The 56408-nt window shown below is 65.1% G+C and carries 55 protein-coding genes, 4 tRNA genes and 1 pseudogene (1 of these 60 running past the window's edge); 12 read left to right on the top strand and 48 right to left on the bottom strand.

Annotation, left to right across the window (positions count from 1 at the left end; genetic code table 11):
* From KBX19_RS05425 to KBX19_RS05355, 15 genes are all read right to left on the bottom strand, one after another.
* Window positions 1–683: the 5' portion of a DUF3068 domain-containing protein gene (locus KBX19_RS05425; RefSeq protein ID WP_255997813.1), read on the bottom strand. Its footprint begins 289 nt before the window's first position; only the first 683 of its 972 coding nucleotides appear in the window; it begins with the start codon at window positions 681–683; its stop codon lies off the left edge, out of view.
* Window positions 684–805: 122 nt separating this feature from the next.
* The gene (gene rplL / locus KBX19_RS05420; protein ID WP_005286806.1) at window positions 806–1198 is read right to left on the bottom strand and encodes a 50S ribosomal protein L7/L12; all 393 of its coding nucleotides are present in this window, start codon (window positions 1196–1198) and stop codon (window positions 806–808) included.
* A gap of 70 nt (window positions 1199–1268) precedes the next feature.
* Window positions 1269–1793, bottom strand: a complete 525-nt coding sequence (rplJ, locus tag KBX19_RS05415; RefSeq protein WP_005286808.1) for a 50S ribosomal protein L10 — start codon at window positions 1791–1793, stop codon at window positions 1269–1271.
* 320 nt (window positions 1794–2113) lie between these two features.
* Window positions 2114–3085 carry a serine hydrolase gene (locus KBX19_RS05410; RefSeq protein ID WP_005286815.1) on the bottom strand — a complete coding sequence of 324 codons (972 nt, stop codon included), beginning with the start codon at window positions 3083–3085 and terminating at the stop codon, window positions 2114–2116.
* A gap of 71 nt (window positions 3086–3156) precedes the next feature.
* Window positions 3157–4161, bottom strand: coding sequence for a choice-of-anchor M domain-containing protein (locus KBX19_RS05405; RefSeq protein ID WP_005286819.1), 1005 nt, complete (start codon window positions 4159–4161; stop codon window positions 3157–3159).
* A gap of 221 nt (window positions 4162–4382) precedes the next feature.
* Window positions 4383–5093, bottom strand: coding sequence for a 50S ribosomal protein L1 (gene rplA / locus KBX19_RS05400; RefSeq protein ID WP_005286821.1), 711 nt, complete (start codon window positions 5091–5093; stop codon window positions 4383–4385).
* Window positions 5094–5194: 101 nt separating this feature from the next.
* Window positions 5195–5623, bottom strand: a complete 429-nt coding sequence (gene rplK / locus KBX19_RS05395) for a 50S ribosomal protein L11 (RefSeq protein ID WP_005286826.1) — start codon at window positions 5621–5623, stop codon at window positions 5195–5197.
* A gap of 238 nt (window positions 5624–5861) precedes the next feature.
* Window positions 5862–6719, bottom strand: a complete 858-nt coding sequence (nusG, locus tag KBX19_RS05390) for a transcription termination/antitermination protein NusG (RefSeq protein WP_083770340.1) — start codon at window positions 6717–6719, stop codon at window positions 5862–5864.
* A 287-nt stretch (window positions 6720–7006) separates the two neighbouring features.
* Window positions 7007–7330, bottom strand: a complete 324-nt coding sequence (gene secE / locus KBX19_RS05385; RefSeq protein ID WP_005286828.1) for a preprotein translocase subunit SecE — start codon at window positions 7328–7330, stop codon at window positions 7007–7009.
* Window positions 7331–7357: 27 nt separating this feature from the next.
* Window positions 7358–7433: transfer RNA gene (locus KBX19_RS05380), tRNA-Trp, on the bottom strand.
* Between the two features lie 66 nt (window positions 7434–7499).
* A tRNA-Met gene (locus tag KBX19_RS05375) sits at window positions 7500–7571 on the bottom strand.
* Between the two features lie 53 nt (window positions 7572–7624).
* Window positions 7625–7697: transfer RNA gene (locus tag KBX19_RS05370), tRNA-Thr, on the bottom strand.
* A gap of 109 nt (window positions 7698–7806) precedes the next feature.
* Window positions 7807–9384 (bottom strand): lamin tail domain-containing protein, encoded by a 1578-nt coding sequence (locus KBX19_RS05365; RefSeq protein ID WP_005286830.1) that lies wholly within the window; start codon window positions 9382–9384, stop codon window positions 7807–7809.
* Between the two features lie 153 nt (window positions 9385–9537).
* Window positions 9538–9622, bottom strand: a tRNA-Tyr gene (locus KBX19_RS05360).
* 66 nt (window positions 9623–9688) lie between these two features.
* On the bottom strand, window positions 9689–10684 hold the full coding sequence (locus KBX19_RS05355; RefSeq protein ID WP_255997865.1) for a polyprenyl synthetase family protein: 996 nt from the start codon (window positions 10682–10684) through the stop codon (window positions 9689–9691).
* 85 nt (window positions 10685–10769) lie between these two features.
* Here KBX19_RS05355 and KBX19_RS05350 point away from each other — a divergent pair, with 85 nt between their 5' ends.
* Window positions 10770–12053: a geranylgeranyl reductase family protein gene (locus KBX19_RS05350; RefSeq protein WP_005286836.1), complete on the top strand. Its 1284-nt coding sequence runs from the start codon at window positions 10770–10772 to the stop codon at window positions 12051–12053.
* 26 nt (window positions 12054–12079) lie between these two features.
* On the opposite strand, the gene KBX19_RS05345 is transcribed toward KBX19_RS05350, so the two are convergent.
* The 9 genes and pseudogenes from KBX19_RS05345 to KBX19_RS05305 form a co-directional block, all read right to left on the bottom strand.
* Window positions 12080–12766 carry a demethylmenaquinone methyltransferase gene (locus KBX19_RS05345; RefSeq protein WP_255997809.1) on the bottom strand — a complete coding sequence of 229 codons (687 nt, stop codon included), beginning with the start codon at window positions 12764–12766 and terminating at the stop codon, window positions 12080–12082.
* Between the two features lie 11 nt (window positions 12767–12777).
* Window positions 12778–13935, bottom strand: a complete 1158-nt coding sequence (locus tag KBX19_RS05340) for a glycosyltransferase family 1 protein (protein ID WP_255997808.1) — start codon at window positions 13933–13935, stop codon at window positions 12778–12780.
* Between the two features lie 23 nt (window positions 13936–13958).
* The gene (locus KBX19_RS05335; RefSeq protein WP_005286845.1) at window positions 13959–14402 is read right to left on the bottom strand and encodes a DUF3592 domain-containing protein; all 444 of its coding nucleotides are present in this window, start codon (window positions 14400–14402) and stop codon (window positions 13959–13961) included.
* Window positions 14399–16051, bottom strand: a complete 1653-nt coding sequence (gene menD, locus KBX19_RS05330; protein ID WP_005286848.1) for a 2-succinyl-5-enolpyruvyl-6-hydroxy-3-cyclohexene-1-carboxylic-acid synthase — start codon at window positions 16049–16051, stop codon at window positions 14399–14401. Before menD ends, KBX19_RS05335 begins: the two co-directional genes overlap by 4 nt.
* Window positions 16051–16722: a hypothetical protein gene (locus tag KBX19_RS05325; RefSeq protein WP_040423427.1), complete on the bottom strand. Its 672-nt coding sequence runs from the start codon at window positions 16720–16722 to the stop codon at window positions 16051–16053. Before KBX19_RS05325 ends, menD begins: the two co-directional genes overlap by 1 nt.
* Window positions 16723–16776: 54 nt before the next feature.
* On the bottom strand, window positions 16777–18360 hold the full coding sequence (locus tag KBX19_RS05320) for a DASS family sodium-coupled anion symporter (RefSeq protein ID WP_005286854.1): 1584 nt from the start codon (window positions 18358–18360) through the stop codon (window positions 16777–16779).
* Window positions 18361–18363: 3 nt separating this feature from the next.
* Window positions 18364–19398, bottom strand: coding sequence for an o-succinylbenzoate synthase (locus KBX19_RS05315; RefSeq protein WP_005286857.1), 1035 nt, complete (start codon window positions 19396–19398; stop codon window positions 18364–18366).
* A 131-nt stretch (window positions 19399–19529) separates the two neighbouring features.
* Window positions 19530–19892: a hypothetical protein gene (locus KBX19_RS05310; protein ID WP_050748766.1), complete on the bottom strand. Its 363-nt coding sequence runs from the start codon at window positions 19890–19892 to the stop codon at window positions 19530–19532.
* A gap of 12 nt (window positions 19893–19904) precedes the next feature.
* Window positions 19905–21098 (bottom strand): annotated as a pseudogene (locus KBX19_RS05305) (nucleoside recognition domain-containing protein); the annotation flags it as partial.
* Between the two features lie 39 nt (window positions 21099–21137).
* Here KBX19_RS05305 and KBX19_RS05300 point away from each other — a divergent pair.
* On the top strand, window positions 21138–22058 hold the full coding sequence (locus tag KBX19_RS05300) for a 1,4-dihydroxy-2-naphthoyl-CoA synthase (RefSeq protein ID WP_005286867.1): 921 nt from the start codon (window positions 21138–21140) through the stop codon (window positions 22056–22058).
* On the opposite strand, the gene KBX19_RS05295 is transcribed toward KBX19_RS05300, so the two are convergent.
* The 4 genes from KBX19_RS05295 to KBX19_RS05280 are packed head-to-tail and all read right to left on the bottom strand — an operon-like array spanning window position 22055 to window position 25995.
* Window positions 22055–23476: a hypothetical protein gene (locus KBX19_RS05295; RefSeq protein WP_255997806.1), complete on the bottom strand. Its 1422-nt coding sequence runs from the start codon at window positions 23474–23476 to the stop codon at window positions 22055–22057. The genes KBX19_RS05300 and KBX19_RS05295 overlap by 4 nt on opposite strands.
* Complete coding sequence (locus KBX19_RS05290; RefSeq protein WP_255997805.1) at window positions 23473–24168, bottom strand: ATP-binding cassette domain-containing protein; 696 nt, start codon at window positions 24166–24168, stop codon at window positions 23473–23475. The genes KBX19_RS05295 and KBX19_RS05290 overlap by 4 nt, the downstream gene beginning before the upstream one ends.
* Window positions 24169–24209: 41 nt before the next feature.
* Complete coding sequence (locus tag KBX19_RS05285; RefSeq protein WP_005286874.1) at window positions 24210–24878, bottom strand: response regulator transcription factor; 669 nt, start codon at window positions 24876–24878, stop codon at window positions 24210–24212.
* 1 nt (window position 24879) lies between these two features.
* Window positions 24880–25995 (bottom strand): sensor histidine kinase, encoded by a 1116-nt coding sequence (locus KBX19_RS05280; RefSeq protein ID WP_255997804.1) that lies wholly within the window; start codon window positions 25993–25995, stop codon window positions 24880–24882.
* Between the two features lie 131 nt (window positions 25996–26126).
* On the opposite strand from KBX19_RS05280, the gene menE reads away from it, so the two are divergent.
* Window positions 26127–27203: an o-succinylbenzoate--CoA ligase gene (gene menE / locus KBX19_RS05275; RefSeq protein ID WP_305083743.1), complete on the top strand. Its 1077-nt coding sequence runs from the start codon at window positions 26127–26129 to the stop codon at window positions 27201–27203.
* Between the two features lie 14 nt (window positions 27204–27217).
* On the opposite strand, the gene KBX19_RS05270 is transcribed toward menE, so the two are convergent.
* Entirely contained in the window at window positions 27218–28084 is an 867-nt protein-coding gene (locus KBX19_RS05270) for a glycosyltransferase (protein ID WP_255997802.1), read from the bottom strand.
* Window positions 28085–28131: 47 nt separating this feature from the next.
* On the opposite strand from KBX19_RS05270, the gene KBX19_RS05265 reads away from it, so the two are divergent.
* Window positions 28132–29076 carry a 1,4-dihydroxy-2-naphthoate polyprenyltransferase gene (locus tag KBX19_RS05265; protein WP_370687000.1) on the top strand — a complete coding sequence of 315 codons (945 nt, stop codon included), beginning with the start codon at window positions 28132–28134 and terminating at the stop codon, window positions 29074–29076.
* Between the two features lies 1 nt (window position 29077).
* Window positions 29078–30019 carry an AEC family transporter gene (locus KBX19_RS05260; RefSeq protein WP_255997801.1) on the top strand — a complete coding sequence of 314 codons (942 nt, stop codon included), beginning with the start codon at window positions 29078–29080 and terminating at the stop codon, window positions 30017–30019.
* Here KBX19_RS05260 and KBX19_RS05255 read toward each other — a convergent pair.
* Window positions 30016–30321, bottom strand: coding sequence for a DUF4229 domain-containing protein (locus KBX19_RS05255; protein WP_005286895.1), 306 nt, complete (start codon window positions 30319–30321; stop codon window positions 30016–30018). The genes KBX19_RS05260 and KBX19_RS05255 overlap by 4 nt on opposite strands.
* 19 nt (window positions 30322–30340) lie before the next feature.
* Between KBX19_RS05255 and KBX19_RS05250 the strand changes: the two genes are divergently transcribed.
* On the top strand, window positions 30341–30622 hold the full coding sequence (locus KBX19_RS05250; RefSeq protein ID WP_005286898.1) for a hypothetical protein: 282 nt from the start codon (window positions 30341–30343) through the stop codon (window positions 30620–30622).
* Here KBX19_RS05250 and KBX19_RS05245 read toward each other — a convergent pair.
* Genes KBX19_RS05245 through KBX19_RS05210 form a run of 8 tightly spaced genes read right to left on the bottom strand, consistent with a single transcriptional unit; the run spans window position 30615 to window position 38071 of the window.
* Window positions 30615–30869 carry a helix-turn-helix domain-containing protein gene (locus tag KBX19_RS05245; protein WP_005286901.1) on the bottom strand — a complete coding sequence of 85 codons (255 nt, stop codon included), beginning with the start codon at window positions 30867–30869 and terminating at the stop codon, window positions 30615–30617. The genes KBX19_RS05250 and KBX19_RS05245 overlap by 8 nt on opposite strands.
* A 58-nt stretch (window positions 30870–30927) precedes the next feature.
* Window positions 30928–31956, bottom strand: a complete 1029-nt coding sequence (gene ccsB, locus KBX19_RS05240; protein WP_255997862.1) for a c-type cytochrome biogenesis protein CcsB — start codon at window positions 31954–31956, stop codon at window positions 30928–30930.
* Window positions 31957–32009: 53 nt separating this feature from the next.
* A complete protein-coding gene (locus KBX19_RS05235) occupies window positions 32010–33659 on the bottom strand; it encodes a cytochrome c biogenesis protein ResB (RefSeq protein WP_255997799.1) in 1650 nt (549 codons plus the stop codon).
* A complete protein-coding gene (locus KBX19_RS05230; RefSeq protein WP_255997798.1) occupies window positions 33656–34438 on the bottom strand; it encodes a cytochrome c biogenesis CcdA family protein in 783 nt (260 codons plus the stop codon). Before KBX19_RS05230 ends, KBX19_RS05235 begins: the two co-directional genes overlap by 4 nt.
* Window positions 34439–35014, bottom strand: coding sequence for a TlpA disulfide reductase family protein (locus tag KBX19_RS05225; RefSeq protein ID WP_255997797.1), 576 nt, complete (start codon window positions 35012–35014; stop codon window positions 34439–34441).
* On the bottom strand, window positions 35015–35632 hold the full coding sequence (locus KBX19_RS05220) for a histidine phosphatase family protein (protein ID WP_255997795.1): 618 nt from the start codon (window positions 35630–35632) through the stop codon (window positions 35015–35017).
* A 19-nt stretch (window positions 35633–35651) separates the two neighbouring features.
* Window positions 35652–36977, bottom strand: coding sequence for a glutamate-1-semialdehyde 2,1-aminomutase (gene hemL / locus KBX19_RS05215; protein WP_255997793.1), 1326 nt, complete (start codon window positions 36975–36977; stop codon window positions 35652–35654).
* 29 nt (window positions 36978–37006) lie between these two features.
* Entirely contained in the window at window positions 37007–38071 is a 1065-nt protein-coding gene (locus tag KBX19_RS05210) for an HNH endonuclease signature motif containing protein (RefSeq protein ID WP_255997791.1), read from the bottom strand.
* Window positions 38072–38277: 206 nt separating this feature from the next.
* Here KBX19_RS05210 and KBX19_RS05205 point away from each other — a divergent pair, with 206 nt between their 5' ends.
* The 6 genes from KBX19_RS05205 to KBX19_RS05180 are packed head-to-tail and all read left to right on the top strand — an operon-like array spanning window position 38278 to window position 44262.
* Window positions 38278–39192 carry a hypothetical protein gene (locus KBX19_RS05205; RefSeq protein ID WP_255997789.1) on the top strand — a complete coding sequence of 305 codons (915 nt, stop codon included), beginning with the start codon at window positions 38278–38280 and terminating at the stop codon, window positions 39190–39192.
* A 15-nt stretch (window positions 39193–39207) separates the two neighbouring features.
* Window positions 39208–40851 (top strand): sodium:solute symporter family protein, encoded by a 1644-nt coding sequence (locus KBX19_RS05200; RefSeq protein ID WP_255997788.1) that lies wholly within the window; start codon window positions 39208–39210, stop codon window positions 40849–40851.
* 8 nt (window positions 40852–40859) lie between these two features.
* On the top strand, window positions 40860–41141 hold the full coding sequence (locus KBX19_RS05195; protein WP_255997786.1) for a hypothetical protein: 282 nt from the start codon (window positions 40860–40862) through the stop codon (window positions 41139–41141).
* A gap of 1 nt (window position 41142) precedes the next feature.
* Entirely contained in the window at window positions 41143–42222 is a 1080-nt protein-coding gene (gene galT / locus KBX19_RS05190) for a galactose-1-phosphate uridylyltransferase (RefSeq protein ID WP_255997785.1), read from the top strand.
* Window positions 42222–43424 (top strand): galactokinase, encoded by a 1203-nt coding sequence (galK, locus tag KBX19_RS05185; protein WP_255997783.1) that lies wholly within the window; start codon window positions 42222–42224, stop codon window positions 43422–43424. Before galT ends, galK begins: the two co-directional genes overlap by 1 nt.
* A 25-nt stretch (window positions 43425–43449) precedes the next feature.
* Complete coding sequence (locus tag KBX19_RS05180) at window positions 43450–44262, top strand: trimeric intracellular cation channel family protein (RefSeq protein ID WP_198002208.1); 813 nt, start codon at window positions 43450–43452, stop codon at window positions 44260–44262.
* Here KBX19_RS05180 and KBX19_RS05175 read toward each other — a convergent pair.
* The 10 genes from KBX19_RS05175 to KBX19_RS05130 all read right to left on the bottom strand — a co-directional run bounded on the left by KBX19_RS05175 (window position 44259) and on the right by KBX19_RS05130 (window position 56344).
* Window positions 44259–44990: a DedA family protein gene (locus KBX19_RS05175; protein WP_005286948.1), complete on the bottom strand. Its 732-nt coding sequence runs from the start codon at window positions 44988–44990 to the stop codon at window positions 44259–44261. The genes KBX19_RS05180 and KBX19_RS05175 overlap by 4 nt on opposite strands.
* 6 nt (window positions 44991–44996) lie before the next feature.
* The gene (locus tag KBX19_RS05170; protein WP_255997779.1) at window positions 44997–46439 is read right to left on the bottom strand and encodes a protoporphyrinogen oxidase; all 1443 of its coding nucleotides are present in this window, start codon (window positions 46437–46439) and stop codon (window positions 44997–44999) included.
* Window positions 46440–47489 (bottom strand): uroporphyrinogen decarboxylase, encoded by a 1050-nt coding sequence (gene hemE, locus KBX19_RS05165; protein ID WP_255997777.1) that lies wholly within the window; start codon window positions 47487–47489, stop codon window positions 46440–46442. It lies immediately after the preceding gene.
* 10 nt (window positions 47490–47499) lie between these two features.
* Window positions 47500–49983, bottom strand: coding sequence for a cation-translocating P-type ATPase (locus KBX19_RS05160; protein WP_255997775.1), 2484 nt, complete (start codon window positions 49981–49983; stop codon window positions 47500–47502).
* 13 nt (window positions 49984–49996) lie between these two features.
* Complete coding sequence (locus KBX19_RS05155) at window positions 49997–50479, bottom strand: hypothetical protein (protein ID WP_005286965.1); 483 nt, start codon at window positions 50477–50479, stop codon at window positions 49997–49999.
* A gap of 32 nt (window positions 50480–50511) precedes the next feature.
* Entirely contained in the window at window positions 50512–51108 is a 597-nt protein-coding gene (locus tag KBX19_RS05150; protein WP_255997773.1) for a hypothetical protein, read from the bottom strand.
* Window positions 51105–52124, bottom strand: a complete 1020-nt coding sequence (gene hemB, locus KBX19_RS05145; protein WP_040423959.1) for a porphobilinogen synthase — start codon at window positions 52122–52124, stop codon at window positions 51105–51107. The genes KBX19_RS05150 and hemB overlap by 4 nt, the downstream gene beginning before the upstream one ends.
* Before the next feature lie 89 nt (window positions 52125–52213).
* Window positions 52214–53914, bottom strand: a complete 1701-nt coding sequence (locus tag KBX19_RS05140; RefSeq protein WP_005286973.1) for a uroporphyrinogen-III synthase — start codon at window positions 53912–53914, stop codon at window positions 52214–52216.
* A gap of 172 nt (window positions 53915–54086) precedes the next feature.
* Window positions 54087–54974 carry a hydroxymethylbilane synthase gene (gene hemC, locus KBX19_RS05135; RefSeq protein WP_255997771.1) on the bottom strand — a complete coding sequence of 296 codons (888 nt, stop codon included), beginning with the start codon at window positions 54972–54974 and terminating at the stop codon, window positions 54087–54089.
* Window positions 54971–56344 carry a glutamyl-tRNA reductase gene (locus KBX19_RS05130; RefSeq protein ID WP_005286977.1) on the bottom strand — a complete coding sequence of 458 codons (1374 nt, stop codon included), beginning with the start codon at window positions 56342–56344 and terminating at the stop codon, window positions 54971–54973. The genes hemC and KBX19_RS05130 overlap by 4 nt, the downstream gene beginning before the upstream one ends.
* Window positions 56345–56408: the final 64 nt, after the last annotated feature.

The raw sequence follows: 56408 nt of genomic DNA, 5'->3' as shown, positions 1-56408 counted from the left end.
CGCGTCGCATCGTGGTGGCGGAACACCTGGCGCTGCCCGCCGTCGGGCGCTGGCAACGTCTTGGTGTTCGCCGCGTCCGCATACAGCTTTGCGACGTTGACCGTCTCGACCCGCTGCTCAAACACATAGACAGAACGGCCGGCGACTTCGCGCTCCTCTTTGAATGTGGCCGGTACGGTCGTGCGCAGCGACGGCTCAAAGACGGCGTAATCCGTTTGCTCGACGTCGAGGGGGAACTTCAGCCACACGCCGTCGACAGGGACCTCCGCGTCCGGCATGGCCATCACCGTGCTCAGATTCGCCGTGGTCACGAACGCCCCAGACTTGCGGTCCATCTCGTACGACCACGTCGACGCAGTGATTAGATTGTCGAAGTCCGAGTCTTTGTCACCGCGCAGCAAAGAATCGCCGATCCGCAGCCCAGTGCGTTCCTCCGTCGCCGGGTTCTGCACGGTCATGTGCAGCTGGCGGGTAACGGGGACCTCAACGACCTTACCGTCCTCACCGGCATCAGGGTCGAAAACCCGGCCGTGCGGGTCGTGCATTGCCCAGGTGGTGTGCTCGAGGTTCAGCGGGAAACGGGCATCCCCGAGAAGAAACCGTGGAGCCACCAATCCCGCGACAATGAGCGCGATGCCTACCCCGACAAGGAGGGCGGACAAAATGCGGGACTTGGGAAGCATGCGTGCCACTTTACAATCCCATCACCCCAGCCCCTATCCCCGCCACGGCAGGACGCGGGGGCAGAAAACGTCGAAAAGCAAAAAGCCCCTGCACACAGGCAGGGGCAAGATGCGTGAAACGCTTACTTGAGGGAGACCTTAGCGCCAGCCTCTTCCAGCTTAGCCTTAGCAGCCTCAGCGTCATCCTTGTTAGCGCCCTCGAGGATGGCCTTCGGAGCACCCTCAACCATCTCCTTGGCGTCCTTCAGACCCAGACCGGAGACGATCTCGCGGACAGCCTTAATAACGCCGATCTTCTTGTCGCCAGCGTCCTCGAGAACGACGTCGAACTCGTCCTTCTCCTCCTCAGCCGGAGCGTCGCCAGCAGCGCCCGGAGCGCCAGCTGCTGCAACTGCAACCGGAGCGGCAGCGGTCACGTCGAAGACCTCCTCGAATTCCTTCAGGAACTCGGAGAGCTCGATAAGGGTCATTTCCTTGAACTGCTCGATGAGCTCGTCCTTGGTGAGCTTAGCCATTGTGGCTTCCTTTCTGTTGTGGCCTTACACAAGGCCGTAAGAGTGTGTTTTGGTTCGGGACGCACCGCTGTTAAGCGGCTTCGTCCTGCTTGTCCTGCAGTGCGGCAACAAGTCGTGCCGTCTTGGAGGCCGGAGCCTGGAACAGGCCAGCAGCCTTCGCCAAAGAGCCCTGGAAAGCGCCAGCAAGCTTGGCCAGAGTGGTCTCGCGGTTGTCCATCTCTGCGACAGCAGCCACCTGGGATGCGTCGAGAGCGTTACCGTCCATGTAGCCGCCCTTGACAATGAACAGGTCATTGTCCTTAGCGAACTTCTTCATGGTCTTCGCGGCATCCACAGTCGCGTCACCCTTGATGAAGGCGACAGCGGTGGGGCCGGTCAGGTAATCGTCGAGACCCTCAATACCGTGCTCATTAGCAGCGATCTTGACGAGGGTGTTCTTGGCGACGTGCAGTTCAACATCAAATCCGAGCTCACCGCGCAGCTGCTGCAGCTGGCTCACGGTCAGACCGCGGTACTCGGTGAGGAAAACAGCGGACGAGCCTTCGAACTTCTCCTTCAGTTCAGCCAGCTCAGCTGTGTTCTTCGGGTTTGCCATGACACACGCCTCCTTCCAATTACTTCATGTTGTATCCGCCCGGAGCATTTCGCTTATCGACGCCACGTGGCAGCCACCACGCGACCGGCGCAAAACAAAATGCCCCGTGCAGAAGCACGAGGCAATGCGCTTTTCAAGCGCTATACAAGCCACGTTTCTCCTGCGTGGGTCACTCCATGGGTGGAGTCTTCGATCCTTCTAGGCTTTCGCCTTCGGGATGACCGACGGTCTTCGGTGAAACTTGAGCGCGGGAAGACTTCCCGTTCAAACTTCGTTGGTGAACCTTAGTGCAGGGTGGCGCGGGAAACCAAATCGCGCAATCACTGCTTCTTGTTCTTGGCAGGGTCTTCCAGCCCGAGAAGTTCGAACGCGAACGGTTCAATCTCCGTGGACGAATCGGCAGCCACGAAAGACGCACGCTGTTTACCCGTGTCGAGCAGCAGCATGGACGAGAACCCGAACGTTCCGCCGTTATGCCAGTACAGCTCAGTGCCTTTGATATTCGGCCAGGTGAAGCGGAACTTGTCGCGCTCGAGCACATATGCGGCGTATTTCGCCATATCGCAGGTGGTGGACCGTAACCCACCGGAAGGAGCCGTGCCGTCCATCTCCCACGCCTGGACGCGCCAGCCCAGCATGGACACTCCCCGCGGCTTGCCTGGCCCCACTGTTCCCGGCAGCGCCACGTACGTTTCCGTCATGCCCAGCGGATCGAGCACGCGCTGCTTGATCAGCTCGGGGTAGCGGGTCCCGGCAACCTCGGCCAGCAGGAGACCAAGGAGATCGTGGGCGAGGTTCGAGTACGTCTCGGCGCCGCGGCCCTCCAACCGCGCCGCTAACGCTTGGTCGACAACATCGTCGACTGTGATGCCCACGTCAGGATTCAAGCCCAGCACCGCTCTTACTCTGCTACTGAGTCGCTGCTTGCCCATCCGCGGCAAACCGGAAGTGTGGTTGGCAAGTTCCGCCAACGTCACCGTCGATACTGCCGCGCCGCGTACCCGCTCCCCCAGCACGTCCTCCACGGTCGTGTCAGGCGTGGCCTCACCCAGCTCGATCGCCTGCTCCAAGAGATCAGCGGTGAACGTCTTCGTCACCGACGCGATCTCGAACTCCGTGTGCTCGTCCGCGCCGAGACCGGCGAAGCGGGTCTGCCCGTCCTCGAGGACGAAGGCCGCGATATTGCGCAGCGGGTAGACGTCTTCCCCCGCTTTCGCGGCCGAGGCCGTGAGCAAACCCGCCAAACGCTGATCGCCGGTTTGGTTCTGGGAGAGAGCAACGCGTTTCAGCATGACACCCAGTCGTACCTCAGATGCGCGATTAGTAAAGCTGGCGACCTTTTGCCCCCGCGCCGACGGATCAGTTACTTCTTCGAGGGCCAGAACAACTTCAGCAGGTTGTCCTGCAGGAAGTTGAACGTTGCACCGATGAGGGACAGCACCGTGGCGATACCATTCAGCGGGCGCTGCTCCTGCGCGTTTGCAGTCGCAGCGGGGCTGCCCTTCTCCGCCTTGCCCTTTTCATCAGCCTTCGGCTTGTTGTTGTCGGCCTTGCTGTCCTTAGCGTCTACGCCGTTCTTGGCAGGTGCCTTTTGCTCACCAGCTGGCGACGGCGGCAAAGCTGCCCCCTTCTCAACCGGATCAACCGCAACCGGCGACGGCGCGGGCGCCGTGCTTGCCAAATCCTGCAAGCGGTCGAGCGAGAGCGGCTCATCCATGATCGGGCGCTCGTTGGCCTTCTGCCCCACTTCCCAGGTGTAGGTCGCCTGGTTCGATTCCTTGCCGTTGCTCAGTGCGGTTGCCTTCATGGTGTAGGTGCCCGGTTCAGTGAACAGCCAGTGGGTGTGCAGGTGCGCCGGGGTGTCCTGGTGGATGGCGCTGCCCGGGGTGAGCTGGAACTCACCGTCGTCAGCCGCAGCCTTGAAACCACCCTTGCCGTCTGTGTTGAATGCGTGGATTTCGCCCGGGCCGGAGACCTCGTCGATGCGGATCTTCACGTCCGTGAAACCATCCCAGCGCGCCATCAACGTAGTCCAGCCAGGACGCAGCATGCCCTGGTGGTAGCCCTGCGGCAGGACATATCCGGGCTTGCCCACCTGGGGAAGGTTCTTCGTGTCCTCGGTGAACGCATCCTTGTGCACCACCATGGTGACATCTTCTGCCGGGCGCTCCACGTTGGAGCCAGTGATGTCCTCTTTGAGGTCGAGCTTGAGCTGGCCGTCTTTCGCGGTGACATTGAAGACATTCATGTGGCCGCTTTCCAGAACGAGATCCTGCGCGTTCGCTACAGGGCTACCTGCGATTGCAAGGGATCCAGTCAGGGCGACGGCGAGAGCGGAGCGGCGGACGGAGGCTGGCTGAAGAGACACGAGGAGGCCTTTCTGGAAGTCTGAAGGTCGGCTAAATCATGAATGCGGGTGACTCCAAAAGAATAACATAATGATTACAACTTCATAAAGGTCTCGCCCTTCTCACAGGATAACGCGCACGTGGGGTCACGAGAACCAGCGCGACGGCACCACAGCAAAAGACCCCGGTTCTCAGCGTGAATGCCGAGAACCGGGGTCGTGAGCGTAGAAACTACGCGGGCTTAAGCCTCGGTGTAGTTCTTCTGCACGGACGGGTCAACCGGAACGCCTGGGCCCTGGGTCGCAGACACCGTGACCTTCTTCAGGTAGATGCCCTTGGCGGATGCCGGCTTGAGGCGCAGAACCTCATCCAGGAGTGCGCCGTAGTTCTCGGCGAGCTGCTCCGGGGTGAAGGATGCCTTGCCGATCAGAGCGTGCAGGTTGGATGCCTTGTCCACGCGGAAGGCGATCTTGCCGCCCTTGGACTCGCTGACAGCCTTAGCCACGTCCGGCGTGACGGTGCCGGTCTTCGGGTTCGGCATCAGACCACGCGGGCCGAGGACGCGGGCAACGCGGCCGACCTTCGCCATCTGGTCCGGGGTCGCAATAGCAACGTCGAAGTCGATGTTGCCGGCGTTGATCTGCTCGATCAGCTCGTCGGAACCGACGATGTCGGCGCCAGCTTCCTGAGCCTTGGTTGCGTTCTCGCCCTCAGCGAAAACAGCGACGCGGACGGTCTTACCGGTGCCGTTGGGCAGGTTGACGGTGCCGCGGACGAGCTGGTCAGCCTTGCGCGGGTCGACGGAGAGACGCATTGCCACGTCGATGGTTGCGTCGTACTTATCGGAGGCAGTCTCCTTTGCCAGGGTGACTGCCTGCAGCGGGGAGTAGACCGACTCGCGGTCGATCTTTGCCAGCTGCTCGGCGTACGTCTTGGAGTGCTTCTTGGCCATGTTGAATTCCTTTGCAGTATTGATTGCTGCCGCCACATCAGGCGGCGGGAAGTGTGGTGCGGGCCTGACCAGACCCTCCCACGAGCAGGAGTCCGCGCGGACTACTTCTCCACGTCGATGCCCATGGAGCGAGCGGTACCGGCGATGATGGCGGCACCTGCCTCGATGTCACGGGCGTTGAGGTCGTTCTTCTTGGTCTCGGCGATTTCCTTGCACTGCTCCCAGGTGACCTTGCCCACCTTGTCGGTGTGCGGGACACCGGAGCCTTTCTGCAAGCCAGCAGCCTTGAGCAGGAGCTTCGCAGCCGGCGGGGACTTCAGGATGAAGTCGAAGGAGCGGTCTTCGTAGACCGTGATCTCCACCGGGATGATGTTGCCGCGCATGGACTCGGTTGCAGCGTTGTACGCCTTGGTGAACTCGACGATGTTCACGCCGTGCGCGCCAAGAGCCGGACCGACCGGCGGCGCCGGGTTTGCCATACCAGCCTCGATCTGCAGTTTGATAAGGCCAGTGACCTTCTTCTTAGCCATCGAATTACCTCATTTCCTTGGTACAGGCCCCCGCCACGATGTTTAACGGCGGCCTTCCGGATGCCACGCCAACGCCGTTTGCTTATCGACGCAGCCACCGGGGACGTTCATTACCGCACCCACCCGTAAGCAGGCACGATCGCTCAGTGTACGGGATAGACCCCGACCAGCCCAAATCACGAAAACCGGCCCCGTTAGGTTGGGAGCCGGTGATTCGTCGATAAGCAAAGTGCTCGAGCTACATGATGCGCTCGATCTGATCCGCAGTGAGCTCCACCGGGGTCTCGCGGCCGAAGATGGACACGAGCGCTTGGATCTTTCCGGTCTCCGGGTCGATCTCGTTGATGGTCGCAGAGACGGACGCCAGCGCACCGGAGAGAATGGTGACAGCCTCGCCGACCTGGAAGTCGTGCGCGACATTCGGCTTCTCTTCCTGCTCCGGCATCGCGATGACGGTCTCGCCCTCGGTATTTGCCTCGGAAGCGGTCGCCTCGCCGTCCACAGGCGCGGCCTTCGGCATGAGGAACTTCGCCACGTCGCGGTGCTTGACCGGGGTCGCGTTGCCCTCGTTGCCGACGAAGCTGGTCACGCCCGGAGTTTCGCGGACCACGGACCATGCTGCGTCATTGAGATCCATGCGCACCAGGACGTAGCCGGGAAGAAGCTTGCGCTTGACGATCTTCTTCTTGCCGTTCTTGTCCTTCTCAAAGACCTGCTCGATGGGCACGACCACGTCGTAGATGGATTCCTCCACCTCGAGCGTCTGGATACGCATGTCCAGGTTGGTCTTCACCTTGTTCTCGTAGCCCGAGTAGGACTGGATGATGTACCAGGAACCGGGAAGCTTCTTCAGCTCGCGGGTGTACTCACGCAGACGGCGCTTGTAATCCGCGTCAGCAGCCTCCTCCGGCTCAGCGCCAAGAGCGGCCTCCGGGGACACCGGCGCCTCAGCGTCAGCCTCCGTGGCATCAGCCGATTCGAGGTCGACCTCTTGCACGGGCTGGGTTTCAACCTCCGGCGCCTCGTCCTGCTCCACGTCGAGCGCCGGCTCAGCGTCAGCGTTGCCGTCGCCGACAGCGCCGCCTTCACCGATCATCTCGTCTTCTTGGAGGTCGGTAGTGGCGCCGGAGCCCTGACTGTCAGCCTCAGCGTCGTCTGCACCGGTTTCCGGGTCCGTGGACTCCTGCACCGCGCCGCCTTCGGCAACCATTTCTTCTTCGTTGCGCTCTTCAGTGGTGGCTTCGTTGTTGGTGGTGTCTTCTGCCATGACCGCTCCTTTCGTCGGGGTGTGTGGTGCGTCCCAGCCTACCTGCTGGGCCAAAAACTGATCCCGCCTTACCCTTGACGGGCGGCGGGATATTTGTTGGTCTGAAAAGACTATACCTAAGGCACCAGGATTCGCTCAACTACCCAGGCTGCGCCCTGGTCCACGCCCCACACCAGGGCGGTGAGAACAATGAGGAAGCCGAACACGATGAGCGTGTAGTTGACCATCTGCGAGCCGGTGGGCCACACCACCTTGCGCATCTCGCCGACAACTTCACCGGGGAACGCGAGTGGGCCGTCACCAGTGTTGTCCTGGTCATCGGCAGTGGTCGCGGGAGTGCGCTTTGCCTCGTAAGACTCAGAGGTGACGGAGGTGGAACCGCTCAGTTGGCGTTTACCGGTGGGCTTCGCCGTACTTCTACCTGGCTGGTTGTTAGTCACAGCTCTCCTCAAGGCTTTGGTCGTCTATGGCAGGGGCGACAGGACTCGAACCTGCAACCTACGGTTTTGGAGACCGTTGCGCTACCAATTGCGCCACGCCCCTTTGGTGCACTGCGTAAAACAGTACGCCAACCCTACCACGAGCGTAGAACCGCCCCTAGAAGGTGAGTAGCGATGGAGAGAATTGAACTCTCGACACAGCGATTATGAGTCGCTTGCTCTACCACTGAGCTACACCGCCATGTGCCTACTTCCTTCTGCCCAGTTTCCCGGTCAGATGGCAGCAAACAACAGAGCCCCCTAGCAGAATCGAACTGCTGACCTTCTCCTTACCATGGAGACGCTCTGCCGACTGAGCTAAGGGGGCGCAGCCTCTGAAGCGTTAGCCGCTTGTTTGAAGCCTTTGAAAGATTAACCTGCCATTGCGCACATTCACAAATCAGCAGGTCAATCTCTGTTTCAGCCTGTTTATACCGCTAGAAACGGATGCCGAAGAGCTGCCCCAGGACACCGTTGATCTGGTCTTTGAAAGCAGCGAAGATCGCGCCCAGCGCCGCGAGAACGCCCAGTGCAATTCCTGCTTTCGCGCCCGGGTTCAGGTTGCCGTCCGCATCGCGTGACGACGACTCAGCCGAGCCCTCTGCCGAACCTTCACCTGATCCGCCACCCGTGGTCGGCTCGCATTCCGTCTCCTTCGTGGAGACCGCGCCGCGCAGGGAAATACCGCCCGACACGCCGTCGTCAGCCCAGAGGAAGCGCGTGGTGTCGGTGGATTTCCCATTCTTGCACTGGCTGCGGGAGACGAAGGTGGCGAAGCCCTCGTTAGCGAAGTTCTCCATCTTTTCTGGCCGCGCCTGAACCTTGGACACCGGCGCGAAGTCCGTTCCGTTGTGAGCCACGTTGATGGATGCGCCCTCGCAGACCTCGTCGCACAGCACACGCAGCTGCTTGTCGACGGAGTTGTAATCCAGCGCCATCGCCCCCTGGAACGGAGACTGGTATTCCTGCTTCAGCTCGTGGGTTTCATCGTCCTTGAGGTCGACGAAGTAGACCTTGCCGTTAGCCTCCAAACCAACGGCGTACACGCTCTGATTAGGGATGTAGGAAATCGCCTCCCACCCGGCGTTCGCACCGATCTCCCCCGTGAGCGACTTCAGATCCCACTCGTGGGTGGCCTTCAGCTCTTTCTCGTCGCCACCGGGCAGTTCGTAGCGCAGGATGGACGGGCGGGAAACATCCTTCTGAGTGTTGTCGCGCTCGGTGGCCACGTAGAGTGCGCCGTCCGGGCCGACGGTAATGCCCTCGGTATCCGGGTCACCGGAACCGTCCTTGTAGCGCAGCTTCCAGGAACCGGCATTGGAATACTGCCTGGTGGCCTCGTCGTAGTCGACAGCGAGAAGCGTTCCCTTGTCGTTGTTTACAATCCACGCGCGGCCGTTGTTGTCGAAGTCAATGCCGGACATGTCCTCTTCCGCGAACGCGCCACCCAAGTCGATGTTTTGAATCTCCTGCGGGTCGAACGGCCAGGCTTCCTCCGCGGCCGGCTGCTTCTCCCCTGCCGCCTTGTTGGCCAACCCACGGGTCGCCTCACCAGTCCCGGTGAATTCCCCAGTCTTGTCCGGGATACGGCCCCAGGTGTTCTCGGCGTGGCCGTTCCAGGTGGTCTCAGCGACAAGCTCGCCCGCGGCGTTGTACACGCGAACAGAGTCGTTCCCACCCAGGCCGTAGCCCTTGGAGCCGTCCGGAGTCTGCTTCTCGGTGTAGAGGGCGAAGTAGCCGCCCGACTCGATCTTTGTGCCGTCCGGGATGACGATCGGAGCGTGCTTGTCGTTGTCATCGAGGATCTTCCAACCGGAGATATCGATGTCTTGATCATTGTTGGTGTTAGCCAGCTCTACCCAGTCAGCGACGGGGTCGCCGTTGGATTCGACCTCGTTGATGACGACGGGAGAGTTAGCTGGCTGAGCAAACGCGTGCGGCGCGACGAGCGCGGAGAAACCAAGAGCAGCGGAGACGGCAACAGCAACCGCGCTGCGGAAACGGGAGCGAGACATAAAGGACCCTTCAGGAGAGAGAACAGGACGCTCCCGAACTTAGAAGCACGAGATGAACGCTTAGCTATTTCTAAGTAAAGCGCGCGTGACCGCCCCGTGAACTCCGCCTTGTCGAAAGAAAAACGCACCGCGGGAATCCCTCGGTGCGTTTGTTGGTGCCAGGTAGAAGATTCGAACTTCTGAAGGCAATGCCGGCGGATTTACAGTCCGCTCCCTTTGGCCGCTCGGGCAACCTGGCGTGCTCGGACTACATTACAGGACGCGCCCCGAAAAAGTGCAAATCACCAGCTCGGAGCACTAAACGCTACCCGACGCGTTCGACGGTGTACCGCGAGATCTGGCGGATTGCACGGTTCGCGGGGATGTCGGGCAGCGCGTCGAGATGCTTGTCGACGTCGGCGAGGTATCCCCGGACGTCGTCAAGCGCCCGCTGACGGCCGTCCGTTTGCGCGATGAGGTCGAGGGCGCGGGCGACGTCGGCATCGTCGATAAGCGGGCCGGTGAGCATCGCACGCAGTTCCTCGCCTGCGGGGCTGGAATCGCGCATCGCGTACAGGACAGGCAGCGTGAACACGCCTTCGCGCAGGTCGGTGCCGGGGGTCTTCCCGGACTGTGTGGAGTCGGAAAAAATGTCAATGACGTCGTCGACGATCTGAAAGATCATGCCCACTGCCTCGCCGAGCTCCTTGAGCGTGCGCACGTCCTCCTCTTTCGCGCCGGAGTGCGTCGCCCCGAGGAACGCGGCGGACGCGATGAGCACGCCGGTCTTTTCGCGGATGACGTTGAGGTAGTGCTCGACCGGGTCGCCTTCACCGGGGCCCACCGTCTCGCGCATCTGGCCAGTGACTAGGTCGCTGAACGTGTCGGCGAAGTGCGCGACGGTGGCGGTGTCAATTTCACTCATGATGCGTGACGCCTCCGCCAGCAAGAAGTCCCCGGAAAGAATCGCGACGGTGTTCGTCCAGCGTGCGTTGGCGGAATCGACCCCGCGGCGCTTTGCGGCTTCGTCCATCACGTCGTCGTGGTACAGCGTGGCCAAGTGCACCATTTCAACAATCGTCGCACCCTTGACCACGTTCTCCGCCTGCGGCTGATCCCCGAACTCACTGGCGAGCATGGCCATCATCGGGCGGAAACGCTTCCCTCCCGCCTTGGCCAGGTGCGTGACTTTCTCGTTGAGGAAGTCGTGCCCGCTGGACAAACGCTCAAACATGAGCTTTTCCACGCCGTCCAACCCTGCCGCAACGCGCTCAGCCAGCTCCTGATCCCCGAGGTCTAGCTGGGGTGTGCCGTTGGTCATTGATTGTCCTTGCGGGTCGTGCGGGCGGGCTTGTTGGTCCCCTTTACCGTAGTCGACAGTGTGTGAGTCTGGCACAATAAGTGCGGTGAAATCCTTCGAGTGCGTTGTCGTCGGGGCCGGTCCCGCCGGTTCCGCCGCAGCGATCGCCGCGGTGCGCGCGGGCATGAGCACGTTGCTTATCGACGCTTCTTCCCGCCGCCGCGACAAAACCTGCGGCGACGGACTCACCCCACGGGCAGTCCACTCCTTGCGCACGCTGGGGCTCGAATCTGCACTGCCTGCCTACCGCAACAAGGGTCTGAAGTTGCACGGTTTCGGCGGCTCCGTCACCGCACCGTGGCCCAACGGCTCCTACGGCACCGAGGGGTCGGCATCTCCCCGCACGCTTTTCGACGCTTCCTTGGCCGACCTGGCCACCACCACCGGCGCCACCGTCCTCTACGACTGCCCCGTCACCGCCCTCGAGCACGGGGCGGAAGGCGAGATCACGGCAGTGGTCACCCCGAAGGGAACGTTCGGTGCGCGCTGGGTGGTGGTTGCAGATGGGGTGCGTTCGCCCGTCGGAAAGCTGCTGGGCAGGCAGTGGCACCGCGGCGAGGTGTACGGCATCGCCGCGCGCTCCTACTGCACCACCCCGTTTGCCGACGAGCCGTGGATGCATTCCCACGTCGAACTCCGCGACTCTAGCGGCGAGATTCAACCCGGCTACGGCTGGATCTTCCCACTGGGACGCTCCGCCCCAAGCGGAAAGGGAGAGGCGAGAGGAACCGTGAACCTGGGCTGCGGGGCCCTGTCCACCGACACTCGGCCTGCCAAGGTGAACACCAAAAAGCTGCTCGTCGAATACGCCGACCAGGTCCGCGACGAGTGGCAGCTGGGTGAACCAAGCGACATCGCCTCGGCGCTCCTACCCATGGGCGGGGCTGTATCGAACGTCGCCGGGCCGAACTGGATGCTCATCGGCGACGCCGCAGCCTGCGTCAACCCCCTGAACGGTGAAGGAATCGACTACGGGTTGGAGACCGCCATCATGGCGGTCGACCTGCTCACCGAAGCAAGCGCGGGCTCACGCGACCGTGACCTGACATTGGTCTGGCCGCACGAACTGCGCCGCCGCTACGGCGAGGCCTTCGTGCTTGCTCGCACCGCTGCCCGTCTGCTCACCTACCCGCAGTTCCTGCCCCTGGCTGGGCCCATTGCGTTGCGAGGCCTCGGCGGCCGCTACCTCATGCCCGCCGCCGCCCGCCTGATGGGCAACCTCATCAGTGAAGAAGACAAGGACCTCGTCGCGCGGGCGTGGCGCGCGGCCGGGTCCGTCGTTTCAGCTTCAGCGATCCGCCGCGGCGCGCCGCTGTGGGATGCCCGCTAGGCTTTCTCAGCGTTTCTCAGCGTTTCTCAGCGCTTCTCAGCGCGGTGCAGCGCGACGATGCCGAAGGCGAGGTTCTTCCAGGTGGCACGCTCCCAGCCGGAAGCGTTGATGGCGCTGGCCAGCTGCTCCTGGGCAGGCCATGCCTTGATGGACTCCGCAAGGTACTCGTAGGCGGGGGCGTTGGAGGAGAACACCCTGCCCAGCAGCGGGATCATCCGCGGCAGGACGGTGCTGTAAATGGTGGAGAACACCGGGATGACGGGGGTGGAGAACTCGTTGACCACCAATCGGCCACCCGGCTTGGTCACACGCGCCATTTCGCGCAACCCGGCTTCGAAATCGTGCACGTTGCGTAGACCGTAGGAGATGGTCACAGCGTCGAAGGTCTCATCGGCGAACGGCAGGTGCATGGCGTCGCCAACGACCTTCGGCACGTTGCGGTGCGCGCCGGCGGCGAGCATGCCCTGGGAGAAGTCGCAGGCCACGCACCACGCACCGGACTTCGCCAGCTCTTCGGTGGACACTGCCGTGCCGGCGGCCAAGTCGAGCACCCGCTCGCCGGGCTTCAGGTCCAGCAGTTCGCGGGTGCGGCGGCGCCAGCGGCGGTCCAGGCCAGCTGTCATCACCGTGTTGGTGATGTCGTAGTTCTTGCCGACGTCATCGAACATCCCCGCCACATCGTGCGGGTTCTTCTCCAGGTTCGCCTTGGCCATAGGAAGACAGTCTACTTCGCCTTACTACGCCCGCCTTTGCGCCCCTTGTACGGGCTGGCGTCGATTGCTTGCTCGTAGTAGCCCAGGAGCTGGTCGCACAGCGCCGACCACGTCTTGTTCGCAACGGACTCGCGGGCGTTGCCGCTCATCTGCTCTAGGTTGTCGTCGGCGAGGATGGTCGCAGCGGCGGCGGGTAGGTCGCGTTCGAAGGTGGGGACGTCGAGAAGCTGGCCGTTGTAGCCGTCGACGATCGTGTCGATGGGCCCGCCCGCGCGCGGCCCGATCGTCGGCGTGCCGGAAGCCTGCGCCTCCTGCAGCGTCTGCCCGAAGGTCTCAAACTCGCCGGTGTGCACGAACAAATCCAACGATGCGTAGGCCGCCGCGAGCGCCTCCCCGCGCAGCTCACCGGTGAAAATCGCATTCGGCATGAGCTTGCCCAGGTCGCGTCGCTCCGGCCCGTCACCCACGATGACCAGCTGAATGCCTGGATCCCCGTGCAGGGCCGCAAGGCGCTCGACGCCCTTCTCCGACGCGAGGCGCCCCACGAAGCCGACGAATTTCTTCGTTCCCGTCGGGTCCCACTTCGCGCGCAGCTGCTCGCTGCGTTTCGACGGGTGGAACAGCACAGAGTCGACCCCGCGCCCCCACTTGTGCACGTTTTCAATGCCGTGCTTCTCAAGCTCCGCGATGGTCACTGACGACGGGGCGAGCGTCATCTGGGTCATGTTGTGCAGCCTGCGCGTCCACAGCCACGCCGCCTTCTCCAGGAAGCCGAGGTGGTACCGGGCGCTGAATCCCGCGACATCGGTTTGGAAGAGGGCAACGGCGGGGAGCTTCAAACGCCGACAAGCAATCGCTCCGACACCACCAAGCACGAACGGGCTGGCCAGATGCACCACGTCGGGCTGAAACTCTCGCAGTGTGTTCCACAGCGTCGTGTTCGGAATGCCCACCGGCAGTGAATCAACCAGCGGCACCATGATCGTGGGCACACGCACGACCGGGAAGCCGGCGTAGGACGGAACCTCCTCCTGGTTCGACCGCGCACCTGGAGCAATGACAATCGCCTCGTGGCCGTTCGCCTCCAAATACTCCAGCACACGCAGGACGGAGTTGGTTACTCCGTTGACGTTGGGCAGGAAAGCTTCGGCAACAATGGCGACACGCATTGCACCATTATGTCTTTGGCCTGCTAACTGTTCGCGTCTTTCTCGGTAACGGCAGGTGAATTTTCACGCCGTCCCGCCCGCGACACGGCCAGCCATCCCGCCGCCGCGATGAGCGTGGACATGAGCGCCACCGATAGCGCCGGAATGATCGCAAGGGGCCACGAGCGGCCTTCCACCTTCACAATGTCCGGGTCCGACTTCGCGTACGTCACCCACACTTGCTGCCCCTCCCCCAGCCCCGAGGGGTAGAGCAGACCGTGGGGCGGGAAGTGCACGCGCCCGGTTTCGTCCAGGTACTCGACGGAGGTGCGCAACCACGTCACGCTGGTGACGGTGGCAATGCCGCGGCCGGGGTCGCGGGAAATGGTGGCATCGTTCATCACGGGCCCTGCGACCATGGCCACGCTGCCGAGCATCGCGCACAGGTATAGCGCGATGATCAGCTGGTGCAGGCGGCGCTGAATCACTTCTTCAGCTGCTCCGCCAAATCGCGCCTGGTCGCGCGCGTGGTCACGGCCTCAATCACAGTCACGGGCTCGTGCTTATCGACGCCATCGACCAGGCACTCCACCAATTCCTGCGTCGTCTCGGCCCGGCGGTACGCGACACCGTATGCGTCTGCGAGGGCGGCGATGTCAACGTCGTGAGGCGTGCCGAACGCCATCTCGAAGTTCTCGCGCAACGGTTCAGCACCGGGTTCGAGAGCCTCGAAGATCCCGCCGCCGTTGTCGTTGGCCACAACGATGGTGAGGTTGCTCGGACGCGGCTGCGGCAGGTCGTGGCTGCCGATGAGCAACCCGCCGATGTCGTGCAGGAAGGTCACGTCGCCGACGAGTGCGACCGTGCGCGGGGCGCGCAGCTCATCCGGGTGCAGTGCCTGCGTGGCCAGAGCAATGCCGACTGCCTGGGACACTGTGCCGTCGATGCCGGCAGCACCCCGGGCGGCGTAGGTGGACACGCCGTCGAAAGGCAGGCCGACCAAGCTGGCGTCGCGCACCGGGTTCGACGACCCGAGCACCAACGTGTCCCCCACCGCTAACGTGTCGCCCACCGCTGCGGCGGCATGCAGGCCGGTGAAACCGTATTGCTTGTCCTCGAGAGCGTCGCGGACTGTCTGGGCGCCGACGTCGCCAGCAGCCTCGCAAATCTTGAGCCACTGATCGGTCGGTTGTCCGGTGACGTTCACTCTGCTGCCGCGGCGGGCAGGGTTGCCCGTGAACGCCTCCGTGCGCGACAGCCCGATGACCTCAATGGTGTTGTCCGCCATGAGCGCCAGCACATCGCGGTGCAGCGTTGGGTGGCCGACCACAATGACCTGGTCCGGCTTTGTCGACGCGGCGAAGTCCCCGCCGTCGTGGCTCACCGCCACCTCATCCTGAGTGAAAAACCGCGCCGCCAAGGGGTGCACCTGGTGGAATGGGGTCGGGGCGGTCGGTTCGGCAATCGTGGGTATGTGCTCAAGTCCGGGGACCTCCCAGGCCTCGTCACCGGCAATGACCAGTGTGTTCAAAGTCAGGTCGACATCGACCGCGCCGTGGTCGACAAAACCTGCCCCGCCCTGCAGCCGCCCAGGGCCGACAACCCGGCGCGGCGTCCCCACCGGTTCCGCCAGCGCCTCCGGCACGAGCGGGGTATCCAACGCGACATTGATATGCGCGGCGCTGCTGCCGCCCGCGTCCGCGTCTAGCTCGATCGGGTCACCCACCGCGGCGACCTGCTGTGTCGCGGCGTAGCGGCCGAAGATGCCCTGCTGCCAGATCGTCTGCGATGCGCCGGTGCCCACCAGCCGCTCCGGCCGGTCCGCACTGACCACGAGCAGCGGGGTGTGCGACATGTGCGCCTCGATGACGGCCGGGTAGCAGTTCGCCACCGCAGTTCCCGAGGTCATCACCACCGCCACCGGCCTGCGTTGCACACGCGCGAGGCCGAGGGCGAGGAAGGAGGCGGCGCGTTCGTCGATACGCGAATGGACAGTGACGTCCCTGCGCGCCAGAAACGCGTACGCCAACGGCGAGTTGCGCGAACCCGGGCACAACACGACATCCGTGACATGCCCGGCGACCTCTTCCGCGACGTAATTCGCGACGGCGATTGCCTCTACTGCAGAATCCGCCATTACTGCCCCGACCCAAACAGATCGTCGAGGAAGCCCTGGATCTCGCTAACGACGCCTTCCGCCTCGTCTTGCAGCTCAGGCGGAATCTCAGTCGGAACCTCGGAGGGAAGGTCATCCGGCAGGTCAGACGGGATGGTCACCTGGGGATCACCGTCGGAGTTGCGGCCGAACAGGCCGTCGAGCAGACCCTCCGGGGTCGTCGTCACTGTCTCTGTCTCCGTGAGGGTCACCGGTGCCGGCGGCGGCTGGTTCGCACGGCCCTCCGCCCCGCGCCACAAGAAGAACAAGACAAGGGCTGCCAGGGCCAACAGCAACGCGGTGATGCCCATGGCGACGCCGCCGGCCCTGCCGCCGCGCTGCGGCTGCTCGTAGGGCTCGGGATCGCTGTAGGCCTGGCGGTCGCGCGGCGGGCGGTACGGCTGCTCGTAAGGTTCGGGATCGCCGTAGCCCTCGTAACCTTCATAGCCGCCGTATCCGTCGTAGCTGTCCTGCCCGCCGTACTGGGTGTGGCCGCCGTACTGCGTCTCCGGGTACGCAGCCTGGTAGGTCGTCTCATCCGGCATGTACTGCCGTGGCCCCTTCTCGCGGGGCTGGAACTGTGCAGTGCGGTCGTCGGCGCCGAGGAACTCGGTCTCATTATTCGAGCCGTCGCGGCGGGTCTGATCATCCATGGGCCACATCGTAGTCCCCCGGCGATCTGAGACCTACCGCGGTGAAGCGGCGGCCTACAGCACCAGGCCGAAGACAGGCACCGCCAGGAAGTAGGTAGCCAGGGTGATGATCACCACGGCGATGACGTTGAGCCAGATACCGCCCTTGATCATCTGCCCCATGGTGACGTAGCCGGAACTGTAGGCAATCGCGTTCGGCGGGGTGGCCACCGGAAGCATGAACGCGCATGTGGCGGACAGGGCGACCGGGATGGTCAGCAGCATGACGTTCATGTCCCCGCCCGATGTCAGGCCGATGCCGGTGGCGACACCGCCCATGATCGGCAAGAACGTCGCGGCCGTCGCCGTGTTGGAGGTCAGCTCCGTCAGCAGCAGGATGAGCACAGCCACTGCGGCGATGAGCAGGATGACCGGCAGACCTGCAAGAATCTTCGCCACTTCACCGACCCACAACGACAGGCCCGTCTTGGTGAACATCGCCGACAGCGACAGACCGCCGCCGAACAGCAGCAGCACATCCCAGGGGATGTCCTTGGCGGTCTCCCAATCCAGCAGGCGGATGCCGTTGAGTTTGCCCGGGATGGTGAACAGCAACAACCCGGCGATCATGCCCACGCTCGCATCGGTGTAGGGGAAGTCCCAGCCGAAGGTCTCCATCCCCAGCGGGATGAACACCCAGGCCAGCGCTGCAGACACGAAGATCACACCGGCGAGGATTTGGCCGGGGGTCCAGCGGCCGATCTTCTTCAATTCGTCGTCGATAAGCTCTTTGCCCCCGGGGATCTCGTCGATCTCGGGCTTGAACACATTGATCAGGATGACCCACGCAAGCAGCGTGAACAGCACCGCAATGGGCACACCGAACATCATCCACTTGCCAAAACCGATCTCGATACCGTGCGATTCCTTCATGTAGCCGGCCAGCAGCAGGTTCGGCGGCGTACCGATCAGCGTGCCCAGCGAGCCTGTCGACGCCGAGTACGCAATGCCCAGCATCAGCGCCGTGGCGAAGTTCTTCTGCTTGTCCATGCTGCCCAGCTGCTCCGCGGTGAGAGTGAGCACGGAAACACCGATCGGCAGCATGACCACGGCCGTGGCGGTGTTGGACACCCACATCGACAGGAAGCCGGTGGCCACCATGAAGCCCAGGATGATGCGCTTCGGGGACGTACCGATGAGCTTGACCACCCACAGCGCAAGCCGGCGGTGCAAGTTCCACCGTTGCAGACCCAGCGCAATCATGAATCCGCCCATGAACAGGAAGATCGTGTCGGACGCGTACGGGGCGCTGACTTCCTTGAACTCGGCGACGCCCATGATCGGGAAGATGGCCAACGGAATCAGCGCAGTGGCGGCGAGCGGGATCGCCTCCGTCATCCACCACACCGCCATCCACACCGCGACTGCAGCCACGATGCGCATTGCCTGCGCGGAGTACTCTTTCTCAGCGTCAGCACCGGCGGACCGGGCTACGGTGTCAGCGGCGCCGTCCGGGAACAACAGGTAGATGACCACTGCCGCCGCAAGCCCGACAAACAAGCCGATGACCTGGCGGCGCCAGTCCTTGCGTTCCGGCGCGGTGGCGATGTCGCCTTCCGCGAACTGAGTGGAATCGTGAGTTATCGCTGTTGCTGGCATGAATCAAACATATGCCATACAGCGCCTCAGACGATAAAACCACCAGTCTTTTCTTATCGACGACGCCCGCAAACCCGCCACCCTATCCGCATCCGGCGCGAACAACTCTGTCGGATTGATACTGATGCGCCCCTCCACGATGGGGAATGGGTCAGCGACATCCTCAATGAACAGCCGTTGCGTGGCCAGCCCCGCCGCCTGCGAGCCCACCGCCGCCGCGGCAACGAGCCCGGCGTGAATCCCCACCGCAGTGTCCAGGGCAGAGGCCACCGTGATCCGCAGGTCTAGGTCGCGGGCGATCCGCGTGAGGTTGCGCACCCCGCCGAGTGGTGCGACCTTGCACACCGCCGTATCCGCTGCCGCCAGCTTGACCACGCGGTACGGGTCCGCCACCTTCCGAATCGACTCATCCGCCGCAATCGGCGTGCTCACTTTGCGGCGGACTTCTGCGAGCTCCTCCGCGGTGCGGCACGGCTGCTCGATGTATTCCAAATACCCGCCGCGCGCGGTTCCGGTCGAGCCATCCGACGCGCCTTCCCCAGGCGGGAGGATCTCTTCGAAAGCCCGCGCGGCGGCGATCGCTTCCTGCACGGTCCAGGCGCCGTTGGCGTCGACACGCAGCACGGCATCGGGGCGCAGCTCGTGGACGGCTCGAAGACGCGCGACATCGTCCGCGAGCGCCTGCCCAGGCTCAGCGACTTTGATTTTGAACGTGCGCACGCCTTCGAAGCGGGCGAGGACGTCAGGCACCTCGTCGGGTGTCACCGCGGGAATGGTGCCGTTGACCTCCACTTCGCTAGGGCCACCCAAACCCTGGTATCCCTCGTAGGCGGCTTCGAGCCCGGCGCGCAGCCAGGCCGCCGCTTCCTCGTCGCTGTACTCGAGGAAGGGGGAGAACTCGCCCCAGCCTGCGGGGCCGTCGATAAGCAGGGCTTCGCGCGTGGTGATGCCGCGGAACCGCACCGCCATCGGCAGCGAGACAACGTGGGCGCGGTCGAGAATGTCGTCAGGATCCGGCAGAAAACTATTCCCAAGCACCGATTTCGTCTTCCGGCAGTGGTTCGAAGAAACTGTCGGGGACTTCGTAGTCAACGAACCCCAACTGATACCGCTCATCCTGACCGTTCTCAGTCATGGCAGCACCTTCCTGCTATGGCCCATATTCATGGCTAACTGTACCCGGGATCCGCGGGCCGTTTGGTCAGCACGAGCGCAACGGGTCCGCTCGGACGGTCAGTGCGGTTCGCCGATGCGCAACCACCGTTCGGGGCCGCCGCCACACAGGACGAGCACGCGCCGCCCGCGCACGACGACCCGATCTCCTCCAGCGTGAGCCGGCCGACGCGTTGCAAGTGGTGCACCACTGCGTCGACAGTGCTGGGGCTCAGGCCGGTCATGGTGCGGATCTCAGCGCGGGACCGCGCTCCCCCGCGGATTGCAGTGACAACTGCTTCCATCGGGCGCAGGTCGCTCTCGGGTGCTGCGGGTGCAGGCGCTGCTTGCGGCCGGTTGTTTCTTGTGAAGAATCCCATCGTTGTCCCTCTCTAGAGCACCAAGCTCAGGCCCTGGAAGGTGGCCACGGCGAGCAGCCAGGCGAGTGCTAACTGGCCGACGAGGCCGATCGCGGTCCACTTCCATCCGATCTCGCGACGTTGCGCGGCCAACGTGGCCACGCACGGGGTGTAGGCGAGCAGGAAGATCATGTAGGCCCACACGGCGGCCAGGGTGTTGCCCCCGGAGGTCTCTTCGAAGTCCGCGCGCACGGCCTGGGCGAGCGGGGATGCGCCCTGCTCCTCTGGGGCCGCGTCGGTAACGTCCTCGAGGTCGTAGGTCTGGGCCCACGTGGCGATGAGAGCCTCTTTGGCCAGGAAGCCGGTGACCAGCGGGCCGGTGAGCGACCACGAGTCGAAACCGGCGGGCTCGAACACCGGCGCCATGGAATCGGCGACAACGCCGTAGAGGGAATCTTGGGGCGCCAAGTCCTCATCACCCCAGCTGTGCCCCGGCGCAGCGGGGGTAGACAGGAGGAACCAGATCACCACGACCGTGGCCACGATGATCCCGCCCGCGGTCTGCAGGAAGCCTTTCAGGCGGCTCCACATCACCGAGAAGCTCAAGCGCGCTGTCGGACACTGGTAGACGGGCAGGTCAATGACCAGCGGGTCGGAGCCCATCGTGCGCCACAACGTCGTGCGCAACAACAGCCCGGAGGCCACCACCAGCGCGATCGAGATGACGTACATGGCGAAGACGACCAATCCGGCGTTGTCCGGGAAGAACGTCTGCGCCAGCATCACGTACACCGTCAAGCGCGCAGAGCAGGACGTGAACGGCACCAGTAGCGCGGTCAACCTGCGCTGTTCCGGGGTGGCCAAAACGCGCGTGGCCGAGATCGCCGGCACGTTGCAGCCAAAACCCACGATAAGCGGGATGAACGCCTTGCCCGGCAACCCGATCGCCCGCATGAGTCGGTCCGCGACGACCGCGGCCCGAGCCATGTAGCCGGAGTCCTCCAACACCGCCAAGCAAAGGAACATCAACGCCATCAACGGCACGAAGGTGAGCACCATGCCGACGCCGTTAATGATGCCGTCGACAAGCAAGCCCTCCACGAACGGGTAATTGAGACCGACCGCAGCAAGCCCGGCGCGCGCCCAATCGGAACACGGGCCCAGCACGAAGTCCTCGAGCAGGCTTTGCAGCGGCGCCGCCACCGTCGTGGTGATTTGGAAGACAGCGAACCGCCTAAAACTAACTCCAAGCTCTACGATGGCGCCATGACCTACACCACAGAACAGCCCTTCGACCCGTCGCAGTGGCGCAGCGTCGGGGAGTTCACCGACATCACCTACCACCGCCACGTGGGCGAAGGCCGCGAAAACGGCATCGTCCGCATCGCGTTCAACCGCCCCGAGGTACGCAATGCGTTCCGTCCGCACACTGTCGACGAGCTGTACCGCGCACTCGACCACGCGCGCCGCGACCCTTCCGTAGGAGTGGTGTTGCTCACCGGTAACGGGCCGTCGCCGAAGGACGGCGGTTGGGCGTTCTGCTCCGGCGGCGACCAGCGCATCCGCGGCCGCAGCGGCTACCAGTACGGCGACGACGACAACCAGGTGGACACCGCGCGCGTCAAGGCCGAGGGCGGGCGGTTGCACATTCTCGAGGTCCAGCGCCTCATCCGCACGATGCCGAAAGTGGTCATCGCGGTGGTGGGCGGCTGGGCAGCCGGCGGCGGGCACTCGCTGCACGTTGTGTGCGACATGACCATCGCCTCGCGCGAGGAAGCCCGCTTCAAACAGACCGATGCCGACGTGGGCTCCTTCGACGGCGGATACGGCTCCGCCTACCTGGCAAAACAGGTCGGGCAGAAATTCGCGCGCGAGATCTTCTTCCTCGGCAGGGAGTACTCCGCTGAGGACATGCACCGCATGGGCGCAGTCAACATCGTGTCGCCACACGGTTCGCTCGAAGACGACGCCATCCAGGTCGCCCGCGAAATCAACGGCAAGTCGCCCCAAGCACAGCGGATGCTCAAGTTCGCATTCAATTTGCTTGACGACGGCCTCATGGGCCAACAGGTCTTCGCCGGCGAAGCCACCCGCCTGGCCTACATGACCGACGAAGCCGTGGAAGGCCGCGACTCCTTCCTACAAAAGCGCCCACCGAACTGGGAAGACTTCCCCTTCTACTACTAGCGCCGCGCCGAGCGGTTGCCGGTGAGCTGCCACCGGGCCGCGACCCAGCTGCCCGCCGCGAGCGCTACGCCGAGAACCGCCGCGGCGGCATACCGCACCGGCGTCGTCGCGGTGTACGGCCATGCCTGCGGGGCAAGGATCCACAGTGGCGTCTCGGCAAGCACGTCCCCGCCGATGGTGACACCGAAGATGGTCCACACGATCGTCAGTGCGAGCGTCCACGCCACCCCGAACCGGGCCGTGACGAACAGGGCGAACAGCACCATCGCCGTGCCGACGAGAAGCGCGAGCACACCGCCGGCAGCTGGCGTGCCGGTGAGCACCGCAAGAAGCGCAACCAGCGCGACGACCGCCACGCACCAGGTGCACAGCGCGCTTCGCACGCGCGGATGCTCGATCTGCATGAGCGCCCACGCAGGATGCAGCCGCGGCCAGACCAGCGCAGGCAGCACGCCCGTGCCGACCGGGAGGATGAGGAACGTGAACACTCCCTGGCGGACATCCGGGGAGTAGCGCACCGCGGCAAGCATCACCAGCCCCGTGAGCGCGAGGCATGCGTAGACGGCTGGCGTCGCCGCCGCCCGGTGAACGCCGATGAGAGCCGAGCCGGGCTTCGCCGGGCGCGCGACGGCAGGTCCCGCAGCCTCGATCGGAGTGCTGACTGCGTGCACCGTCTTCTTCCGGGGCCGTGCGCGGCGGACAGGAATGAGAACTGCGCACACAGCCCCCACCGCCGCGAGCAGTAGGCACAGAGCGAGCGCCGCCCACGGTGCCTCGCCGTGCATCGGCGAGTCCGGTTCGAGAGGAAGCGCGTTGAACTGCAGCCCCATCGTCGGCAAGACAAGGCGTAGCGGCCACGCGCCCGGATTGAGCCACCACCAGTCGCGCTCGACGAAGTAGCCGAGCCCGATCTGCCACACCACCGCTACAACGAGCGTGGGCAGCAGGCCGACGCGCCGCGTCAACCCCGCTGCCAGCCCCGCCGGGCCGAGCGCACCGATCCACACGAAGAACCCGACGAGCAGCACCACACCCGCCCGGTCAAGACCGAGCAGAGAAGCGACCGCAGCCGTGACACCGAAGTCCAGCAGGAAGAACACGCCGAGGGCAGCCCACACGAACGCCAGGCGCGCGGCGCGGGTCGCCAGAGGTGAGACAGGCCGCCACGCGGTGCCGCCATTGCGAGCGTCGCGCTCGCGGTTCTCCGCTGTGCCGGCAAACAATGCGGCCAGCGGTGCGGCCATCCCCGTGACCAATAACGCCTGCCAGCTCAACAGGTCTGTTGCGTCCTGAACAGCGCCGGCAAACCCGAACAGCGTCAGCACGCCCCCGAGCAGCAGGCCCGACAGGGCGAGCCACCACAGGACCGTCCCGCGCGACCGGATCGCCTCGGCGCGAAAGTACCTCGCCGTTGTCATTGCGCGACTCCGCGGGTCAGGTGGAAGAAGGACTCCTCCAGGTTCGGGCCCAGCTCGCGCAGTTCGCCAGCGAAGCGAACGGTGCCTCCGGCGATGACGGTGGCGTCGTCGGCAAGGTGGAGGACTTCGCCGAGCTGGTGGGAGCTGACCAGCACTGTCCGCCCGGAACGCGCGTAGTCGCGCAGGTAGGTGCGTAGGTGGGCGATGCCTTCGGGGTCGAGGCCGTTTTGCGGCTCGTCAAGCACGAGCACCGGCGGTTCGCCGAGCAGCGCCTGGGCAAGCGCGAGGCGGCCTTTCATGCCGGTGGAGAACGCCGACGCACGCTTCTTCCCCGCCCCCGCAAGACCGACAAGCTCGAGCACCCGGTCCGCTTCCGAGTCCGGCAGACCGAGCAGCGTCGTGTGCACGCGGAGGTTGTTTCGCGCGCTCAAGTGACCGTAGAAGGCAGGGTCATTGATCGACGCGCCGACGTTGCGCAGCAGCGTCCGGTCGAACGGCTGCCCCATGAGTGTGACCGCGCCGGCGTCGGGTGCGATCAGTCCGAGCATGACAGACATGAGGGTGGATTTTCCGGCACCGTTGGGTCCGAGCAGCGCGTGCACGCGCCCGGGCTGGGTGGTCAGGGTCACGCCGTCCAGGACGCGCTGTGCGCCGAACGACACGGAAACATCGCTACATCCGAGGTGAGTCATGCGGTCATTGTGGCGCGCGGCCCGGCGCGTGTGATCCTCCCTCAGGAGGAAATTCCGGCGCGGTGCGCCAACAGCACGAGCGCGACGCGGTCCCGCGCACCCAGCTTGACCAGCAGGTTTTTGACGTGCGTTTTCACGGTCGTCGGCGCGATGAACAGCCGCTGCGAGATCTCCGCGTTCGTCGCCCCGGCGGCGATCTCGGCGAGCACTTCCACCTCGCGCGCGGTGAGCATGGACAGCGCCTGCCGCTCGTAGTCGCTCAACGCATTCCGCTTATCGACGCCCCCACGCACCCACTCCAGCACCGCCCCCGTCACCCCACTCGCCAACACGGATTCACCCCTGTCGACGGCGCGAACGGCATCGGCAAGCACGTCCGGGTCAGCATCCTTGAGCAGAAAGCCGTGCACGCCGGCGGTGATGGCGGCTTGGACGAGCTCGTCGTCGTTGAACGTGGTCAGCATGATCACTTTCGGTCCGAGCGGCATGATTTTCTTCGCCGCGGTAATGCCGTCCATGACCGGCATGCGAATGTCCAGCACCGCGATATCGATCCCACCCGCGCCAGCCTGTTGCACCCTGTCCACCGCGTCCACCGCTTCTTGCCCATTCGTGGCAGTGCAGACCACGTCGATGTCCGGCTGGGAATTCAGGATGGTGGCGAGGGCGGAGAGGAGGAGGGGTTGATCGTCGGCAAGCAGCAGGCGCATGTCACACCCCCAGCCGCGCGTTGACTGTGACCGTGTCCCCGTCGTACGTGACGTCGAGGGTCCCGCCGGTGGCGCGCGCACGCTCACGCATCCCCTCAATCCCGGCACCCGCGCCCGGCTGCGGCGCGCGGCGGCCCGTGGAGACGACCGCGACCGCCACACCGCCCTCGGCCGGCTCCACCGTCACGTGAACAACAGGATCCACCTGGTGCTTCGCCGCGTTGGTGACCGACTCCGTAACAATCCGGTGCGCTGCCAACCCCGTCACCGCCGGCACCGAGACCTCGCTGAGATCGAGCGTCACGTTGAGCCCCGCGTCGCGGAAGCGCTCGACCAGCTCCGGGATATCGCGCAGCCCCGGCGCGGGCTGCAGCCCCGCGTTCTCCTCTCGCAAATCCCGCACGAGCCCACGGATGTCGGCCAGCGCGTCGCCGGCCACCGCCTGGATTGTCTGCAGCACCTCGCGCTCGTTTCCGCCGGCCAACCCCGCGTTCGCCTGCACCTTGATGAGGGTGAGGGTGTGGCCCAGCACGTCGTGAATCTCGCGTGCCGTCTCGCGCCGCTCCTCATCGCGGGCGGTGACAAGCAGCTGCTCGCGCATCCGCGCCTCATTCGCCCTGGCCGCCTGCTCCGCCACCAGGTTCTTCGCGAACAAGAACGCCACAGCTATTGCCGCCCAATGCAGCGCCAACGAGATCACCGCGTCCACCGGCGTCCGGTAATACAGGATGAAATCCTCCCCCCACGTCCACATGAACGGCGAGACGAACGACCACACCAACGCGGCCGCCGACACCCCGCGGCTGAACAGTGTTGAACACCACCGCCGCGCCGTGAACACACCCAGCGGGACCAGCACGACCCACAGCGTGTAGCCGATGTTGACCGGTGCGAGGATCCACAGCGCAGACCACGCGGCGTTGAGCCCCACCATGAGCCCAGCGGACCACCGCGGGTGGGAACGCCACACAGCGAGCGCGCCGACGAACCCCCACGACAACACTGCCTGCGCCCAATCGGCAGCGCCTGCCCAATCGGAGAACAGCACTCCCGTGTGCATGATCGCCAGCACGGCCGCCAGCGCTGCCACCACGAGATCACCGTTTTTCACACGCATCCTGCTCAGCGTATCCGCTCCGCCCACGCTGCGACCTCCTCCCGTGGGAGGAGACTGACCCCCGTAAGCTTGCCAGCGTGCCCCACATCCTCGAACTGCTGCCCGTCGACCTCGCCGACCCGCTGGCGATCATGCCTGACCTGGAGGCCGCGATCAGCGGCCAGTGCGCGGTGCTGCCCGTCCCCAAGGACGACCCGCGGCGAGCGGACCAGCTGCGCACGACGATGCGCGCGGGCCAGTCAATCGCGGACGAGATCGCGGTCGTTGTGGCCACGTCCGGTTCGACTGGTGTGCCAAAGGGCGCGCAGCTCGCGGCGGCGAACCTCATCTCCAGCGCGGATGCGACGCACCAGGCGCTCGGCGGGCCCGGCCAGTGGCTGCTGGCCATGCCGGCCCACCACATCGCGGGGCTGCAGGTCCTGGTCCGCAGCATGGTCGCGGGTGTGGAGCCAGAGTTCGTCGACCTCTCCAGCGGCTTCCACATCAGCGAATTCGCCGCGCGCACCCACGACCTCGCCGACACCGGCGAGCGCATGTACACCGCGATGACGCCGATGCAGCTGGACAAGGCGATGAGCACGCTCGCGGGTATCGAGGCGCTGCGCCTCTACAGCGCTGTGCTCGTCGGCGGTGGCGCCATTCACCCGAAAATTCTTGAGGCTGCGGGCAAGTTGCGCATCCGCGTGGTCACCACGTACGGGTCATCAGAGACGTCCGGCGGCTGCGTCTACGACGGTCGCCCGCTCCCCGGCACGCAGATCACGCTTATCGACGGCCGCATCCACCTCGGCGGCCCCACCATCGCCCACGGCTACCGCAACGTGCCCGATCATGCAGCGTTCGCAGAGCCGGGCTGGTTTACCACCTCCGACGCCGGCGAGCTTATCGACGGCCGCCTGACCGTCACCGGGCGCCTGGACACCATCATCGATACGGGCGGGTTGAAGCTGCACCCCGAAGTGGTCGAGTCGTTCATGTTGGGCATCGACGGCGTGACTGCTGCGTGCGTGGTGGGGGTGCCGGACGTGCGCTTGGGCAACCGCGTCTGCGCCGCCTACGCCGGCTCAGCGGAGGTCGCCGACCTGATGGAGGCTTTCGACGATCTGCCCCGCTGGCAGGTGCCCAAAGATGTGCGCCACGTGGGCACCCTGCCCACGACGGGCCCCGGCAAGCCGGACCGCACCGCCGTGCGCGAACTGTTCGCCTAACCGTCAACGCCGCGCTAGGACTCGACCGGCGCAGCGGCGAGCAGCTGCTCCACGTCTTCGCGGGTATAAGTGTCGGCGATTTGCACGTCGTTGCCGCCGCGCCAGTGGTTGCGGCGCACCAGCGCGCCCTTCTGCGAGAACGGGATCATGGAGAACTCGCGCGGGTGCGGGTAGACCTGCCGGACGAGATGGCCGGAGCGAAGGGCCAGGTTGTTGAGCCAGACATCGTCGGCGAGCGGGGCCTTGCCCGTGAACTCCGTGCCGTGCGCGGCGACATAGTCCACCATCGACGCTGGATACAGCACGCCGGAGACCCCCGTGGCGAAGTGCCGCGCGGACGGTTCCGTCGTGTACGTCGCGCTCCACTCCTTGTACGGGGCCATGCCGTCCGCGTTCAACTCGATCGTGTGCGCGCGGTACGCCACAATGCAGCCCGGGCTCGCACCCGCCGAGTTCAACAGCTTATCGACGAACCACCGCGGATACATCATGTCATCATCCACCGTGATCACCCGCGTGCCCGTACCCTGGAACTCCTGGAACGCGCCGTAGTACTTCGTGTGCGGGCCGTAATGGCCGTCAGAACACCGCACCTGCAGGCCACGCTCCTTCAGCCGGGCCAGCGCCTTCGGCCAGGGGCGGTAGTAGTCCTCCTTGTCGAGCCAGAGGTACACGGGCAGGCGGTGGGTGCCGGTGAGGAGGGAGGAGATGCAGTACACCGCCGTCGATAAGCGTCGGCCGTACGTGGTCAACGAGATGACAGTGTCGCCGTCCTGCGGGAACGACAAGTGCGCCGCATGCGTGGCCAAGCTCAGGCCGGGCTGGCGGGCGAGTGTCCCCGCGGTGTGCAGCACCTGGCGGACGGCGTAGTCGATCCACATGAAGCGATACTTTAGCCGAGCTTCGCCACCGACCTATGATGAAGCTCATGAGCTTCAAGGATTGGTGGGACGCGGCGCGCCCGCACACCTGGTTCAACGCGGTTGCTCCGGTCGTCGTCGGAACGGGTGCCGCGGCGTACGAATTCATCCCGTCACTGCCGGCCGCCCTGCTCGCCCTGATCGTGTCGATGGGGCTGATCGTCGGGGTCAACTACGCCAACGACTACTCCGACGGCATCCGCGGCACTGACGACGACCGCACCGGCCCCACCCGCCTGACCGCCTCGGGCCGCGCACGGACGGAGCAGGTGAAGCTCGCCGCGTTCATCGCCTTCGGCGTTGCCGGTGTCGCCGGGCTGATTCTGGCGGCGTGGACGGCGCCGTGGCTAATCCTCGTCGGTGCGCTGTGCATCCTCGCGGCGTGGTTCTACACGGGCGGTGAAAACCCCTACGGCTACCGCGGGCTTGGCGAGGTCGCCGTCTTCGTCTTCTTCGGCCTCGTCGCCGTCCTGGGCACCCAGTACACCCAGATCGGCTATGTCACCTGGGTCGGCCTCGGCTGCGCCGTTGCCGTCGGTGCCATCTCCGCGGCGATCAACCTGGCCAACAACATCCGCGACATCCCCTCCGACACAGAGGCCGGCAAGATCACCCTCGCCGTCAAGCTTGGCGACGCCCGCGCCCGCACCCTCTTCACCATCCTCACCCTCACCCCCTTCGCCATCACCCTGCTGCTCGGCGCGGCCTGGCCGCCGACGCTGCTGGCGTTGGCGGCGTTGCCGTGGGCGATCGGGGCGGTGCTCGTCGTCAAGCGCGGCGCGCAGGGCCCCCAGCTCATCCCCGTGCTCGGCGCGAACGGCCGCGCAATGCTCATCTGGGCGCTCATCACCGCCGGCGCGCTCATCGCCGCCTCCCCGATGTGGCACCTGGGCGAGACCATTCCCTACGGCGACTTCGGCTACAGCCGCCACCTGCCCGCGCCAGGGATGTAGTGTGCTCGACGTTCTCACCGGCTTCGCCATCATCTTCGTCGTCATCGGGGCGGGCTACGTGCTGGCCCAACGCGGCGTCATCGGCGACGGCGACCAGCGGCTCATGTTCAACCGGGTCGCCTACTGGGTGGCATCGCCGTCACTGCTGTTCACCACGGTTTCCACCTCCGACACATCCACCTTCCTCTCCCCTGTCGTGGTGGTCGTGTTCATCGCCACCGTGGTCACCATGGCGATCTTCTGGGTCATCTCCCGAGCATTCTTCCGGGCGGACGTGGCCACGCGCATGTCCGGCGCGGCGAGCGCGAGCTACTTCAACTCGGTCAACATTGGCCTGCCGATCGCCATCTACGTCATTGGCGACCCCGCCTACGTCCCGCCGGTGCTGCTCATGCAGATGGTGATCATCTCCCCCATCGTCATCGCGGGCCTGGCCGCCGACCCGACCGCAGGCGGCTCCCGCGCACGAGCCGTCGGTAGCGCCGTCACAGCCGGCATCACTGCCCCGGTGGTGGTCGCGCCGCTGCTCGGCCTGATCGTCTCTGCCAGCGGCTGGACGGTTCCCGACCCGGTGATGGCGCCGCTGGAGATCCTCGGCGGGGCATCCATCCCCATGATCCTGATGAGTTTCGGCGCCTCGCTGAAGGGCAGCTCCGTCCTCGAGCCCGGCCCGGACAAGCCGGCCACCATCACGGCATCCGCACTCAAACTGGCGGTCATGCCGGCCATCGCGTGGGGTGTCGGCGCACTCATGGGGCTTCACAGCGACGCCCTCTACGCCGCCATCATCCTGTCTTCCCTCCCCACAGCCCAGAACGTCTACAACTACACCGCCAACTACCGTGCCGGGGAGACAGTGGCACGCGACACGGTGCTCATCACGACCTTCGCGTCGCTGCCCGCCATGGCCGTGATCGCGCTGATCTTCGGCGCCGTTTCCTAGCGGTCGGCGAGCTCCTCATTCACCCACTGCTTGCGGGCCCGACGCTGCTCGTTCCAGGCCGCCATCGCCTCTGTGGCCTCGACACGTTGGCGCGGGAAAACCAGCATCGACAACGGGAACGCGACGATAAGCGCCAGGAGGGCGGACATGACGAGGGGGACGGGGGCGTCGATAAGCAACGCCAGCGCCTGGATGACCACCGTGAGAACCACGAAAAGCGCAAGCCGCAACCCGCCGTAGATCAGGGCGGCGCGGTTTGCGCGCTTGCGTGCGTTGGGGTCGAGAGCTGGCTGCTGTGTCACAACCAGCTATGTTAGAGATATGGGACGCCTCCTGTTAATCGTGTTGGTCATCCTGGCCCTGTGGCTGCTGTGGCGCGCGTTCGGCCCCGGCAGCAATGACCGCTACGGCCCGCTGCGCCAAAAACAGCAGCCGCCCGCGATCAAGGGGCCGGATGATGACGAGGAGTTCCTGTGGAACATCGAGAAGAACCGCTTCAAAGAGCGGCGCGCACGCGAGGAGGCGGAGCGCAAAGCCCGCGAAGAAGAGGAACGCCGCAAAAAACGCCAAACGCGTGACGACGACCCCAGCGACCCTACGTAGCCGCCTGCTCCGTCCAATCAAGCGACAGACCCAACGCCTGAGCCACCGCAACAACCTTCTCCCAACGCACACCCGCACCGCCGTGCTCAATGGTGTGCAGCGTCGACCGCGACACCCCCGCCGCCGTAGCGACCTCCTGCTGCAGACGCCCTGCATCACGACGGCGCTGCGCCAACGCCGCACCTAACTCGAGCAGGACCGGAATGTCGCTGGCAGGCTTGCCTTGCTTGTTGCGGGGTGCGGGCACCGGGGGGCTCCTTCGCGGGGTCAGTAGAGTGCTAACAAAATTGTTAACACAATCTACCCTAGTTCAACCCGGCGTAGGAGTGGAGCCCCGAAACCACCATGTTGATGAAGAACAGGTTGAACACACTTGTCGCGAACGCGGCCACATTGATCCAGGCGGCCTTGACGCTCTTCCAGCCGGCGGTTGCGCGGGCGTGGAGGTACGCGGCGTAGAGAATCCAGGTGATCAATGCGACGGTTTCCTTCGGGTCCCAACCCCAGAAGCGGCCCCATGCGACCTCACCCCAGATCGCGCCGAGCATGATGCCGATGCCGAAGACCGGCAGCGTGATGATCGCCGTGCGGTAGGCGTAGGAGTCCAGCTTCTTCGCGCTCGGCAGCGGCTTCGCGATCGCGCCGAAGAAACCCGTCTCTTCCCCGCGCGGGTGGCGGATGCGCAGCAGGTAGAGCATGGAGAAGATGCCGGAGATCAGGCCAATGGACGCGCCGATGGACACCACGGAAACGTGGAACGGGTACCAGAAACTGCGCAGGGCTGGAACGAGCGGCGCAGCCTCAGCGTAGAGCACCGTGGCGTCGAGGAACAGCAGGATGATGATCGGGGTGAGCACCCACGGCCACATCGTGTGCCAGCCCTTGCGCTGGATGATCACAGCAGCGACCACCATGGACACCGCGGTGAAAGTGAGCACGTATTCATACATGTTGCCCAGCGGGAAACGGTTGACGGCGATCCCGCGCGTCACCACAGCCACGAGGTGGAAGATGATGCCGACGCACGTCAGGTACTGCGCCATGCCCGCCATCGAACGCGCGCGGTCGCGAGCGGTGTCGAAGGCGGTCTGGTCGAAGGGTGCGTCGTCAAGCTCGGAGGAGCGCGGCGTGACCGTGGTAGAGCCGCCGTCGCCGACTGCGACCAACTCGTTCGCCGTTTCCTCGACCTGGGCGAGTTTGTCGCGGCGCATGTCAATCACAGTCTGCGCGCGCATGTAGTGGATGCACGCGAGAACCAGGGAAACGATGTACACCGCGAAGGCGGTGCGCAGGGTCAGGTCCGAAATATCGGCGAGTGTGGTGTTGACGGGCAGCATAGATCAACCCTACTCCACACGGGGTTTTCCTCAAAGGTCATCGGGGGTGGTCAGTGCCACTCTTCACCGTCGTCGAGCGCGTCGTCCGCTTGCTTATCCGCGCCCCTTTGCGCCGTCACCTCATCCACCACGTCATAGAACTCGTTACCCCAGCCGGCGCGGTCGGTGCGTGCCAGGCCGGCCATGTCAACGTGGGTGGTGCCGTCCGCGTTCGGGGTGAGACGCACCCAGATGCGGCGGCGCTTGATGGTCAACGAACCGATCAGGCTGGCCAGCAGCAGCGATGTGGCGACCAGCGCCCACACCTGCGTGGGGTCGCGGGAGATTTGGTAGTTGGCGTACTCGGCGGCGCCGTCGAGACGCACGGTGAGCTCTTGGCCGTTCGCCGTGATCTTCTGCTCCTCGCCGGCGGCGAGCTGGATGCGCTCGACGCGCTGCAACTGACCGTTGGCAATGAGGTCCTGGTCGAGGGAGAAGAGGTTCTGCGGCCGGCCGGTGTCCAGGCCAGCATCGCCGACGTATACGTCGAGGGAGACCGCCGGGTCATTCATCGCCGGGAAAGCGGACTGGAGCATGTCGCCGTTCGGGCCCGTCCACTCGGCAGTCGGGGCGAAGACGCCCTCGATGGCGAGCTGGTTGTCGCGGCGGTCGGAAAGGTCCGGGTACATCCCGGCGGGCGGGTCGAACCGCATCACACCGTTGGACAGGAAGAACGTCAAGTCCGACGGGCGGTACTGAATCATCTGGGTGCGGGTTTCCCCGTTCGGCCACGTCACCGTGATCTGCGGGGCAAAACCGTGGCCCTGCAGGTAGACGCGGTCGCCGCCGATGCGCAACGGGTGGTTCACACGCAGGGTGTAGTCCTCCCAATCACCGTCGCCGCCGGCTGTGATTCCCTCGCCTTCCACGTAGGAGACGTCCGACGCGAACGACTCCGCCTGACCGTTGGGCAAGTAGTCAGCGGTGAAATTGTGGGAGATGAAGCAGAAGGGGGTGAGGCCGGTGCCGTCGAAAAGCGGGCCGGCGCGGAAAGTATCAAAGTTCGCAGGCGAAGTATTGCAGAACTCGCGCGACTGCTTGACTGGCACCGCGAACTCGGACTCCGAATTGGTCACCACAATGACCTGGCCCTCATAAAACACCATGCGCCCCAACGCGAACACCGCGATCACAGCGACGATGGCGACGTGGAAAATCAAGTTCGCCAGCTCACGGGCATAACCCCGCTCCGCCGACAACGACTGCGCCCCCGCGCGGTCCTCCTCCGGCGTATACACCGCCACGCGCCACCGGCCGAGCGCTTCACGCGCACGGGCCTCCACCTCCTCGGGCGGCGCGTCCACATCCGCTTCGCGGTGCAACGGCATCCGGTGCAGAAACTTCGGCGCACGCGTCGGCTTCGCCTTGTACGCCCGGTAATGATCAACCGACCGCGGAATGATGCACCCGATCAACGAAATGATCAGCAGGGTCAACAGGGCGGCGAAGATTGGGGAGGAGAAAACGTCGAAAAGCGAAAGGCGGTCGTAGATGCGACCCATCGTCGGGTTAGCCGCAATGTACTCGTCGACCTGCGACTGGCTGACTTCGCGCTGCGGCAGAAGCGCGCCCGGCACCGCGACGAGCGCAAGCAGGAACAGCAACACCAGTGCGGTGCGCATACTCGTGAGCCAGTGCCAAATACGTTTCAGAAAAGTCATATGAGTGTGGTGTCGAAGCCGTCGACGAACTGGCGGGTCCAGCTGATGAAAACGTTCCACGCGCCGGTGAGCAGCAGGATGCCCACCAGCACCATCGCGGCCCCGCCAATGATCTGGATGGTACGCGAGTGGCGGCGCAGGAAACCGACCGCCTCCACCGCCTGCGCCGAACCGAGCGCCACGAGCAAGAACGGGACGCCCAAACCAAGGCAGTACGCGACGACGAGGAGAATGCCCCGCACCGCTGTGAACCCCTCCGTGCCGACGGACACCGAGATCACGGCTGCGAGCGTCGGCCCCAAGCACGGCGTCCAGCCGAGCGCGAACACCCCGCCAAGCAGCGGCGCACCCAGCCACGTCGCCCACTGTTTCGGCTGCATGCGGGTGTCGCGCTGCAGGGCCGGCACGGCACCCATGAAGACGAGGCCCATCGCGATCGTGACCACCCCGCCGATGCGCATGAGCGTGTCCGCGTTCAGTGCGATCAGGCTGATCGCCCCGAACACAGTCACCGTGGCCAGCAAGAACACGACCGTGAAACCGAGGATGAACAGGCCCGCGGCGCCGACGACAGCCCACTTGCGACGCTTGCCCACCGCCACTTGGCCGTCGCGGAAGTCCAGCTCGCCGCCGACAATGCCCGTCAGGTACGACAAGTAGCCCGGCACGAGCGGGATCACGCACGGCGACGCGAACGACACCAGACCAGCCACCGCCGCCGCGAGCATACCCAGCAGCAGCGGGCCGGACGCGGCGAGGTCAGCGAAGGTCTCCCTCATCTAGCTGGCCCCTTCCGTGGCGAGCCGGTCGGTGACCTCCAGAATGTCGTCAGCTGTGACCTCCCGGAGGAACACGGCGGCCGGGCGGTGCTGCTTGTCCAGGATCACGGTGGTGGGGATCACTGACGTCGGGATTCCGCCGAGCGCCGCGGCGGTGCGGAACGGCGGGTCATAAATGGACGGGTACGTCACGCCGTTATCTGTGACGAAGTCGCGGGCGATCTCCGGCTGGTGGTCGCGCACGTTGATGCCCAGGACGGTGCCCTGGCCAGATTCGGTCAGGGCGTCTTGGACTTCCTGTAGGTCGTCGACTTCCGCGCGGCACGGCGCGCACCATTGGCCCCAGGCGTTCAGCACGACGATCTGCCCTTTGAAGTCGTCCAGAGAGATCTGCTCGCCCGGCTCCATGAGGGATTCGCCGGAGAAGGTGGGCAAGGGGGCGCGGTCGGCTTCGTCGTAAAGTATTTCGACCTGGCCGCCTGGCGAGTGGAACGCGAACGTATCGCCGGAACCCGTGTCTGCGCATGCGGTGAGCGCGACGGCGGCAGCGAGGACGACTGCGGCGAAACGGCGCACCTAGATCCCCCTCGCGGGTTCGTCGTAAGACCAGGAGACGAGCCGGTCGCCGTCGAACATGAGCGATGTCACGCTGGCCAGCTCGCACTGGCGCTTCGTGGGGTTGTGCGGCAGCCGTTTGCCCTGGATGGAGCGCTGAATCATGACGATCGGCAGCTGGTGCGACACGAGCACCGCCTCATGGCCCTGCGCATGCCCGCGCGCCTTATCGACGGCCCGTTCCATCCGCTCCAAAATCTCGTCGTACGGCTCACCCCAGCTCGGCTCAAACGGGTTGGTCATGTGGCGCCAGCGGACAGGGTGCACCAGCTGGGAGCGCAGCCCTTTTGTGCGCAAGCCCTCGAAGACGTTGTCGGATTCGATCAGGTCGTCGTCGGTGTGGATCCCCATTCCGAGGACATCAGAGATCGGTGCGGCGGTCTCCTGCGCCCGCTCGAGCGGCGAGGCGGCAAGGTAGGTGACGTCGTGGCCTTTGAAGCTGACGGCCGTGCGCGCAGCCATCGACTGCCCGCGCGAGCTCAAGTGGAAACCAGGCAGGCGGCCGTAGAGGAGCTTTTTCGGGTTGTGCACCTCACCGTGGCGCACGAGATGCACGACGGTGTCGTTGGACCCTGCCATGGCTGCCTCCTACTGTGTCCTACTCAGTCGCGCTTGCTGCCGCGCGGGCAGCGGCAGGCAATGCAGTCTCGATCTTCTCAAAGTCTGCATCGGTCAGGGCGGTCGACACAAACCAGGTTTCGAAGGCGCTGGGCGGGGCGTAGACGCCGGCGGCCAGAAGCGCGTGGAAGAACGGGGCGTAGCGGAAGGTGTCGGCGGCCTTCATGTCGGCGAAGTTGTGGCCCTCACCCTCGGCGAAGCGGATGGAGAGCATCGACTCGGCGCGCTGGATGTGGTGCGCGACACCTGCGCTGGTCAGGGCGTCGGTGAGCAGGGCGGCCAGGCGGTCGGCGTTGGCGTTCAGCTGCGGGTAGATCGCCTCTTCCGCGATGCTTAACGACGCCTCCCCCGCCGCCATCGCCACCGGATTCCCCGACAACGTACCCGCTTGGTACACCGGCCCGCCCGGCGCGAGGTAGTCCATGATGTCGGCACGGCCGCCGAACGCCGCCGCCGGCAACCCGCCGGAGACGACCTTGCCGAACGTGGTCAGATCGCCGGCCACACCGTCGACACCGTACCAGCCGCCGTAGGAGGTGCGGAAGCCCGTCATCACCTCGTCGATGATGAGCAGTGCGCCGTCGGCATGCGCAATGTCTTTGAGTGCTTGGTTGAACCCGACTCCAGTGGAGGATGTCGCCGGGGCGACGGTGCCCATGTTGCCTGCGGCGGCTTCCGTGATGACCGCGGCGATCTCGCCGGGGTGCGCGGCGAACGCCTCGCGGACGGCCTCGATGTCGTTGTACGGCACGACGATGGTGTCGCCAGCCTGGGCGCCCGTCACGCCGGGGGTGTCGGGCAGGCCGTAGGTGGCCACGCCGGATCCGGCAGCAGCCAAGAGCGCATCGACGTGGCCGTGGTAGCAGCCCTCGAACTTGAGGATCTTCGACCGGCCGGTGAACCCGCGCGCGAGACGCACCGCGCTCATTGTCGCCTCCGTGCCGGAGTTGACCATGCGGACCTTTTCCACGCTCGTGCGCTCGACGATCAGCTCCGCCAGGCGCACCTCGGCCTCGGTGGGCGCACCGAAGGACAGCCCGTCCTTCAAGGCTTTCTCCACCGCTTCGACGATCCGCGGGTGGGAGTGCCCATGGATCATGGGACCCCAGGAGCAGATGAGGTCGGTGTAGGGGTTTCCGTCGGCGTCGATAAGCTGCGAGCCGCTCGCGCGCTCGATGAAGCGCGGCTGACCCCCCACGGACCCGAATGCGCGCACGGGCGAGTTCACCCCGCCGGGTGTGACAGCTTTCGCGCGTTGGAAAAGCGCGGCGGAACGGGATTCGGAATGATCGGTTGATGCAGTCATGTCCCCCAGTCTAGGGACTGCTGCATTGGCTAGGTTCCGAAGAGCGACCTCAACGCCCCGTACGGGTGCCGATTGTTCGGCATCGGGTAACCGCGCGGCGACACCCACATAGGCGCACCCCGGATGTTCTCGATCCGGCCGCGGCGGGCCTGGTCATCATCGTCGTTCGTGCGGTTGTGGTAGCGGCACAGGGGCGCGAGGTTGGCCAGGTTAGTCTGGCCGCCGTGCTTCCACGGAGTGATGTGGTGCATCTCGCACATGTCGGCGGCGTGGCGGCAACCGGGGACCGCGCAGATCGGCTGAACCATGCTGACCAGCGTGCGCTGCTTCGCGTTGGCGAACCGCTGGCCGCGCAGCAGGTTCACCGCGCCCTCCTGCGGGTGGAAAACGGCGACTTCCAGCTGGTCGCCGAAGTGCTCAGCCACCAACTCGGAAGCGGTCATGGTGGTGCCGTCGGTCAGGCCGAGGACAGTGTCATCGCCTTCGCCGCCGAGAATCTTAACGGCTTCGTCCACGGGCACCATGACGATGGGGCGGGGTACGGAACGGGGGACGCGGGGGCCGTCGTCACGCAAAAGGTCCAAGAACTTCTCCAGCTTCTGCGGCGACCCCGGCCGCTCCGGGTCAAGCCCGACCGAGACGGCCTTCTCCAGGTCAGCAAGCTCTCGCTCGGGCCCTGTGATGCTCACTGAACGGACACCGTCGACCGACGCGCCAAACCGGATCCCCGGTTTCGGCGGCTTCTTCTCCTTCGGCGGCACGATCGCGGCGGCCTTGCGTTTGACGGAGTCGTAGTTGCCGCGCAGTCCGAGCAGCTCGTGGCGCAAACGCCAACGCTCGCCTTCGTCGCCGATATGCCGAATGCGTTCCTCGATGAGCACGAGCTGGGCAAGAGGCACCCCGCGCGCCTTATCGACGGCCACCGCCTGCTTCCTCGACCAGCGTGTCTTGCCGAAATACACCTCGCGGGCCTTGGCCCACGTTCGCACCTGGTGCGGCGGGAAGCCAGCGTCGAGGGCGACATTGCGGTCGAACCCCGCCAAAAAGTCGATTCCCTGCGACATCGCGCCGACTGCTTCCCCGAATGCGTTCATGGCTTGAACCGTATGGCCGCATGCACGCGCGGTAAAGGGCAAGGCGAAAACCCTGTGGATAACCGCGTTGACACGTCACCAACCGCGCTGATTTATCCACAATTCCCAGGAAACGATTCGCCCTGAGAGCACATAACTATTGGGCGGTCACCCATGATTGGGTGTGGCATTTTTCGGTACGAGGGCAGGAGAACGATAATTGGACTATGGATGCTGACGCGATCCCAGAAATAGTCCTCGAGCAGGGCAACGTGCGGGCAGTCATCACTGCGTCAGGTGCCGCCGTACGCGATCTGCGTGTCGACGGCCGCCCACTCCTGCGCTCCTTCGAACCCGCCAAGCGTCCCCCTGGGGCTGCGAACATCGTCCTGGCCCCATGGCCGAACCGCGTGAACAACGCGACGTTCCGTTTCGACGGAGAAGATCACCGCCTCGACATCACCGAACCAGAGTTGGGCCACGCCCTGCACGGGTTCACGTGGGGGCGGATCTTCGACATCGACGCCGACACTAACGACGGGGCGGACCGCACTGACCGCACTGAAGCGACGCTGCGCACTGCGCTCGGCCCCGAACCGGGTTGGCCGTGGGAGATCGCGCTGACTGTGCGTTACCGGCTCGTCGGCAGCCAAGACGCGGCGGCCGGCGCGGGCGCTGGGATCGAGGCGACAATGACCGCCGAGAACATCGGCGCAGAAGCGGCACCGTGCGCGCTCGGCGTGCACACCTACCTCGACCCCCAGGGCGCACCGCTCGACGAGTGCACGCTGCACCACGGCCTGACGCAGCGCCAGCCCCTCGACGAGCGCAACATCCCGGCCGGCCCGCGTAAACCGTGGCCAGACAACCCGATCGACATGGCTGGCGCGTGGCTGGACGACCCCGGATTCGACCCGGAGTACCGGACCCACACGGCAGTTCTGGTGGATCGGGCTGGCAAGGGGGTGGGGCTGGATGCGTCGATAAGCATGCGATGGTGCCAGCTTTTCACCTCGCCGCAACGATTCCTCGCGGTTGAACCGATGACCGCACCTCCAAACGCCCTCGCGACCGGCGAGGACCTCATCGTGCTCGAACCCGGCGACCGCACCAGCGTGCGCTGGAAGGTTCGAGCCATCTAAACAGAAAGCCTCTTCATGGATACAGCTCTCAGACTCGACGCCACCTGGGTCGACTTCATGCTCGTGGCGGTGTTCTTCGCCTTCGTGCTGGGCATTGGGTGGGCCGCGAAACGCGGTGTGTCGTCGTCGATCGACTTCTTCCTCTCCGGACGCGGCCTACCCGCGTGGATCACCGGTCTGGCGTTCATCTCCGCGAACCTCGGTGCAGTGGAGATCATCGGCATGTCCGCCAACGGTGTGGAATACGGCGTGCAAACGATGCACTACTTCTGGATCGGCGCCGTGCCCGCCATGATCTTCCTCGGCATTGTGATGATGCCGTTCTACTACGGCTCGAAAGTGCGCTCCGTGCCGGAGTTCATGCTCAAGCGCTTCGGCCCGGCGGCGCACCTGGTCAACGCGATCTCGTTCGCGGTGGCGCAGCTGCTCATCGCCGGTGTGAACCTGTTCCTGCTGGCCACCGTGGTGGAGGCGCTGTTGGGCTGGCCGCTGTGGGCGACGCTGGTCGTCGCTGCGCTCATTGTTCTGGCGTACATCACCCTCGGCGGCCTGTCGGCGGCGATCTACAACGAGGTGCTGCAGTTCTTCGTCATCATCGCCGCACTGCTTCCGCTGACGATTATCGGCCTGCGCCACCTCGGCGGCTGGAGCGGCCTGAAAGAGTCGATCGGCGACCCGAGCCACTTCTCCGCATGGCCTGGCCAGGACCTGTCCGGCTTCAGCAACCCGGTCTGGTCGGTCATCGGCATCGTGTTCGGCCTGGGCTTCGTGCTGTCCTTCGGTTACTGGACCACGAACTTCGTCGAGGTGCAGCGCGCGATGGCGTCGGACTCGCTCGCTTCCGCGCGTAAAACCCCGATCATTGGCGCGTTCCCGAAGATGTTCGTCCCGTTCATCGTGGTCGTGCCCGGCATGATCGCCAGCGTCTTGGTTTCCCCGATCATGGAGGGCGCGGCGAACCCGAACGACGCGGTGCTCTACCTCATGCGCGACTTGCTGCCGAACGGTTTGCTCGGCGTGGGCATTGCGGGTCTGCTCGCCGCGTTCATGGCGGGTATGGCCGCGAACATTTCCTCGTTCAACACGGTGTTCTCCTACGACCTGTGGCAGACGTACCTGATCAAGGACCGCGAGGATGACTACTACCTGCGCGTCGGCCGCCTGGCCACCATCGGGGCGACCGTCATCGCCGTGTTCACCGCGCTGCTGGCCGCGAACTTCGGCAACATCATGGACTACCTGCAGACGCTGTTCGGCTTCTTCAACGCGCCGCTGTTTGCCACGTTCATCCTGGGTATGTTCTGGAAGCGCATGACCCCGCACGCCGGCTGGTCCGGCCTGGTCGCCGGTACCGCCGCAGCCATCGGCTTCTGGGCGCTGTCGCTCGGTAGCGACCCGGTCGTCTCGCTGCCCGGCCAGGGCACCGCGTTTGTCGCCGCGGCACTCGCGTTCACTGTCGACATCGTGGTCAGCGTGGTCGTCTCGCTGTTCACCGCGCCGAAACCGGATCACGAGCTTGTCGGCTTCGTCCGCTCCGTCACGCCGAAGGAGCAGCTTGTCGACGCCTCCGAAGCCGCCCTCCCCTGGTACCAGCGCACCGTTCCGCTGGGCGTGATCGCGCTTGTCCTTGTCATCGGCCTCAACCTGTTGTTCCTGTAGGAGGGAAAATGTCCACCACAGCACCTCAAACTGCACCTAAGAAAACGTCTGCCACGACCTTCGACATCCGCAACGTCATCGGAGCGCTGCTCGGCTTCTACGGGATCGTCCTGGTGATCTGCTCCTTCGCGCTCGACCCGGGCATGAACGTCGACACCGGCCTGCCCAAGGAATCAAGCGATAACCTGTGGGTAGGCATCGCCTTGACCGTGGCCGCTGCGGTCTTCTTCATCTGGGCGCGCCTGAACCCGATCGAATTCGACCCCGACACGCTAGAGGCAGCTGACTAAATTGAGCGACATCCGCATCACACGCACGACGCTTTCCGACGGCCGCGAGCTCATCTACTACGACTCCCCCGGCAGCGGAACCGCCGAGGTTCCGCCGAGAACAGCTGTAGACGAGCGCGGCCTGCCGGAGGTGCACACCGACTCGTGGATGCGGAAAGACCCCTTGACCGGCGAGTGGGCCCTCTACGCCGCCCACCGCCAGAACCGCACGTTCCTCCCGCCCGCGAACGAAGACCCGCTCGCGCCGACCCGCCCTGGCCAGAAACCCAGTGAAATTCCGGAGTCGGATTATGAGGTGGTGGTGTTTGAGAACAGGTTTCCGTCGTTATGCATGGGCATGGAGGGCCGCGACGGTCACCCCGCGGTCGGCCGGTGTGAAGTCGTGTGCTTCACACCCGACGCCGACGGGTCTTTCAAGGATCTGCCGCTCGAGCGCAAGCGCACGCTTATCGACGTCTGGGCCCACCGCACCGAAGAACTCTCCGCTTTTGAACCCGTGAAGGCCGTGTTCCCCTTTGAGAACCGCGGCGAGGAAATCGGCGTCACGTTGCACCATCCGCACGGGCAGATTTACTCCTACCCGTTCGTGCCGCCGCGCATGGCGGCGATTGCTCGCTATGCTCGCGAGCGTCGCGAGGCAGGTGGGAACCTGTTCGACGAGGTGCTGGCCGCTGAGCTGGACGCCGGCGAACGCATCATCGCCGAGACCGAGCACTTCGTCGTGTTCACCCCGATGGCCGCGAAGTGGCCGATGGAGGTCATGGTGATGCCCCGGCGCGACGTGCCGTCCTTCGTCGAGCTCACCGACGACGAGCGCGATGACCTCGCCGAGGTGTTGCACCGGTTGTTCGCTGCCGTCGATAAGTTCTTTGCGGGCGTTGATCGCACGCCGTACATTGCGGCGTGGAACCAGGCGCCCGTGGATACGCCGGAGGACGGCCGGCTGCACCTGCAGCTGTTCTCCCTGATGCGCTCGCCCGGCCGGATGAAGTTCCTGGCCGGCAGCGAATCCGGCATGGGCGTGTGGATCAACGACACCACCCCTGAAACCATTGCCGCGACACTGCGGGAGGTCTACTGATGATTGTCCCCACGACCCGCACGCCTGAGGAACTCGACCGGGACGCCCGTGCGTTCTTCGCCGCGCACCTCGGCGGCGAAGCGGACGGCGTGTGGCTCGCCCCTGGCCGCGTGAACCTCATCGGCGACCACGTCGACTACGCCTATGGTGTGTGCCTGCCGTTCGCGACGACGATGGCCACTGCCGTCGGCGCCCGCCGGCGCGAGGACGCTGTGGTACGCATGGTCTCCCAGTCTCCCACCGGCGAGATTCTCGATGCCTCCGTCGACCTCAACGCCCTTGACGCCGCGAACTCGGCGCCCGGCTGCTTGCCCGACTGGCGCGGGTACATCGCCGGCACGGTCGACGCGCTGCGCGTGCACGGAGCCCCGCAGACCGGCGGGCTCGACCTCGTCGTTGTGTCCGACGTGCCTTTAGGCTCCGGGCTGTCCAGTTCAGCTGCACTGGAGTGCGCTGTGGCTGTGGCGGCCCGCGACCTGCACGGACTCGACGCCACCGACGAGGACATCATCACGGCCACCATGCGCGCCGAGAACCACTACGTCGGCGCGAACACCGGCGGGCTGGACCAGAATGCTGTCGTGCGCGGTAGGGCCGGCCACGCCCTCGCTCTGGACTTCCTCGCCGGCACGCACGAGCAGGTGCCCTGCAACTGGGACGATTACCTGTTGCTCGTCGCCGACAGCCACGTCGAACACTCGCATGCTACAGGCGGTTACGGTTCGCGCCGGGGGCTGATCGACGCTGTGGCCGACGCGTTGGGGTGCACGTTCAGGGAAGGGGACGTCGTCACGCGTGCTGTGGCGTGGGCCGAGACGTCGGATTATGACCCGGAGACCGTGCACCGCCGCGTGCGCCACGTCGCCACGGAGACAGCCCGCACCATCGCAGCCATCGACGCGCTCATGGCGGGCGATGTCGAGCAGTTCGGCGCGCTGATGAACGACAGCCACGCCTCCCTGCGTGACGATTACGACATCGTCCCCGTTGAGCTCGAAACCGCCGTTCAAGCGGCGCTGGAAGAGGGTGCAGTAGGCGCGCGGATCACCGGCGGCGGATTCGGCGGCTCCATCATTGCGCTGTGCCGCGCCGACGAGGCCGACGCCGTTGCCGCAGCCATCGAGGACGCAACCGGTTCCGCCGGCTACCCCGTGCCTACGATCTACGCCACAAGCGCACAGGATGGAGCCCGCCGGGTATAAGCCGGGTGTAGCTAGAATCGCCGGCGTGAATGACTTCGGCCCTCTCTACTTCATCCTCGAATACACCGGTGTGCTGCTCGCCGCGATCATCGGCGGGCAAGTGGCCAAACGCATGAACTTCGACGTGGTCGGATTCGGCTTCATCGCGTTGATTTCGTCGCTCGCCGGCGGCATGCTGCGCGACTGCCTGCTCAACAACGGCCCCGTCGCCGCGCTGCAGACTCCCTGGTATCTCATCATCGCGGTACTCGGCGGCGCCATCGCATTCTTCCTCCACGTCGAAGGACGGCTGTGGGACCGCGTGCGCTTCTACATGGACGTGGTCACTGTCGGAGTGTGGTCGGTAGTGGGCGCGTCTAAAGCACTCGTCAACGATCTGCCGTGGATCTCCGTACTGCTGCTCGCCGTCATCACAGCGACCGGCGGATCGCTGGTGCGCGACGTCGTGCTGCGGAATATTCCCAGCCTGTTCACGTCCCAGAAGATGTTGGTCTTTCCAGCTCTGCTCGCCGCCGGCCTGACACTCGCATTTTCCCACTTTCAGGTCACTCCGTGGAAGGGCATGCTCATCGCGTCGATCGCCGCATCAGTGCTGTCCATGGCCGTGTACTGGGTGAGCACGCGTCGCGCCCCGCGCACCCGGTACACCGAGAGATCTTTGGAGAAGCGCCTCGCCGCCGAGCTGAACATGTCGGAGGATGATCCGGTGGTGGACATTGCTGGCGCTATCGAAAAGGCGCCGGACGAGGACGTGATAAACATCGTCCGGATCTACCTGCGCGACCAAGTGTTGGAGCGCGCCGGCTCCTCCCCCGCTGCGGCAGAGCCACGCGGTTAGGCTGTGCCCGCGTTCTTCTGCTGCCCGCGAAACACCCCGAAGAAGATGACCACGAGCAGACCGATGGCCACCCAGTTGGCCACCTTCGCGTACTGCTCGAGGACGAAGACGACCGGCTCGCCGATCGCCCAGCCGAGCCCGAAGTAGAGGAACGACCACGCGGTTTTCGCGATGAAGTCGAGCAGCATGAACTTCTTAACGTCCATGCCGGTCGCGCCGCACATGACGAAGACGACGAACGCGATGGGCAGCGGAATCGGCACGTACGCCAGGAAAATGCCAACCCATCCGACGCGGTGGAACCAGCCTTCGACCCGTTCGATGTTGCGCCCCATGCGTTTGGAGTTCTGCGCCTGCACATCAAGGATGCCGCGGCCCCAAAGTTTGCCGGCCCACCAATAGACCCAGTCAAATTTGATGGCCACGACCGAGCCGATGAGCAGGTACCAGATCCAGCCCGGCGCTTCACCGACGGCGGCCAGCGCACCGGTTGAGGCCGCACCGATGCGCGAACCGGTCAGCGCCAGCATCACCGGCGGGTCGAGACCCAGCAGCCACGCGCGCAGCGGAATCATCGCCATGCCGAACAGGCCGACAAAACCGAACCACGCGAGGCACCAGTAGTCGGCTTTGGTGGGTTTGGAGTTCCAGGGCAGCCCTGGTTCTTCCCACCATTCGGGTTCTTCGGAAGCGGGGCGGTCGTCCACCCGGTCCTGCTCGTCGTGCATGGACAATTAACCTACAGCACGCGCTGTGTCGCGCGCGTGTGCGATGACGGCGGGCACGCCGACGCCGCCCGCCCATGCGCCTGTCGCGGAGATGCCGGGCACTTGCGCCAATTGCTTATCGACGTCACGCACCACCCCCACATGACCCTCGTCGTAACGCGGAAGACCGCCGAACCAGCGTTGGACGTAGATTTCTTCGAGGCCTGCTTCCCTGCCGTCGAACCCTGTGATGGTCTGCAGGTCATCGAGTGCCCAGTCGACGAGGTCGTCTTCGGAGGCCGTGATAGCCAGGTCCGGGTTGTCGCCGTAGCGGCCGAAGCTAGCGCGCACGAGTGCCCCGCCGCGCTCGGCGAGGTGCGGCCACTTCTTCGACGACAGTGTGAACGCCTTCGCGCGCACATCCGGTTTAGCGGTGTCGGCGGTGTCAGCAGTGTCGGCGATGAGGATGCCGGAGTTTTCGGGCAGTCCGTCGCCGTCGGCGAAGCGCATGCCCACTACGGCGGAGTTCGCCAGCTTCACCTTCGCCAGCTCTTCGGCCACCTCGGGGGCAACGCGCTTCAGCAGCAGTGCCGCAGTCGGCGCGGGCACGGCGAGGATGACGTGGTCGTAGTGTGTGTCTTCGCCGCCGGTCAGCTTGTACTGGGGCGCGGCAGCGTCGCTGGATGAGTCGGCGCGCTCAATGCCGGAAATGAAGGCATCGATGTAAATATCGGCGCCGGATTGCTCGGCCAAGGTTTCGTAGAGTTCCTGGTAGCCGTCGCGGAAGGCGTTGAACACCGCGCCGTGGCCTGTGGGCAGCTCAGCGCGCTGCGCCTCCAAGTTGCGCACAGCCGTGGACAGGTGGACGAGGCGCTCGGGGTGCTCGGCGGCCAATCGATCGAATTCGGCTGCGAGCTGCGGGATCGTGGCGCGCACGCCGAGATCGTCGGCCGTGCAGGAGTACACTCCCCCGAGCAGCGGGGAGACGATGATGTCGGCGACCTCGTCACCGTAGCGTTCACGCACCAGCGTGCCGACGTTGAGGTCGCCAGCGTCGGAATCAGGGGTGGGCCAGTGGAAGCCGGGGCGGTCGGATTCAGCGTCGATAAGCGCGGCGGTGTCGGCGGACACGAGGTGGGCGACAGTATCGGAGCGCCCGGGGATGCCCATGACGCCGCCGGTGGGCAGCTCGCGGACGGCACCGCCGGACCAGAGGAGCGAGCGCAGGCCGGAAGGCTCGACGAGGGAGTCGCCTAAGCCGAGGGACTCGAAAAACTCGACGGCGTCGCGGCGGCGCGCCATGAACGCCTCCGCTCCCATGTCTGTGGGGCCAGCTTCGAAGGCCACTGTGTAGAGCTTGCCGCCGATGCGGTCAGTGGCCTCGTACACGTCGACCGTGTGGCCGCTCGAGCGCAGCTCGTAGGCGGCGGTGAGGCCAGCCAGGCCGGCACCGATGATGGCGATGTTCATTTACGCCTCCTCGTGAATAATGCGGACTGTCTCGGTGATGGCGTCCGGGTCGGTCTCCGGGAGCACCCCGTGGCCGAGGTTGAAAATGTGGCCCGTTGCGGTGCCGGAACGCACAGCGTTGCTGGCTTCGCCCTTGATGCGGGCGACTTCCTCGCGCACGACGTCGGTGCCGGCGAAGAGCAGCGCCGGGTCGAGATTTCCCTGCAGCACCCTCGGGGCGGCGAAGCGTTTCGCGGCACGGTCGAGCGGGACGCGCCAATCGACGCCCATCACTTCCGAGCCCGCCTCCGACATCGCCCCGAGCAACTCACCGGTGGCCACGCCGAAGTGGATGCGTGGGATCTCCCCGGCGACGGTGGCCAGGATCTCGGTGGAGTACGGCAGGACGTAGCGGCGGTAGTCGGCCTCAGCGAGGAAACCGGCCCAGGAGTCGAACAACTGCATCGCGTCGATGCCTGCTTCGACCTGGATGCGCAGGAAAGCGGTGATGGTGGGCACGAGCTTGGACATCAGGGCGTGCCAGGTGTCCGGGTCGCCGTGCATCATGGCTTTGGTTTTCTCGTGGTTCTTGGACGGGCCACCCTCGATGAGGTAGCTGGCCAGGGTGAACGGGGCACCGACGAAGCCGATGAGGGCTTGGGTGTCGGTGAGCTCGGACAGGATGATTGAAATTCCGGAAGCGACCTCGTCGACGTCGCCCTCGAGGACGGGCAGGGCGTCCACGTCGGACCGCGACCGCACCGGCGACCCCATGACGGGTCCGCGTCCGGGCACAATCTCTACATCCACGCCGGCTGCCTTGAGCGGCACGACGATGTCGGAGAATAGGATCGCCGCGTCCATGTCGTGGCGGCGCACTGGCTGCATGGTGATCTCCGCGAGCAGCTCCGGCATGAAGCAGGAGTCCAGCATGGCGATGCCTTCCCGTGCAGCGCGGTACTCGGGAAGGGAGCGGCCCGCTTGGCGCATGAACCACACCGGGGTGCGCGACGGGGTGCGGCCGGTAGCGGCGGCGATCAAGGGGGCGTGGTCAAGCGTGCGTCTGCTCATGGCTCCATTGTTACAGGCTCCGCGGGAAACGCCGCGCCCGCATCGACAATGACTCAATGAGCAGCGACGACCCGAGCATGAGTACCGTGGCGATGATCGGCGGGATCACACCAATGGCGGCGAAGAAGAGCATGGCGATGTTGTACATCCACGCCAGGGAAAGATTGCGGTCTTTGATGCCGCAGACATTGCGGGCGTGAGCGATGAGCTGGGGAACGGCGGTGACATCCTGACGCAGCAGCATCACCGACACGCGGCGGTTACGCTTGCGTCCCGTTTCAATGTCATCTGCGGTGGCGTACATGATGCTCACATCGGCGGCGCGCAGCGCATCAATCACAGTGCGGTCGCCGACCATGGCTACCTCTGCACCGTTGGCACGCAAGGTGCGGATGGCGCCGGGCTTCTTGTCGGCGGTGATGCCTGCCAGCACGGTGGAGATGCCTAGGTAATCGGCGAAGCGACGGGCGACGGCGTACGTGTCCCGGGTACACATGACCGTTTCTAGGCCTTGACCCTCCAGCAACGCAATGGCGTCGTCGGCGTCATCCTTGAACGGGTCATGCAATGTGATCACGCCGCGGTCTTTGCCCTTCCAATGCACCACAACGGGCGTGCCGCCAGAGGTCGCTGCCACCGCCAGGTTGCCCTTTAAATGGGACAGGTTGGAGGGGCGCCACAGCATAGCGTCGATGTGCGTCGTGCTCTCGTGGCCGTCTTCGTCGACGTACACCAGCGCCAGGCGGCCGGTGACATCGCCGGTGCGCGCATAGTCGACGCTGACCAGCTCGTAGCGCGCAGGCAGCTCACGGTCATCGTCGGCCCCGGCGCGGGCATCGCGGGCACCTGCCACGAGCGCACGCGGAACGGCGAACTGGGAGTTCATCGACAGAGCGCCGGCAATGCGCATCACCATTTCTTTGCTGTCGCCCTCGGCGGCCGTGACGGACTCGACGAACATCTCGTCCTGCGCGAGCGTGCCCACGCGGTTGAACACGATCGTGTCCACGGTCTCTAAGGTCCGCAGGGTTTCACCGTCGCGGACAAGCACACCGTTGCGTGCGGCGGATTCAATGCCCAGTCGCATCGCCAGCGCCGGCGAGAGCGCCAACGCGACTGGGGCCACGCCGGAGAGCACGGCCAATGCGGTGCGCAACGCCGCGTTATAGTCGCCCGTGATCAGCCCCCACAGCACAAAGCTTGTCAGCGCCACCGCCATCGCCACCGGCAGCAACGCCGCCGCTGCCTGCGCATGCTGCACAGAGGCGTAGCGCTGGCGCGCTTCGACGTCTGCCAACCAGTGCTCCACGGCGCTCCACCGCGTCGCGTGGCCGGTGCGCTGCGCGCGCACCTTGACTTCGCCCTCGGCGATGACGGAACCAGCGTAAATGATGGAACCGACTTTGACGTCAATGGGTTCGTGGGCGTCGATCAGCCCGGGGCGCAACCGTGCGCGCCCGCCCATGATCACACCATCGACGGGAACGATCTCACCGACGTGCACAACAATGTCGTCGCCGCGGTTGATCTCCGAGACGGGAATGCGTTCCTCAGCAGCCTCGGCCTGGCCGCGTTTCTTGCAGAAGCGGATGTATTCGGTGTCGGGGTCGAGGGTGCGGGCGGTCATTTCGTCGAGAAGCAATGTGCGCGCACGGATGGAATACCGCCGCCCGATCAGCAGAAGCAGCGTGATGCCGCACGCGACATCGAGAAATAGCTCTGGGCCGTTCGCTGTGCCGCGGGTGGTGGCGAACCACGTGAAGCCCGAATGCCAGCCGCGGTGGCCGGTCGGCGCGGCAAAAATGACGGCGGCGGACCACAGGTACGCGATGATGATGGCGACGGCGCTCGCACCGTCAAGTGCTGTGCTGCCGCGCCGGACTCCGCCGAGCAATGCGCGGTGGAACGGTAACGCGCACCACGTGACCACCGGCGTGGCCAAGGCGAGTTCGACCCATTGCCAACCGTCGAACTGCGTAGGGCGGAAGTAGGCGAGCACGAGGACTGGCAGCGTGAACACCAGCGCTACCCACATGCGGGCGGGGGTGACCAAGTCGCGGGCGGTGTAGAGGACATCGTCCTGCGTGGGCTCCGTTTTGCGCTGCGGGGTGTACCCGGCGCGCCGTGCGCGGTCGAGCGACCGGTCCGCGCTGCGGCGCCGGCGGCGCATCCGCGTGGGCACGGGGCGTTGGGAGCGGCGCCGGCCCGTTGTCATGTCGGCGGGGGCTGCGTGGCGCAGCTGCGAGGCGTCGGTCAGCCGCGCCGTGATGCCCAGTTCAGCGAAAACCTCGATGATCTGCTCCGGCCCCGTTGCAGCTGTCGCCGTGATCCAGGCGGACTTGCTCGGGTGCACGATCTTGCACTCGACACCTTCGATCGTCTCCAGGGTGGCTTCGACCTCATCGATATCGGGCGCACCCGGCAGCCCCTCGAGAGTGAAGGAATAGGAGACATGCGGCCGGTCTTGAGTCTCTTCCTCGATGTATGCGGTCATCTCTACGTGCTCACTAAAAGCGGGGGCTCATCTTGTCCACGAACGCGTTCGCGTCCGGACGGAACGCGAACAGCATGGAAAACGCCAGCAGAATCACAATGACCATGGACGCCCACGACGTCAGCTGCACCATGAACGCCGCGACGTTGAGAAAGCAGCTCAGTGCCACGAATCCAGCCGCACATCGGCGGGCGATGCGGTTGCCGTGGCGGAAGTAGCTCGCCGCCGAGACCAGCAGCAGCGCCAGCACAATGTTGCCGATGGACACCGCACGCAAGTTGGTCATGTAGGAAGCACGCAGCGACTCATTCGCCGGATCTCCCGGAAAACCCTGGGACAGCAGCATCATCGCAGTCACCAGCATGAGCACCGCAGCGCCGCAGATGAGGTAGAACGCGATCTGCAGATTGCGCGGCCACGTGTCCCCAACTGCACCGCGGTAGCGGCGGTTCGGGTCGTTCGGGTCGCTCACGATCGTGGGGAACATCCCGGCCATGACGTGCACCTGCGTTTCTGTGTTCTGGGTTTTTACTGAGTGCTTACGTCATTATGGTCTGTGGCGTCTTTGGCCGTCCACTTCTTCACATCGTCCTGGTTAGCGAAGATGAGGGCACAGATCGCCGCCACTCCCGCAGCGATCTGCAGCACGCCGTCGGCACCGATGACCGCGGTGGGCACATCCATGCCGGCAGGGTTGATCAGAAACACTGTGAGCATGCGCAGCGCAAAGAACACAGAGAACACCATCAGCAAAGTACGCGCGCTGTTCGCCCACTTCTTCTGCGCCGCCACGGCCCGCAGTGCGAGCGCAAGCAGCGCGACAATCAGCAGCGACAGCAGCGCCATGATGCTTATCGACGTATACGCCACCAACTTCACCTGCCCCTCCGACACCTCTTGCGGCATGCCCTTGCTGGCCTCACGCGCACTCTCGAACAGCGCAGAAGGATCCAACAGCGGCATCACAATGGAGAAAAGCTGGTGCAACAACTCCGCACCGATCATGACCACCCACGTGACCAACAGGTAGCGCACGGCTTCAGGCCGCTGGTCAGGCCGAGCGTCCTGCGCGGGCGGCGCGGGCTGGGCGGGTTGTTGCGGTGCGGGCGGGGTTGGGTGGGTCATGGGCGGGGTCTTTCGTCGATAAGCATGCGAGCTGCGTCGAGCGCGAAGTACGTGAGAATCTGGTCGGCGCCGGCGCGTTTGATGGAGAGCAACGCTTCCATCATTGTGCGGTCTAGGTCAATCCAGCCATTGCGGCCGGCGGCCTGGATCATCGCGTACTCGCCGGAGACGTGGTAGGCGGCGACGGGGACGGGCGAGACTTCAGCGACCTTCGCCAGCACGTCGAGGTACGGCATGGCCGGCTTGACCATGACCATGTCCGCGCCCTCAGCCACGTCGAGTTCGACCTCCATGAGGGACTCGCGGATATTTGCCGGATCCTGCTGGTAGGTCTTGCGGTCGCCCCACAGGGAGGAACCGACAGCGTCACGGAAGGGGCCGAAGAACGCAGACGCATACTTCGCCGAATACGCCATGATCGCGACATCCGTGTAGCCCGCTTGATCGAGCGCGTGGCGGATCACTTCCACCTGGCCGTCCATCATTCCGGACGGGCTGACAATATGCGCGCCGGCCTCAGCCTGCGACACCGCCATCTTCGCGTACAGCTCCAAGGTGGCGTCATTGTCCACCGCCACATTGCCCTCCCGGTCGGTGACCAAGACGCCGCAGTGGCCGTGATCGGTGAACTCATCGAGGCAGGTGTCGGTCATGATGAGCAGCTTGTCGCCGAACTCGTCGCGCAGCCGCGCAATGGCACGGTTGAGCACGCCGTCCGGGTCCCAGGCCTGGGAGCCGGACGCATCCTTGTCCTCGCTGCGGGGCACACCGAACAAGTCAACGCACGGAATCCCCAAAGAAACAGCCTCCCGGCAGATCTCCACGAGAGAGTCCATGCTGTGCTGGTACACACCCGGCATGGAGGCGATGATGCGGGGTTTGCCCGATTCACCGAGATCGTCGGCAACGAACAGCGGCAAAATCAGGTCCGCCGGGTCCAGGCGGACCTCCGCCGTCATGCGGCGCATCGCAGCGTTCTGGCGCAGCCTCCGCGGCCGCCGCACCGGGCCAGTCAGGCTCGGTGCAGGCGAGTGGTTGAACGAATCTGTGGGTTCCGACGGTGTAGGCACACAGACCATTCTACGAATGGCGTCCACGGCCGTAGCTACGAGCGTCGGGCGCGACGCTTTTTCCGCGGCGGCGGCAGCTGGCCGGCAGCGCGGAGACCGGCGACATGCTCGGCCAATGCGTCGACAAGCGACGGTACGTCGGCGACCTCGGGCACGACATCGACCCGCAAGCCTTGCTCCTTCGCTTCCGCAGCCGCCATGGGACCGATGCACGCGATGATGGTGCGCGGGTGCGGCTTGCCCGCAATGCCGACGAGGTTCTTCACAGTCGAGGCGGAGGTGAAGCAAACAGCGTCGAACCCGCCGGTCTTGATCATGTCGCGCACTTCCGGTGCCGGCGGGGCGGCGCGGACAGTGCGGTAGGCGACGACGTCGTCGACTTCCCAGCCGCGCTCGACAAGGCCGTCAACAAGCACGTCGCTGCCGATGTCCGCCCGCGGCAGCAGCACGCGGCCGACCGGGTCGATCTCCTCGACATACTCGGGGAAGATGTCCACGAGGCCGTGCGCGTTCTGCTTCGTGCGGTGCGGGATGAGCTCCGGGATCATGCCGCGGGAGCGAATCGCGTCAGCGGTCTTCTCCCCCACTGCGGCCAGGTGGACCCCGGCAAAGGAGCGGGCATCCAGGCCGAGCTCCTCGAACTTGTCCCACACAGCGTCAACACCGTTGACCGAGGTGAAAACGATCCACTGGTAGCGTCCCTCAACGATGCCTTTAATCGCGCGGTCCATCTGCGCCGGGTTGCGCGGCGCCTCCATGGAAATGGTGGGCACGGACTGCGGAATTGCGCCATAGGAGTTCAGCCGGGCGTTCATCACACCGGCCTGTTCCTTCGCGCGCGGCACGAGTACACGCCAGCCGTAGAGCGGACGGTTCTCCCACCAGGAGTACTTCGAACGGTCGTCGACAGCAGTGCCGATGGTGACCACGAGCGTGCCATCCAGGTCCGCATCAAGCTTGCCGACGGTCCCCAGCGTCGCATCAAACGTCCGCTGCAGACGGGTCGTACCGTTGATGGTCACAGTCAGCGGCGTCGACGCGGAGAACCCGCGGGCCTGCAGCTCGGTGGCAATGACCGGCAAGTGGCGGGCCTCGCCCTGGAGGACGAGCGGCTGCGGGGCGGCGGCGAGGCCGTCCCAGTCGATCGGCTCGTTGGCCAGGTCAGCTTCGGTGTAGGTGGAACCGAGCGCGATGCCGGCGAACGAGGGCACCGTCGACGGCAACGACATGCCGGGCACCACCTGGAACTCCAGGCCGGCGGCGGCGACAGCGGAGATCTCCTCCATGATGGCGTTGCGGGTCAGCGGGTTGCCCGCAACCAGACGGATGACGTCGCCATCGCCTGCTTCACCGCGGTCGATCGCCGCCTGCGCTTCGGCGAGGGCTTCACGCAACGGCTCGACGATCTCATCTCCGGCGGGTGCCTGTTCGCTCAGCTCTGCCGCAGTCGGGTCTGCCGGTTTCGCGGGCTTGCGGCGGGCTCCAGCCTCCTTGGCTTTGGCACACATGGCCTCGTACTCTTCCGCAGCCGCTTTCAGCTTGTCAGCCGGCACGGGGAGAGCGGATCCGACGACACCGCGCACACCGCCAGAGACGTCCGGATCGACAACGGCGATCGAGTTACGCTCCAGCACCTCGCGAGCGCGGATCGTCAACAGGTCGGGGTTGCCTGGCCCGGCGCCGACGAAAATGACCTTGCCAACGTTCTCGGGCGCTGTGGAGGAGGCAGCATTCATCAAAGAAATCTCTTCTAAACGGATCGTTTGAAAGCGTCAATCACTAGAAAACCGCCTTACGCACCAAGGGACGTGCCCGGAGCTCCCATTAACGGGGACCAGATGCACAGCGGCGCAGACGGCGTATGGTAGTTACACCTTAAAGTAAGACGGCTGTTTTGAAAAACCGTGCTTAGAGGAATTGGGCTGCTCCTGCGTCGAAAAGTTGCTGGGCGCACGCTTGGCCCACCTCGCGCGGATCTGTGCCCGTAGCTTCGCGCACGAGTTGGGCGGAGCCGTCGAGAGCGAACACGCCGCCGCGCACCGTGATCTCATCTCCGTCGAGGACCGCAGACGCCGCGACGGGCGCGGTGCAGCCAGCTTCCAAGGTCGCAAGAACGAAGCGTTCGGTCAGGGCGCAGCGGGTGGCAAAGTCGTCGACAAGCGTGTCGATCGCTGCGACCGCCTGCGCATCCTCCGCCCGGCACTCCACGGCAAGCGCACCTTGGGCAGGTGCGGGCATGAAGTCCTCCGGTGCGAAGACTTCGGTGGCGCGCTCGCCGAGGCCGACGCGGGACATGCCTGCGTAGGCGAGCACCACAGCGTCGAGCTCACCGCTGGTCACGCGCCCCATGCGCGACTCGATGTTCCCCCTCAACGGGTGAATGTCCAGATCAGGGCGTTTCGCACGCAGCTGAGCGATGCGCCGGGGTGCGGAGGTGCCCACGCGGGCGCCGCTGGGCAAGTCGGCCAGTTTCAGGCCGTCGCGGGCAATCAGTGCTTCACGGCGGTCCTCCCGCACAGGAATGATCAGGTGCGTGCGCGGTTCGTGAGCGGTGGGAAGGTCTTTGAAGGAGTGGACGGCGACGTCAGCTTCACCGTCGAAAAGCGCCTGGCGGATAGCGGTGGTGAACACGCCGACCCCGATGCGCTCCACAGGGGCTTGCGACATGTCGCCCGCGGTGGTGACGATGGTCAACTCAGCGCTGTGTCCTGCGCTGATCAACGCATCGCGAATGTGTCCGGCCTGGGTCGTAGCGAGCTTGGACCCGCGCGTGGCTACTCTCAACGTCTCTGTCACTGGCTTTCCCTTTCACAAAACCCGGCAAGCGAGCTCTTCTCATAATGAGTGCCGTCGTCGCCTGCGAGCCCGGTGCGCGTATCTTTGCCGCCGGTGAGGCCGAACAGCTCCTCGATGGCGATTTCGTAACTCACCTTCGACTGCGTGCCCGCTAGCTCTTTGATCTTCACGGTCGGATTATGCAAGAGCTTATCGACGATCCTGCGCACCGCCCGTTCCACTTCCCCGAACTCCCCGTCATCCAATCCGGGCAGGCGGGAGCGCAATTTGTCCAGCTCAGTCTGGGCGGTCTCAGCGGCGGTGACGCGCAGTTCGGTGACCATAGGGGCGACATCGCGCACACGCTGCTCGGTTGCATAGGCGGCCAGCTCCGTGGCGACGATGTCCTCGGCCTGCCCGCGGGCATCGAGCTCCGGGCACATCGGAGAATCGGCGGAGTGCTTGAGAGCCTCGTGCAAGGCCTCGATGTTGATGAGGCTGACACCGGGCAGCTCGGCGACCGCGTCGTCGATGTCGCGCGGCAGGGACAGATCGACCAGCAGCGCGGGCCCGGGAATGTCCTCCGGGGTGATGGTGAAGCCGTCGCTCGCGGTCGCGGAGACCGCAATGTCCACCCGTGACAGTGCTCCGGCGCGGGCAGAAAAATCCACCACCTCGGCGGTCACACCGGCTGCGCGGGCGTGCTCGGCAAGCCGTTCGGCGCGCGAGCGGGTGCGGTTCGCAATGATCAGCTTGCTCACCCCGCGTTTACCCAGGTCCGTGGCGGCCAAAGAGCTCATTGCGCCGGCTCCAAGAACCAGTGCCGAGTGCCCTTCCAGAGACGCGTCGGGGGTCAGTCCCTTCAGCCGCATTGCTTCGTCGAGGGCAGCGGTGACCATGGAGGAACCAGCGTCATCGATATCTGTCTCGGTGTGGACGCGTTTACCGGCGTGCAAAGCAGACTGGACTAGCGCGTGCAGCGCCGGGCCGATCGTGCCACGGTCTGCGGCGTCCTGGTAGGCGGAGCGGACCTGGCCGATGATCTGCTGCTCCCCCACCACCATGGAGTCCAAACCGGCGGCGACGCGCATGAGGTGCTTCGCCGCGGCGTCGGCATAGCGGACATAGAGGTATCCCCGCAGCTGCGCCAACTCCACGCCCGAGAACTCACTGAGCACACCCAGCACGTCGTTGACACCGGTGTGGAACGCGTTGGTGACGGCGTAGACCTCCATCCTGTTGCAGGTGGAGATGGTCATGGCTTCGCTGATGCTGGGTTGCTCAAGAAGAGCGCGTGCAGTCTGCTCCTGCACGGCGTTGTCCATGCTGAGCCGCTCCAGCAGCGCGACGGGCGCCGAGCGGTGGGACATGCCCACCACGAGAACACTCACGTTTTCCCTCCAAGCCAGTTCGCGATCATCCCAAAGGATACCCCCGCTGCCCAGTTCCCAGACA

The organism is Corynebacterium sp. CCUG 71335, assembly GCF_024454075.1.
GTDB classification, from domain to species: domain Bacteria; phylum Actinomycetota; class Actinomycetes; order Mycobacteriales; family Mycobacteriaceae; genus Corynebacterium; species Corynebacterium genitalium.
The sequence above is the reverse complement of the archived record's forward strand: the minus strand, read 5'-3'. Positions and strand labels throughout refer to the sequence as shown.

What these genes read in the sequence shown, in the direction of transcription:
- rplL (WP_005286806.1), bottom strand. Translation starts at nt 1,198, where the DNA reads ATGGCTAAGCTCACCAAGGACGAGCTCATCGAGCAGTTCAAGGAAATG.
- rplJ (WP_005286808.1), bottom strand. Translation starts at nt 1,793, where the DNA reads ATGGCAAACCCGAAGAACACAGCTGAGCTGGCTGAACTGAAGGAGAAG.
- KBX19_RS05410 (WP_005286815.1), bottom strand. Translation starts at nt 3,085, where the DNA reads ATGCTGAAACGCGTTGCTCTCTCCCAGAACCAAACCGGCGATCAGCGT.
- rplA (WP_005286821.1), bottom strand. Translation starts at nt 5,093, where the DNA reads ATGGCCAAGAAGCACTCCAAGACGTACGCCGAGCAGCTGGCAAAGATC.
- rplK (WP_005286826.1), bottom strand. Translation starts at nt 5,623, where the DNA reads ATGGCTAAGAAGAAGGTCACTGGCCTTATCAAACTGCAGATCGAGGCT.
- nusG (WP_083770340.1), bottom strand. Translation starts at nt 6,719, where the DNA reads ATGATCGGTGAAGGCGGCGCTGTCGGCGACGGCAACGCTGACGCTGAG.
- KBX19_RS05365 (WP_005286830.1), bottom strand. Translation starts at nt 9,384, where the DNA reads ATGTCTCGCTCCCGTTTCCGCAGCGCGGTTGCTGTTGCCGTCTCCGCT.
- KBX19_RS05355 (WP_255997865.1), bottom strand. Translation starts at nt 10,684, where the DNA reads ATGACCAACGGCACACCCCAGCTAGACCTCGGGGATCAGGAGCTGGCT.
- KBX19_RS05345 (WP_255997809.1), bottom strand. Translation starts at nt 12,766, where the DNA reads ATGGCCAAGGCGAACCTGGAGAAGAACCCGCACGATGTGGCGGGGATG.
- KBX19_RS05340 (WP_255997808.1), bottom strand. Translation starts at nt 13,935, where the DNA reads ATGCGTGTCGCCATTGTTGCCGAAGCTTTCCTGCCCAACGTCAACGGA.
- menD (WP_005286848.1), bottom strand. Translation starts at nt 16,051, where the DNA reads ATGGCGGATTCTGCAGTAGAGGCAATCGCCGTCGCGAATTACGTCGCG.
- KBX19_RS05325 (WP_040423427.1), bottom strand. Translation starts at nt 16,722, where the DNA reads ATGGATGATCAGACCCGCCGCGACGGCTCGAATAATGAGACCGAGTTC.
- KBX19_RS05320 (WP_005286854.1), bottom strand. Translation starts at nt 18,360, where the DNA reads ATGCCAGCAACAGCGATAACTCACGATTCCACTCAGTTCGCGGAAGGC.
- KBX19_RS05310 (WP_050748766.1), bottom strand. Translation starts at nt 19,892, where the DNA reads ATGGGATTCTTCACAAGAAACAACCGGCCGCAAGCAGCGCCTGCACCC.
- KBX19_RS05300 (WP_005286867.1), top strand. Translation starts at nt 21,138, where the DNA reads ATGACCTACACCACAGAACAGCCCTTCGACCCGTCGCAGTGGCGCAGC.
- KBX19_RS05295 (WP_255997806.1), bottom strand. Translation starts at nt 23,476, where the DNA reads ATGACAACGGCGAGGTACTTTCGCGCCGAGGCGATCCGGTCGCGCGGG.
- KBX19_RS05290 (WP_255997805.1), bottom strand. Translation starts at nt 24,168, where the DNA reads ATGACTCACCTCGGATGTAGCGATGTTTCCGTGTCGTTCGGCGCACAG.
- KBX19_RS05285 (WP_005286874.1), bottom strand. Translation starts at nt 24,878, where the DNA reads ATGCGCCTGCTGCTTGCCGACGATCAACCCCTCCTCCTCTCCGCCCTC.
- KBX19_RS05280 (WP_255997804.1), bottom strand. Translation starts at nt 25,995, where the DNA reads ATGCGTGTGAAAAACGGTGATCTCGTGGTGGCAGCGCTGGCGGCCGTG.
- menE (WP_305083743.1), top strand. Translation starts at nt 26,127, where the DNA reads ATGCCTGACCTGGAGGCCGCGATCAGCGGCCAGTGCGCGGTGCTGCCC.
- KBX19_RS05270 (WP_255997802.1), bottom strand. Translation starts at nt 28,084, where the DNA reads ATGTGGATCGACTACGCCGTCCGCCAGGTGCTGCACACCGCGGGGACA.
- KBX19_RS05265 (WP_370687000.1), top strand. Translation starts at nt 28,132, where the DNA reads ATGAGCTTCAAGGATTGGTGGGACGCGGCGCGCCCGCACACCTGGTTC.
- KBX19_RS05250 (WP_005286898.1), top strand. Translation starts at nt 30,341, where the DNA reads ATGGGACGCCTCCTGTTAATCGTGTTGGTCATCCTGGCCCTGTGGCTG.
- KBX19_RS05235 (WP_255997799.1), bottom strand. Translation starts at nt 33,659, where the DNA reads ATGACTTTTCTGAAACGTATTTGGCACTGGCTCACGAGTATGCGCACC.
- KBX19_RS05230 (WP_255997798.1), bottom strand. Translation starts at nt 34,438, where the DNA reads ATGAGGGAGACCTTCGCTGACCTCGCCGCGTCCGGCCCGCTGCTGCTG.
- KBX19_RS05220 (WP_255997795.1), bottom strand. Translation starts at nt 35,632, where the DNA reads ATGGCAGGGTCCAACGACACCGTCGTGCATCTCGTGCGCCACGGTGAG.
- hemL (WP_255997793.1), bottom strand. Translation starts at nt 36,977, where the DNA reads ATGACTGCATCAACCGATCATTCCGAATCCCGTTCCGCCGCGCTTTTC.
- KBX19_RS05210 (WP_255997791.1), bottom strand. Translation starts at nt 38,071, where the DNA reads ATGAACGCATTCGGGGAAGCAGTCGGCGCGATGTCGCAGGGAATCGAC.
- KBX19_RS05205 (WP_255997789.1), top strand. Translation starts at nt 38,278, where the DNA reads ATGGATGCTGACGCGATCCCAGAAATAGTCCTCGAGCAGGGCAACGTG.
- KBX19_RS05200 (WP_255997788.1), top strand. Translation starts at nt 39,208, where the DNA reads ATGGATACAGCTCTCAGACTCGACGCCACCTGGGTCGACTTCATGCTC.
- KBX19_RS05195 (WP_255997786.1), top strand. Translation starts at nt 40,860, where the DNA reads ATGTCCACCACAGCACCTCAAACTGCACCTAAGAAAACGTCTGCCACG.
- galK (WP_255997783.1), top strand. Translation starts at nt 42,222, where the DNA reads ATGATTGTCCCCACGACCCGCACGCCTGAGGAACTCGACCGGGACGCC.
- KBX19_RS05175 (WP_005286948.1), bottom strand. Translation starts at nt 44,990, where the DNA reads ATGCACGACGAGCAGGACCGGGTGGACGACCGCCCCGCTTCCGAAGAA.
- KBX19_RS05170 (WP_255997779.1), bottom strand. Translation starts at nt 46,439, where the DNA reads ATGAACATCGCCATCATCGGTGCCGGCCTGGCTGGCCTCACCGCCGCC.
- hemE (WP_255997777.1), bottom strand. Translation starts at nt 47,489, where the DNA reads ATGAGCAGACGCACGCTTGACCACGCCCCCTTGATCGCCGCCGCTACC.
- KBX19_RS05160 (WP_255997775.1), bottom strand. Translation starts at nt 49,983, where the DNA reads ATGACCGCATACATCGAGGAAGAGACTCAAGACCGGCCGCATGTCTCC.
- KBX19_RS05155 (WP_005286965.1), bottom strand. Translation starts at nt 50,479, where the DNA reads ATGGCCGGGATGTTCCCCACGATCGTGAGCGACCCGAACGACCCGAAC.
- KBX19_RS05150 (WP_255997773.1), bottom strand. Translation starts at nt 51,108, where the DNA reads ATGACCCACCCAACCCCGCCCGCACCGCAACAACCCGCCCAGCCCGCG.
- KBX19_RS05140 (WP_005286973.1), bottom strand. Translation starts at nt 53,914, where the DNA reads ATGAATGCTGCCTCCTCCACAGCGCCCGAGAACGTTGGCAAGGTCATT.